12 protein-coding genes (1 of these 12 running past the window's edge) are annotated in these 57,671 nt (G+C 69.8%); 11 read left to right on the forward strand and 1 reads right to left on the reverse strand.

All coding sequences use genetic code 11. From position 1 onward, the window contains the following. Positions 1 to 687: hypothetical protein (locus GKO32_RS15650; protein ID WP_208024417.1), on the forward strand; the 687-nt coding region annotated here is incomplete at its 5' end. A 46-nt stretch (positions 688 to 733) separates the two neighbouring features. Here GKO32_RS15650 and eccCa read toward each other — a convergent pair. Continuing rightward, positions 734 to 4,717, reverse strand: a complete 3,984-nt coding sequence (gene eccCa / locus GKO32_RS15655; RefSeq protein WP_154757607.1) for a type VII secretion protein EccCa — start codon at positions 4,715 to 4,717, stop codon at positions 734 to 736. 138 nt (positions 4,718 to 4,855) lie between these two features. On the opposite strand from eccCa, the gene eccD reads away from it, so the two are divergent. From eccD to GKO32_RS15700, 10 genes are all read left to right on the forward strand, one after another. Next, positions 4,856 to 6,256, forward strand: a complete 1,401-nt coding sequence (gene eccD / locus GKO32_RS15660; RefSeq protein ID WP_154757608.1) for a type VII secretion integral membrane protein EccD — start codon at positions 4,856 to 4,858, stop codon at positions 6,254 to 6,256. Continuing rightward, positions 6,256 to 7,674, forward strand: a complete 1,419-nt coding sequence (gene eccB, locus GKO32_RS15665; RefSeq protein ID WP_154757609.1) for a type VII secretion protein EccB — start codon at positions 6,256 to 6,258, stop codon at positions 7,672 to 7,674. The genes eccD and eccB overlap by 1 nt, the downstream gene beginning before the upstream one ends. A 98-nt stretch (positions 7,675 to 7,772) precedes the next feature. After that, a complete protein-coding gene (locus tag GKO32_RS15670) occupies positions 7,773 to 8,057 on the forward strand; it encodes a hypothetical protein (RefSeq protein WP_154757610.1) in 285 nt (94 codons plus the stop codon). A gap of 42 nt (positions 8,058 to 8,099) precedes the next feature. Continuing rightward, positions 8,100 to 8,396, forward strand: coding sequence for a WXG100 family type VII secretion target (locus GKO32_RS15675; RefSeq protein WP_154757611.1), 297 nt, complete (start codon positions 8,100 to 8,102; stop codon positions 8,394 to 8,396). 113 nt (positions 8,397 to 8,509) lie between these two features. Next, positions 8,510 to 9,508: a WXG100 family type VII secretion target gene (locus GKO32_RS15680; RefSeq protein ID WP_154757612.1), complete on the forward strand. Its 999-nt coding sequence runs from the start codon at positions 8,510 to 8,512 to the stop codon at positions 9,506 to 9,508. Between the two features lie 129 nt (positions 9,509 to 9,637). Next, positions 9,638 to 12,586, forward strand: coding sequence for a hypothetical protein (locus tag GKO32_RS15685; protein WP_154757613.1), 2,949 nt, complete (start codon positions 9,638 to 9,640; stop codon positions 12,584 to 12,586). A 3-nt stretch (positions 12,587 to 12,589) separates the two neighbouring features. After that, on the forward strand, positions 12,590 to 14,557 hold the full coding sequence (locus tag GKO32_RS38005; RefSeq protein WP_166459574.1) for a WXG100 family type VII secretion target: 1,968 nt from the start codon (positions 12,590 to 12,592) through the stop codon (positions 14,555 to 14,557). Continuing rightward, entirely contained in the window at positions 14,550 to 14,996 is a 447-nt protein-coding gene (locus GKO32_RS15690; RefSeq protein WP_166459575.1) for a YbaB/EbfC family nucleoid-associated protein, read from the forward strand. Before GKO32_RS38005 ends, GKO32_RS15690 begins: the two co-directional genes overlap by 8 nt. 10 nt (positions 14,997 to 15,006) lie before the next feature. Further along, positions 15,007 to 17,349, forward strand: coding sequence for a hypothetical protein (locus tag GKO32_RS15695; RefSeq protein ID WP_154757615.1), 2,343 nt, complete (start codon positions 15,007 to 15,009; stop codon positions 17,347 to 17,349). Between the two features lie 43 nt (positions 17,350 to 17,392). Beyond that, positions 17,393 to 57,671: part of a toxin glutamine deamidase domain-containing protein coding region (locus GKO32_RS15700; RefSeq protein WP_246243842.1), annotated on the forward strand (this coding region is incomplete at its 3' end). Its footprint extends 48,252 nt past the window's final position; the window shows 40,279 of its 88,531 annotated nt.

Raw genomic sequence — 57,671 nt, forward strand, 5'->3', positions numbered from 1 at the left:
CCCCACGGCTGGTCGGGTGCCGTTGTCGGGCGCCGGTCGGAGTCCGGGATGATCTTTCCGCATTCAGCTCGGTGGAAGGGATTTTTTATGGCTACGCCTGGGTTTGCGGCTCATTTGCTTGATGAGGAAGGGGGGGTTCGGTGGATTGAGGCGCTTACCGATGAGGATCCTCATCATTTGGTGCATGTGGTTCGTGGGCTTGAGCCTGCTGAGGCGCTGGTTGCGTTGGGGGCCAAGGAAAAGCTTATTCGCGTTTGGGAGCTTTCCGAGGATGGGCCTGGTGAGGGGACGTTGCTGGCTGGGCGTGTTGGGGAGTGGACCTTCGTCTACGACAACCAGGCGGCCACTTGGGATGAGGACTCGACGACCGCTCTGTCCGCCGACGGGCGGACCGCGGCGACGAGCATGTACAGCATCAACGCCGACGTCAGCCTTACCTACGCTGTGGATGGGAAGGTCGTTTCCTGGGTCAACCGTGACGACCTTGACCTTGAGGCGGACCTGCCCGGCATGCCCGCCGAACTGCGGTCCGCGTTCGAGGCGGCCGGTAACGTCGAACAAGAAGACTTCGAACCCGGTGAGGCCGACTTCGACATCTGCATGCGGGCCATCTGTGCGCTCGCCGGCCTGTACTGCACCATCGACGACATCCGCCGGCTCCCGCTCCTGGTGACGCCGATCGGCTGAGCCGGCACCGGACGCCGCCCCGCACGGGGCGGCGTCCAGCGTGCTGTCACTCCTGCTTTTGTACCGCGCCGGGCACGATCGGGGTCTGCACCAGCCGGACATTGCGCCTGCGGTTGACGAACTGCGCCCGGCCGGGCGGCAGGAGCCGCGGTTTCAAGGTGCCGAGGAACGTACCGGCATCCTTGGGGCAGGAGAACAACAGCGCCGGCGCACCGAGATCCCACATGCGCCGCATCGCCGAGTTCATCATCGCCCGCGACGCGCCCTGCGTGCTGCGCGCCATGATCAAGTGCAACCCGATGTCCGCACCCTGCGCGAGCAACGGCGTGAGCGGGGCCAGCGGATCCATCCCGCCTTCGGCCAGCTCGTAGTCGTCGATCAGGATGAACAACCGGCCACCCGTCCACCAGTCACGTTTGCGCAACCGGTCGGGCGTGATCTCCGGGCCGGGCACCCGTGAGGACAACAGCTCCGCGGCCTCCTTGACGGCCTCCTTGAGCCCATCCGCGGCGACCGTGTAGTTGATCTGGTGATCCTGCGGAACGGTGTCGTGCAACTCGCGCCGGAAGTCCGCGAACATCACCCGGCCCTGCTCCGGGGTGTAGTGCGTGGCGATCGACTTTGCGATGTGCCGCAACACGTTCGTCTTCCCGGTCTCCGTGTCACCGAAGATGATCAGGTGCGGGTTGGAGTCGAAATCCAGCCACTGCACCGAAAGTTCGACATCCTCGACGCCCAGCGCCATCCGCATGTCCGCGCTCGGCGACGGGGAGGTCGGCGGCGGCAGCTGCGCCGCGTGCAGCTCCTGCGGGAGCAGCCGCACCTTCGGCGCCGCCGGCGCCGAGGGCAACGCCAGCGACTCGGACAACTCCATGGTCGCGTCGGCCAGATCATCGGTATCGGTGCTGCCGTCGATCCGCGGCAGCGCACTCAGGAAGTGCAGCTTGTCCGGCGTGATCCCCCGGCCAGGCAGCGCCGGCACCTTCGCCGCCAGCCTGCTGTTGATCTCCGAGTCGATCGGGTCACCGAGCCGCAGCTCGAACCGGGTACCGAGCACGTCCCTCAGCCACGGCCGCATCTCCGACCACCGGCTGTTGGCGATGACCAGGTGAATACCGAACGACAGACCACGGGCGGCCAGCTCGTGGAACCGTTCCTCCAGCTCGTCGAAATCCTGCCGGACCGTGTACCACCCGTCCACCACGAGGAACACGTCACCGTAGGGGTCGAGGTCGGCGAAGTTCCCGGCCTTGCGGGCCCGCCGGTAGGTGGCCATCGAGTCGATGTTGTGCTCGGCGAACAGCGCCTCCCGCCGGGCCATCAGGTTCGTCACCTCCAGCACCGTCCGGGTCACCCGGTCCCGGTCGAGCCGGTTCGCGACGCTGCCGACATGCGGCAGTTTCGCCAGCGACGAGAGGGTGCCACCGAAGTCGAGGCAATAGAACTGCACCTCGGCCGCGCTGTGGGTGAGCGCCAGCGATGTGATCAAGGTGCGCAGCATGGTGCTCTTGCCACTCTGCGGGCCGCCGACCAGGCCCACATTTCCCTTGCTACCCGACAGATCCGCGATCAACGGTTCGCGGCGCTGCTGGGCGGGCACGTCGATCAGGCCGACCGGCACCGTCAGCGTGCCGGTGCCCAGATCGCCGACCGGGCGCGGACCGAGCTCGGCGTCGTCCACCAGCGGCGGCAGCAACTGGTCCAAAGTGGACGGTTCCTTGAGCGGCGGCAGCCATACCTGGTAGGCGCGCGGGCCGATGTCACGAAGCCGCTCGAGGAGAATGTCGATCATGGTGGGGATCGGCTCCGAATCGTTCACCGGCACCTCCTCCGGTTCCGGCTCCGGCTGCCGTGGCGGCGCCACATAGGACGTGCCGAACGGCACCAGGTGCTGGTTGACCAGACCACCGCGCGGGGTCTTGCGCGGACCGCGGTAGGGTGCCGAGGAGTACGCGCCCTTGAACCGGATCAGCGTCTGGGTGTCCGGCCGCAGATACCCGTTGCCGGGGCTCTTGGGCAGTTCATACGCGTCCGGCACGCCGAGCACGCTGCGGCTTTCCATCGCGGAGAAGGTACGCAGACCGATCCGGTAGGACAGGTGGGTCTCCACCTTGTGGATGCGGCCCTCGTCGAGCCGCTGCGAAGCAAGCAGCAGGTGCACCCCGAGGCTGCGGCCCAGCCGGCCGATCATGGCGAACACGTCGATGAACTCCGGTTTGCTGGAGAGCATCTCGGAGAACTCGTCGATGACGATGAACAACGCGGGCATCGGTTCGAGTGGCACGCCCTGCTGGCGCGCGGCCTCGTAATCACGCCGGGACGCGTAGTTTCCCGCCGCCCGCAAGTGTTCCTGGCGCCGGTTCATCTCACCGGTCAGCGCGTCCTGCATCCGGTCGACCAGCTCGAGTTCGTCCGCCAGGTTGGTGATCACCGCCGAGGTGTGCGGCAGCATGTCGAACCCGAGGAACGCCGCGCCACCCTTGAAGTCGACGAGAATGAAGTTGAGCTCCTCGGACGTGTGGGTGGTGGCCATCGCCACCACGAGGGTGCGCAGCAGTTCGCTCTTACCGGACCCGGTGGCGCCCACGCACATCCCGTGCGGGCCCATGCCTTCCTCGGCGGATTCCTTGATGTCCAGCTCGATCGGCGTGCCGTTCGACGCGATCCCGATCGGGACCCGCAACCGCCGCCGCGCGCTCATCCGCTCGCGCCGGTACTTCACGGGGTCGAACGTGCGGACGTCGCCGAGACCCAGCATCACGGCGAGGTCGTAGTCGGTGGCCAACGGCTCGTCGTTGTCCGCGGCCTCCCCGACCCGGTATCGGGCCATGGTCCTGGCCAATCCCGACGCCGCGCGTTCGCTGAGCTGATCGGGTTTGCACAGCGACTTCGTCTGCGGCTTGCCGAGCCGGTCGAACGTGACGGTGCTGATCTCGTCCTCTTCGACGTTGAGGTACAGCGCGTTCTGCCTGCCCTGCCACGGAAGCGATCCGGAGACGTCGATGATCACCGCGTTGCGGTAACCCTCTTCGCCGACCCGGTGCTCCGGCGGCACCGTCACCCCGTCCAGCACGAGCAGCACGAACGGTTCCGACGAGGTCACCGGTGCTTCCGGCTCGAAGCCCGGCCGGCCGGTGAACGCCTCGCCGCCGAGCAGGTTCTCGACATCGGGGACGCCGTCGGTGAACAGCCGCCGCGCGCCGGCGGCGTCACGGGATTCGAGATCCTGTGCGTGCGGCAGCCACTTGATCCAGTCCCAGTGTCCTTCGGTGGTCTCGTTCGCGCACACCGCGATCCGGAGATCACCGGGCGCGTGTGCGGTGGCGGCCTGGCCGAGCATGGCTCGCACCAGCGCGCGGATGGTGTCGGGGTCGCCTTGGAACTGGATCTGCGCGAAGCCGCGAAGGTAGACCGCGATCGGCGCGTCCGGCAGCGAGGTGTAGGCCTGGAGGAACCGGCGAAGTGCATGCGCCGCAAGGGGTTCGAGGTCCTCGATGGGCTTGGTGTCGGGCGGGATCAGCTTCGTCGAGGCGCGCTGCGTGCCCAGCCCGATCCGGACCTCGCCGAAGTCCTCGTGCGCGGGCCGCCGTTCCCACAGCCGGTAGGACAGCGCCATCGACCACAGCGACCCCGGGTCGGGATGCAGCCAGCGGCCCGCCTTCTGCTGCCCGCCGAGCGCGCCGCGGATCGTCTTGCGCAGCTGGGTCAGGTACCGCAGGTAGTCACGCCGGTCACCGTGCAGCTTTTCCCGGTGGTTCAACGAGTTCCGCAGGAACTGGGAGAGGATCATGCCGATCGACGAGACGAGCATCAGACCGCCGCCGATGTAGGCGAGCGCCCCGGAGCCGGGCCGGATGAAGATCATCACCATGGCCAGCGAGCTCAGGCTCATCGGCGCGAGCACCAGCACGGAACCGACCCCGCCCGGGGTGTGTTCCGGGACTGATGGCGGCTCCTGCATGGGCATCTCGCCGTCCGGGGCGGACGGCCCGAACCGCCGCGCCCGCCGGCTGAACAACACCGTGCTCATCTGCGTGCTCTCCCTTGCCGAGTGGTTTCCCGAGAAGCGCCCGTTGACCGCCGCCGAAGGGGCATGACAGGGCCGGGTGACCGCTACCGTCTTGTCGTCTCCGGGTTCTAGCCCTGGCAGGAAGGACCGGACAACCAAATGGAAGAGCGCACACAGCATCGCACAAACGCGCCGGGACGGCTACGTTTCGCTCTGGGGGAACAGAGTGTGGACGTGGCGGTTCCCGTCGAGGTTCCGCTTGGCGATCTGCTGCCCGCCGTGATGGCCCAGTTCGGTGGCGACACCATCGAACAAGGCGCCGAACACGAGGGATGGGTCGTGCAGCGGCTCGGTGAACCGCCGCTGGACGAAGACCGCACGTCGAGCGAGCTGAACCTGATGGACGGCGAGACGCTGTATCTGCGTCCGCGCGCCGCCCAGCTCGCGCCGATCGACTACGACGATCTCGTCGACGGGGTCGGCGAGCAGATCAGGAACCACCCCAACGCCTGGGCCCCGGAGCGGACCAGGTGGATGCTGCAACTCGGCAGCGGAGCGGCGCTGCTCATCGGACTGGTGCTGCTGGTGACCGGCGGTGAGCCGGGCCTGCGAGCCGCCGTGGCCGGTGCCACCGCGGTCCTCCTGCTCGCGGGCGCGGCCGTGGCGGCGCGGGCGATCGTCAAACCCGTGGCCGCGACGGTGCTGGCCGGCGCGGCGGCCGGATATGCCGCCGTCGCCACCGGAGTGGGGGTCGGCGCGCTGGCGCCGCTGGCGTCCTGGCAGGTGGAGTGGGCCGCCGGAGCGGTGGGGGCGCTGCTCGCGCTGGCCGCCGGAGTCGCCGTGGTGGCCGATTCGGCGTTGCTGTTCGCCGGTGCGCTGACTGCGGTGCTGCTGCTGACGGTTCCGCTCGTCATCGGCGCCACCACGACGCTGGCCTCGTCACACGCGGCGGCGATCGGGATCGCGGTCACGCTGATCGCCGGCCTGTTCATCCCCGGCGTCGCGTTCCGGCTCAGCGGGCTGACGCTGCCCATGCTGCCGACGAACGCGGACGAACTGAAGGAGGACACCGACCCGGTTCCGTACCAGGTCGTGGTCGACCGCGGAAAAGTGACCATGGGCTATCTCACGGCACTGCAGATCGGGGCCGGGCTGGCACAGTCGGTCCTGTTCGTGCTTTTCCTGCCCGCCACCGGACTGCTCGCCTCGATCCTCAACGCGGTCGTCTCGCTGCTGATGTTCATGCGGGCGAAGCACATCGCCGGTGCGGTGACCCGGTGGGCGGTGCTGGTCCCGGCCGCGGTCGGTGTGCTGACCCTGGTCCTGCGCCTGGGAATGGCGGAGGAGGAAGTCACTTTCCGCCTGCTGTGGCTGTGGTTCCCGGTGATCGTGGTCGCGGTGGCGCTGCTGTTGCTCAGTGAACGGTTGCCGGGCAACCGGTTGCGGCCGTACTGGGGCCGGGCCGCGGACATCTTCGAGTCACTGACCGCGGTGTCCGTGCTGCCGCTGCTGCTCGGCGTGTTGAACGTGTACTCCTACATTCGCGGAGTGATCGGCTGATGCAGTCACGGCGAGATCAGGTCCAGGCCTACTTCTTCGTGGTGGGCAGGCTGTTCTCAGCCTTGATCCACGGCAAGCCCGATATTCTCGAGCCGCCCACCCGGCGGTTCACCACCGGGGTCACCCTCGGTGCGATGGCAGCCGTGCTGCTGGTCGGCATCTTCGCCCTCATCGGAATTCTCAAGCCCGGCGGCGGCACCCAGGCGTGGCGCAGCCCCGGGACGGTGATCGTCGACAAGGACACCGGGGCCCGTTTCCTTTTCCTGGACGGGAAACTGCGGCCGGTGCTGAACTTCAGCTCGGCCAAGCTCGCGGCGAGCGCCGGTGGCGGCGGCCGGGGAAGCGCGCCCGTGCAACAGGTTTCGGCGAACGCGCTCACCGGTGTCCCGGTCGGCACCCCGATCGGCATCCCGGGCGCCCCGGACGGTATCCCGCAGCCGGACCGGCTCGACAAGGGCGCCTGGACGACCTGTGTCGCGTCGGCGAACCCGCAAACCGTGACGCTGCTGCTCGGCCAGCAGCCCGGGGCGCCGATGACCGAGGCGCAGGGACTTCTGGTGTCCACATCGGACGGTGCGAAGTACTTGCTGTGGCAGGGAAATCGCTACCGGCTCACCAATGCCACCGCCACCGCGGCGCTCGGCTTCAACGGCATCACCCCGATCGCGGTACCGGCGAACTGGCTCAACCCGATCCCGTCCGGCCGGGACATCACCCTGCCGGCGATCGGCGGAACCGGCTCGCGGGGGCCCACCATCGGCGGGAATCGCAGCGTCGTCGGGCAGATCTACGAGGTGCGCAATCCGGCGCTGGGCACCGACCAGGTGTTCGTGGTCCGGCCGGACGGTCTGGCGCCGCTCAACCGCACGACCGAGGCGCTGCTGCTGGCCTCGCCGGGCACCAAAGCCGCGTATCCCGGCACCGATGTCGCGCCGATCGCGTTGGCACCAGGTGCGCTGGCCGGGGTACCGACGTCGGCGAACACCGCGGATCTGGCCGGATATCCCTCGCCGTTGCCGTCGCTGCTCAACGGTTCGCTGCCACCGGATACGCAGCCGTGCGTCCGGTACGACCTGGCGGGCAACAAGGCGGCCGCGTTCCTCACCATGCCGACCCCGGCGGTGAACGCGCTGGCCGCGAAGACGGGCCAGCATGTCGCGGGAACCACGGTGGACCAGGTGGCGATTCCGGCGGGCAGCGGCGTACTCGCCCGTGATCTGCCCACTCCCGGGGCGAATCCGGGGACCGAATTCCTCGTCACCGACTTCGGCGTGAAATTCCCGCTGGCGGCGGGAGCGTCCGCAGCACTCGGTTATGGGGCGGGGTCGGCGGTCGACGTGCCCAACCGGCTGCTCGCGCTGCTGCCCACCGGACCCGTGCTGAGCTCCACCGCTGCTCTTGCCGAGGGAACCCCCTAGGAGTCCGGCCTCGCTGCCCATCGCGGCCTCGCGGCGGACTCTTCCTTGATTTCATGTAATAGGACCGGACAACGGAAATCGACTTACAGGAGGCGAAAATGGCTGGGCCAACGCAGATTGATATCCACGCGTTCGAGCAGATCGTTCAGCAGCACACCCAGGTTCAGGAATACATCAAGCAGCAGCAGACGCAGGTCTCGAGCGAGGTCGAGAACGCCGCCTCGCAGAACAGCGGCGCGATGATCCAGTCCCTGGTCCAGGTCCACGAAGAGTGGGACCAGAAGATGACCGACGTCAACAACAACCTGCAGCAGATGATCGACGCGATGAAGACCACCCTCAGCAAGCTGCAGGCGCAGGACAGCCAGAACGTCATCCGCTAGTCCTGCCCTTATCCCCGAACCATCGAGCCAAAGGAGCGAAGAATGGCCGCCGACGGAATCATCCGTTACAACCACGAAGCCATCGCCGAGACCGTGCAGCAGATGCTGCAGCTCAACCAGCAGATCAACCAGCAGATGGAGGATCTGGAGAAGCAGGTCCGCGCGAACAAGGAACAGTACCTCGGTGCCAGCTCGGAGCACTACGAGCAGAACGCGGCGACGATCTCGCAGGACCTCAACTCCAGCACCGAGCGGCTGCAGCAGGTTTCGCAGGCCGTGCAGCAGGGTTCCGACGACCTGTCCGACCAGGACAACCAGCTGGCGAACCTGTTCCAGTAACAGGTTGCGGGTGCGGAGAAGAGGCGAACGCCGGCTCGGCACAGACGTGCGAAACACGTGACGAGCCGGCGTTACCAATTCGTGAACGGCCTGCCTGAGGAAGGACACCGAGAATGAGCGATCAGACGAAGATCGACCCGCAGGAACTTCGAGATGCCGCGAAGCGAATCGGCGACATCATGAACGACGACGTCATGTCGGTGTTCAAGGCCCTGGACGGCGACGGGTCCGAGACCACCGGTCAGTTCCCGACGGGGCAATGGCTCCAGCAGCGGGTCGCGGACCGCATCTCCGCCATCCAGCAGCAGGCCCAAATCCTCAAGACGGCGTTCACCGATATCTGCACCGGCCTCACCACCGTCGCCGACGACCTGGAGAACACCGACGGCGACAACGCCGCGAAACTCAAGGGCGACATCACGATGATGGAGGGGCACATCAAGACCGACTCCTCCCAGGTCGGGCAGCAGGTACAGGCCTACGGCAATTCGCCCTACGGGCAGCAGCCGGCCTACACCTCGAACAACCCCAATGACCCGTACGGCTATGGGCAGAACACCCCGGCCGGGCAGTACACGCCTGAGGGCCAGCAGACGCCTGGTTTGCAGTCGCGGATACCGGCGGACCAGCTCTACAACAACCCGCAGGGGAAGCTCCCGCGGTATCAGGAAGAGCCGTCCTACCCCATGCAGCCGCGGATCCAGTCGCCGTACCCCACGCAGCAGCCGGAAGAGCCGTCCTACCCCATGCAGCCGCGGATCCAGTCGCCGTACCCCACGCAAGAGCCGTACTACCCGACGCAGCAGCAGTATCCGGGGAACGTGAATCCCGGGGAAGTGCCCTACGAGCAGCAGCAGCCATATGTCTATGGCCAGCAGACGCCGTACCAGCAGCAACCGAATACCTATGGTGAGCCGACGCCGTACGGCCAGCAGCAGGAGTCGCCGTACGACCAGGGCAAGTTCAGCCTGGAACAGCCGACGGACACCCAGCAACAGCAGCAGGAATACACGCCGCTGCGCCCGTTGCACAAGACCATTCCGGTCACCCCGGGCGATCAGTACGGCTATCCCGGTTCGCCTGGTGAGCAGGAATACCAGCAGAACCAGTAGCCGGCAGCCCTGCCAGGCAACAGTAGACAGCACAAAAGACCGCTCGGTCCGGACGCGCACTCTCCTCCGCACAGCGCCCCGGGTCGCCGACTCGGACGTCGAGGGAACACAGGTTGAGGACCCGGGAAAATGGCTGAACCAATCTCGTCGCAAATGGCAGGTCAGGACAACACGCCGCCACCGTCCTTCGACCCGTCCCAATACCAGGACCTGACGTCCATCTACACGGCGGCCGCGGACCTCACGCACAACGACAGTGGTGAGCAGGCCGACGGGTGGAGCCAACCCGCACAGCGGTGGCTCTACCAAGAGGAAAAGATGAAGGCCGCGATCGACAAGCTCGGCGAGGTCAACGAAGCCTTCCAAAAGGAATACGGCAAGCTCAAGGGCGAGTTCTCCGGCGAGGCCGGCGACGCGTTCCAGGAGCTCGCCAGCAAGATCTACAGCCAAAGCGAAGATGTCTACAACACGATGAGCACCCAGGATTACTCCGGGACTATCGGGTCTATCGGCGAAACCATCAAGAGCTTCTCCAACAACTGGTGGAACGGGGTGAAACAGGCCCAGGATGCGGAGGAGGGCGTCAAGATGGCCTACACCGTCGTCCTCGCGCAGTCGGCCATGAGCGTGGGCGATGTCCAGCAGTTCGTCCAGTCCGAGAATCAGGCTGAACACCAAGTGGAGAGCAATCTGCTGCAGGCTTTGCAGAAGCTTTTCGGGAATTTGCGGGACGTTTTCGAGCAGTTGGGTGACCGTCTTTCACCGCTGCATGTCGAGCCGCCACTCGGCCAGGTGCAGCAGGCCTATACCTCCACGCCGCCGGGCTACCAGCAGGGTCAGCAAACACCGGGCTACCAGCAGGGGCAGCTCACACCGGGCTACCAGCCGGGTCAGCTCACTCCCGCCAGCCCGACCGAGAGCACTGAAAAGCCCGCGTTCACGTCCAACGGTGCGCCGACCACCGGCGGGAACGAGCAGGCCCAGCAGCAGGCGCAGCAGCAGCAAGAACAGCAGCAGGCCCAGCAACAGCAGCAGGCCCAGCAACAGCAGCAGGCCCAGCAACAGCAACAGGCCCAGCAACAGCAACAGGCCCAGCAACAGCAACAGCAGCAACAACAGCAGCAGGAGCAGCAGCGCCAGCAAGGTCTTGCCGACGCGCAGAATGCCGCCAACCAGGCCATCGCCGGTCTGCAGAACCCCGGTGGTCTCGGCGACACCGGCGTTCCCGGTTCCACGCCGGGCACGGTCGGGAAGCGGCAGCCGCTGGCGAACGACCCGGGCCAGGTCGGCGGGAACAGCCCGGGGGGCCTCGCCAGCACCAACCCGAACGGTCAGGCAGGCGACCCCACCGGTCAGCAGGCCGCACAACAACAGCAGCAGGAGCAGCAGCGCCAGCAAGGTCTCGCCGACGCGCAGAATGCCGCCAACCAGGCCATCGCCGGCCTGCAGAACCCGAGCGGTCTCGGCAACCTAGGCGGCGACCCCACCGGTGCTCCGGCCGGTCAACCGAGCCCGGCCCGGCAGAAGGCGCTGGACAGCGCCAAGGGGGCCGCGGACAAGGCCATCGACCAGTTGAAGAAGCCGGGCGACAGTCCGGACCGCACGAAGGCACTGGACGATGCGAAGAAGGCGGCCGACGACGCGATCAAGGGCCTGAAGAGCGCCGACCCCAACGCGCTCGGCGGCCTGACCGGCAACACGCCGGCCACGATGTCCTCCGACCCGGGCCAGTCGCCGACTCCCGGCGAGGCCGGCAAGACCCCGGCGACCATGTCGTCGGATCCGGGCCAGGCCAATGCGCAGTCGCCGGACACGCAGCAGGCGTTGCAGGACGCGAAGAACGCGGCAAACCAGGCGATCGCCGGTCTGCAGGACCCCAGTGGCCTCGGTGCCACGGCCGGCGAGAACGGGCACACTCCGAGCACGCACTCCGGCGACCCGACCGGCACACCTTCGGACGGGACACAGCAGGCGTTGCAGGACGCGAAGAACGCGGCCAACGGCGCCATCGCCGGCCTGCAGAACCCGGGTGGTCTCGGTGACCCCAACGGGCTGGGCGGGCACAGCCCCAGCAACGTTTCCGGTCACACCGGTTCGCCCGCCGACGATGGCACACAGCAGGCGTTGCAGGACGCCAAGAACGCGGCCAACGACGCGATCAAGGGCCTGCAGAACCCGAGTGGTCTCGGCGACCCCGGCGGCCACGGCGGACAGGACGGCTCGCTGTCCCACTCGCCGGACGCGCAGCAGGCAGCCGGTTCCCCGCACAGCCCCGGCCACACCGGTGCCCAGTCACCCGACACCCAGGGAGCCTTGCAGGACGCGAAGAACGCCGCGAACCAGGCGATCGACTCCCTCAAGGACCCGTCGTCCCTTTCGGACTTCCTCGGCGGGCAGGACCAGGCTCACGGCGGCGACGGTCACCAGCCGGTCGACCCGGAGGCGAGCAAGGCCGCGCACGATGCCGAGTCTGCTGTCGACAAGGCCATCGAAAACCTGCCTGGCTACAACGGAAACGACGCCTACGCCAAGGCCCTGCACGAGGCCAAGGAAGCGGCCGACAAGGCGATCGAGAACATCCCCGAGTTCGGTGGTGCGAGTGACCCGAGCGTCAACCTCGACCCCCGCCCGGTGCACACCATGAGTCCCGGCCCGGAACTGGGCGGCCACAGCGGTGGCGGTGGCGGCGGTGGTCTCGGCGGCGGTGGCGGTATCGGGAACATCGGTGGTGGGCACGGCGGCGGCGGCGAGGCGGCCTCGCTCGCCGGTGCGCAGCCTGGTGGCCCGGTGCACGACGCGAGGCTGGACACCGACGTCGCGCAGAACGAGGGGCTCACCCGGCCCACCGACGCCGGCCAGCTCCGTCCGGCGGCCCCCGGCGAGCCGGCCGTGTCCGCCGGGCAACAGGCAGGTGGCGGTATGCCGATGATGCCGCCGGGTGGCATGGGCGGCATGGGTGGCATGGGCCAGCAGCAGAAGCGCGAGCGCGAGCCGAACACCTGGCTGCAGGCCGACGGTGGCGCCTGGTCGGACCAGCGCGAAGACGAGGAACCGCCGTCAGTGCTGGGACGAGCCTGACCGATGGTTACCGTGCTCGGACGCGGCGGCGAGGCAACGCCCCCGCCGCCGCAACCCCCACCGGACCTGCCCAACCTGGACCAGGTCCTCACCATCGTGGGCGCGGACAGTCCGGAGCGCTGGTATCAGCAGGCAAGCAAGTTCGATCAGGTGAACCAGCGGGTCGGCGACGTGTCCGATCAGTTCCGCCGCGAGTTCAAGAACTTCGGCGAGCTGTGGCACGGAAACGCGGCCGGCGCCTACGGCGGGCAGGCCGACCGGCTGGCCGGCCTTGTCGACCAGCTGCAGCAGAACCCGGACTACGGCGGCCTTTTGCGGCGTGCCGGTGACGCGCTTTCGATGGCGCAGCAACGCCTGGGTGACCTGCAGGCCCAGCGCGCGGGCGGTGGCGATCCGGCGTTGCTCGACCAGCAGGCACGGCAGATCCTCAACGATCTCGCCACCGCATACGGCGATATCGGGCAGTGGATCGGCCAGGGCATCACGGCCGATGAGGTCACCAGTGCCACCAACACGCCGCCGCCCCCGTATGCCGGCGCCGAGCAGGAACAGCAGGGCGGCGGAGGAGCCGCCCAGGGCGGCGGGCACGGAGGCGGCGCGACTGGGCACGGCACCCACGATCCGGCTGCCGGGATGGGGCCGATGTTCGTGGTCGGCGCGACCGGTCAGCAGCTCGGTGCGACCGGGCAACCGGGTGCTCCCGGGCCGGCGGGCGTGCTGGGCCGGACGGGCACGACCGGGACGACGACACAGATCGGCAGGCACCCGGGGGTAGGCAGGCACTCGGGCGAGGTGCAGCTGACCGGTGACGGAAGGCTGACCGGCGCCGAAGCCGGGCCACTGGGCGTTTCGAGCGCGACAGGCGGGCAGGAGAGGCCGATGGGCGCACATCGACGCAAGGACGACGACTGCGAAACGGACGAGCAGCCCGCAGGCTGGCTGCCGGGAAACGACGGCGCCGCCACGTCCGCGCTCGGCCGGCCCGCGCCACGCCGTCAGGCCCCGAAGTCCGACGAACAGGGTCACCTCGAGCACAAGCGGTCGAAGAAACCCCAGGAGCACGAGGAAAAGAAGAAGGACAACACGGAGCAGGCGGAGGACCAGACCACGCCGGAAGCGCAGGAGTCGCCGGCCATTCCGGTCACCTCCAGCGCCCCGGCGCCTGCCGCACACCACTCGGCTCCGCTCACGGCACAGGCGACGCCGGTTTCGCATACGGTCGTTCCCGGGCACCACGGGCCCGCACCGCTCGCGGCGCAGGCCGCCCCGGTGCCCCCGAGCACGATGGCCGGCGGGGTGACGCCACCTGCCCCTGCCGGGCCGGAAATGACGCCCGCCGCGCAGCTTTCCCCGGCCCATCCGGTGCCGCCGGGGCCTGGTCCCGCCGGGCCTCCGCCGGTTCCGAATACGGGTCCCGCTGGGCACTCCCCAGTCCCGCATATGCCGCCGGGCATGGGCCCCGCCGGGGCGTCGCCGGCTCCGCATATGCCCCCGCCGGGACCCGGTCCTTCGGGTCCGCACCTGGCGCAAGGGCCTGGTCCCTCGGCTCCGCATCTGCCCTCGTCGCCTGGCCCCACCGGGCACGAGGCCGTCACCCCGGTGGCGCCGAGGCCAGGGCCGACCACCCCGCCGGTGCACAACCTCGCCGGGCTGTCGGCCTCCTCCACGGAAGGCACGGTCGCGCCGGTCAACCGCGCGAATCCGGAAACCCATGCCGGGCAGGCGCCGGCCCCGCACGGCATGTCCGGGCAGGGGATGCCGATGACACCGATGTCCGGTGCGCGCGGCATGCCGGAGCGGACCAATCCGGCCCATGACCCGTCGGGCTCGTTGCACGCGGACCCTGACGCGTGGGGTGGCGGAGACATCCCGCAGGCGGTCCTCGGCCGCCCGCGCCCCGCGCCGTTGCCACCACCGCAGCCGCCCGAGCCCGGCCCGGACAACAAAACCGAAGGAGAAAACGATGGCTGACTGGGAATCCATGGCCGAGGCCACCGAGACGGCGATGCAGGCACTGGAGAAGGAACAGCAGAAGCTGACCGAGCTCCAGCAGAAAATGGACGCCGACAGCACCACCGTCCGCGCCAAGGACCGGTCGCTGTCGATGACCTTCGACGGTCGCGGTGAACTGACCGGAATGCAGTTCCATGGCACGAAATTCCGGTCGATGGCCCCGGGGCAGCTGGCTCACCTGATCGTCGAAACCGTGCAGTCCGGCCGTGCGCAGGCGATCGAGAAGCTGAGCGCCGGCATGGACCTCGGGCTTTCCGGTGTGAGTTTCGCCGATCTGGCCAGCGGAAAGGCGAACCCCGAGCAAATCCTCGAGTCCCTGATGGGCCCGTTCGCCGGTGAACTGGGTGGCGCCTTCGACGAAATCACCGGCAGTCGGCCGAAGAACAAGGACAAGTAGGGGGTTTCCAGTGAGCGACGGGGACGGCGGTGGCGACGGCGACGGCCTGAAAGTCACCAGCATCGACTACGACAAGGCCAGGCAGGCCGGCCAGAAACTCTCGGACGCGACCGAGAACCTGGCCAACGCCTGGAACGACGTGCACGGCTTCCTCCAGGAGAAGTGGGGCGCCTGGGGCGAGGACGAGACCGGCAAGCAGTTCGTGAAGCAATACGAGCCCGGTTACAAGGAGTACACGGACGGCATGTCCAAGTTGCTCGACGGGCTGAAAGAGGAGGCCGACAACGTCAAGAAGATCCCTGATGCGATGCAGCAGCAGGACGAGATCAACGCGGCGAACCTCTACAACCAGCAAATGCAGGCGTACCAGCAATATCAGCAGCAGCAGTACCAGCAGTACCAGCAACAGATGGCCAAGTATCAGCAGCAGATGCAGGCCTACCAACAGCAGCAACAACAGCAGGCTTTGCAGCAGCAACAACAGCAGCAGGCCTGGGAGCAACAGCAGCAGGCGCAGCAGCAACAGCAGGAGCTGAGCCAGCAGCAGGCCGAACAGCAGGCGCAGCAACAGCAAGCCGAGCAACAAGCTCTGCAGCAACAGCAGGCGCAAAACCAGGCGCAGCAACAGCAAGCTGAGCAGCAGCAACAGCAGCAGGCGCAGCAGCAGGAAGAAGCCGCGCAGCAACAACAATTGCAGGCGCAGCAGCAGGAACAGGAACGGCAGCAGGCCGAGCAGCAGCACCAGGCTGAGCAGCAGCAGGCTCAAGCTCAGGCACAGCAGGCTCAAGCACAGCAGGGCCAGCAGGCTCAGGCGACCCAGGCACAGCAGGCTCAAGCACAGCAGGGCCAGCAGGCTCAGGCGACCCAGGCACAGCAGGCTCAAGCACAGCAGGGCCAGCAGGCTCAGGCGACGCAGGGGCAGCAGGCTCAGGCACAGCAGGCTCAGGCGCAGCAACCGGCCGCACAGGAGCCGACCGAACAGCAGGCGCAGCAGCAACAACCGGCCGGGCAAGCGGGGGAGCCGCTGAGCCAGCACCAGGCTCAGGAGCAACCGGCCACGTCGCAGGAGCAGCCGTCCGCGGCCGGTCCGGGGAGCCTCGGTGCGGACAACGATCTGGCGAACCCGGTGCGGCACGAGGCACTGGACAATGCCCAACAGGCCACGGACAAGGCGATCGACGGTCTCAAGGCCGGCAACGACAACCCGGAGCAGGCACGGGCGTTCGACGACGCCAAGAAGGCCGCGGACGAGGCGATTCGAGGCCTGCACAGCGGAAATCCGGCTCCCGGCGACGCGACTCAGGGACAGGCCAACGGAAATCCGGTCACCGGCGACACGACTCAGCGGCCGGCCGGCGGAAATCCGGGGGCGGGCGACGGGACGGGCGGCACCGGTCATGCGCCGGTGATGTCGTCGGATCCGGGTTCGCCCTCGGACGGTTCATTGGGCCGCGGGGACCTGAGCGGCACCACGCCGCCCCACGATCAGACCGGATCGCCTTCGCAGTCACCTGAGACGCAACAGGCCTTGCAGGATGCGAAGAACGCCGCGAACGACGCGATCGGTTCGCTGCAGAGCCACGGACTCGGTGACCCGGCGAGTCCCGGTGACCACGCCGGCGAGCCGGGTGACCACAGTGGACAGCAGGGCCAGCCGAGTGACCACAATGGACAGCAAGGCGAGCACACCGGCCATGGCGACCACAGTGGTCACCACAACGGCCAGGGGGATCAACAGGGCGACCACCCCGGTCAGCGCGGCGATCACGATGCCCAGCAGGGCAATTCTGATGGACATCAGGGCAAAGATGCCCACGATGGCGACCAGCATGCCGAGCGCGGCGATCACGAAGGCCAGCATGGCAACCACGATGGTCAGCAGGGCCAGCATGGCAACCACGATGGTCAGCAGGGCAATCCTGGCGAACATCAGGGCAAACATGCCCACGGCGGTGACCAGCATGCCGAGCACGGCGACCACCACGGCCGGCCCGGTGAGCACGGTGATCACCAAGGTCAGCACGGCCACGAAGGTCAGCAGGGCCAGCAGAATCACGAAGATCAACGGCACGCGGAGCCGGGTAAAGTCTCCGGTAATTCTCCCGCGTCGCTGGCCGACTTCCTGAGTGGTCCGGAGCAATCTCAGGCAGCCGACCCGGTCGCGGTCCAGGCCACGCACGCCGCCGAGTCGGCGATCGACAAGGCCATCGAGAACCTGCCTGGCTACAACGGGAACGACGCTTACGCCCAAGGGCTGCACACGGCTAAGGAGGCCATCGACACCGCGATCGAGAACCTGCCCGAGTTCGGGGGTGGCAGCTTGGGCCACCGTCCCGCCGCCACGAGTGCCTGATTCCGGCCGAGCGTAACCACGAGTTGATGAGGAGGGACCTGCGGTGCCGCACCATTTGTCGCCGAAGCTGCAGAAGTTCCTCAAGGTTACGCTCGGCATGGAGTGGCCCGAGGGCGACGAGGACGACCTCAAGGACTCCGGTGACCGTTGGCTGCGGTTCAAGAAGGCGTTGCAGGAGGCCAAGGAGGCCTACCAGCAGGGCGCCAACCAGATTCGCGACTCGATGCAGGGTAAGACGGCGGATGATATCTATTCGTCTTACTCCAAGGATGTCGCGGACAACCTGGACCAGTTGATCGAGGGTGCCGATCAGCTGGGTAATGCCCTGATCCAGGCTGCGGCGGGGATCCAGAAGACCAAGATCATGATCGGCGCGATGGCGGCGATGACCATGGCGATGGTCGCGGAGCTCGCGGCGAGTTTGTTCGGCTCCCCGTTCATTCCCGGCGTGCTCGCCGCTGCCCGGGTGGGGATCGGGGTACTTCTGCGTGAGCTGGCGCAGAAGATGATGGAGTTCGCGTTCAAGCAGCTCGCCATGAAGTTGATGACCCGTCAGGCGTTGAAGTTGCTGACGGAGAAGGGTGCGCTGCAGATCGGGGGCCGGATCGGCGGCCAGGTCGCGGGCAAGGTCGGCGGCAACGTCGGCGGGAAGATCGCCACCAACGCGATCAGCAAGGAGGCGTTGCAGGCGCTGATGCGCGGCGGGTTCGAGGCCGCGAAGCGTTTGGGTTACAAGCTGGGGCAGACCGTCTTCACCAAGCAGAACGCGGCGTTGCTGGCGCGGGGTGGTTGGCAGCTGGGGAAGGACGTCGCCAAGTACGGGGCGTTCGGTGCCGCGTTGATGGGTGGGTTGTCCGCGGCGATCGACAAGTATCAGATCGATAAGGGCCGGACCAAGGACGGCCACAAGATCCGCGACCACGTCGATAAGCAGGGGTTGTTCTCCGCGGCGGTACTGGGGTTCGTCGGCGGTGGCATGTTCGGCCTCGGCCGTGGGCTGGCGCGAGGAATCGACATTCTCAGCAAGGGGCTGCGGGCCGATATCACCGCGGTGTCGACGCGGGGAATGTCGAAGGAGGCGTTGCGGAAGTTCAAGCTGGGTAGCGGGGCGCTGAAGGACTGGGGCTACACCGGGTGGCAGATGGCCATCGGTGGTGCGGGGGCCAACGCGCTGATCAACCAGATTCAGGACCCGATCGGGGACCTGGGGGCGAAGTGGTTCCCGGAACCGGGGCAGCAGGCGGGTAAACAGCCGCCGCAGCCCAAGGACGCGGTGTGGTCGGGTCTGTTGGGCATGTTCAGCAAGTCCCAGGGCGCCGGTGGCGGGCTGAATCTGCATTTGAAGTTGCAGAACCTGGGGTTGAAACTGGGTGATCTGACCGGGTTGAAACCGACGGTCCAACCGGGGCACAGCATCGCGGATGGGCTCAAGCTGTCCGCCGGTGGGCTGGGGAAGCTGGGCAATCTGGCGGCGCTGGGTCGTCCGTCGCTACAGGTGGATCCGGAGAAGCTGGGGCTCGGTGATGGAGTGGGCGCCCGGCCGGTGACGGTATCGGAGGGGCGCCCATTCAAGGTTGCTCCGGCGGAGAACTCGCTGCAGCAGTCGCCGAGTTCGATCGGTAAGGGTTTCAGCCAGCTGCAGCAGCAGGCAAACCCGCTCGGGAAGGGCTTCACGCACGGCCCGGCCGTCGAGGGCGGGCCGTCTTTTGCGCCGTCGAAGCTGGTGAGCGACGGTGGCTCGCAGGGGTCCACGGCTCAGCAAGGCGGCTCGCAGAGTAGCGGCACGAACGGTCTGGGGCAGCGGCCGCAGGTGTCCTCACAACCCAGCCTCACCAACTTCCTCAGCAGCCCGAAGGGCGAGTCGGCGCAGCAGGGCGGCCTGACGAATGGCCAGGCCCAGGCCGGCGGCCAGGCCCAGGCCCAGGCGGGTGGTCCCCCGGCCAAGCCGTCCGCGCTGTCGGGTGGCCCATCGAACGAAAGCGCCTCGAATGGCAACGGCCCGTCGGCTCGGCCTGCGGCCTCGGGCGGTTCGTCGGTGCCGAATTTCAGTCGTCCGTTGACGCAGTCGTCTGGTTCGTTGGCGGGTGGCGAGGGGTCGACGCCGCCGGCGAGTCCGGTTGAGCGGACTTCGCCGAAGTCGGTGGATTCGTCGTCGTCGAGTCCGGTTGAGCGGGCTCCGCAGAAGCCGGCTGGCGCGTCGTCGCCGGGTTCGTCGGTGCCGAATTTCAGTCGTCCGTTGACGCAGTCGTCTGGTTCGTTGGCGGGTGGCGAGGGGTCGACGCCGCCGGCGAGTCCTGTTGAGCGGACTTCGCCGAAGTCGGTGGATTCGTCGTCGTCGAGTCCGGTTGAGCGGGCTCCGCAGAAGCCGGCTGGCGTGTCGTCGCCGGGTTCGTCGGTGCCGAATTTCAGTCGTCCGTTGACGCAGTCGTCTGGTTCGTTGGCGGGTGGCGAGGGGTCGACGCCGCCCGCGAGTCCGGTTGAGCGGGCTCCGCAGAAGTCGGCTGATACGCCGCCGGCGAGTCCGGTTGAGCGGGCTCCGCAGAAGTCGGCTGATACGCCGCCGGCGAGTCCGGTTGAGCGGGCTCCGCAGAAGCCGGCTGATGCGCCGTCGGGTTCGTCGTTGCGGTCGGATGGTCAGTCGTTGACGCCGCCGTCGAGTAGGCCTGGTAGTCCGGTGGAGCCGGGCGGGAATGGTGTGCAGCGGTCGGCCGATACGCCGCCCGCGAGTCCTGTCGATCGGACTTCGCCTAAGTCGGCTGATACGCCGCCCGCGAGCCCGGTTGAGCGGACTCCGCAGAAGCCGGTGGATTCGTCGTCGTCGAGTCCAGTTGATCGGACTCCGCCGAAGTCGGCTGATACGCCGCCGGCGAGCCCGGTTGAGCGGACTCCGCAGAAGCCGGTGGATTCGTCGTCGGGTCCGTCGCCGCGGAATTTCAGTCGTCCGTTGACGCAGTCGCCTGGTTCGGGTTCGTTGGCGGATGGTCAGGGGTCTACGCCGCCCGCGAGTCCTGTCGATCGGGCTCCGCAGAAGTCGGCTGATACGCCGCCGGCGAGTCCGGTCGAACGGACTCCGCAGAAGCCGGTGGATTCGTCGCCGGGTCCGGTTGATCGGACTTCGCCGAAGTCGGCTGATGCGCCGTCGGGTTCGCCGGCGCGGAATTTCAGTCGTCCGTTGACGCCGCCGCAGGAGTCGGGTTCATCGTTGCGGTCGGATGGTCAGTCGTTGACGCCGCCGTCGAGTAGGCCTGGTAGTCCGGTGGAGCCGGGCGGGAATGGTGTGCAGCGATCGTCCGATACGCCGCCCGCGAGCCCCGTCGATCGGACTCCGCCGAAGTCGGCTGATGCGCCGCCGGCGAGTCCGGTTGATAGCGCCGCGCCGCGGCCTGCGGATGCCCCGCCACTCAAGCCGGGCGATGGGGCGCCGCGTGGGACCGATGGGAGTTCCGCACCGCAGGCACCCGCCGACCGGTCGCGGATACCCGATCGGAGTTCCGTTCCCGCCGACAGCCCGCCTCCGCGCGGCCCGCAAACACCTGCGGATGGCTCCCGGCCGTCGACCCCGGTGGATGGCTCGCGCCCGTCGACCCCGGTGGATGGCTCGCGCCCGTCGACACCTGTTGATGGCTCCCGGCCGCAGACCCCGCAAACACCTGCCGACTCCTCCCGGCCCCAGACACCTCAAGCGCCGGCCGACTCCTCCCGCCCGCAGGTGTCCACCGACTCCTCCCGGCCACAAGCTCCGCAGGTCCCGGCCGCCGACGCCCCCCGCCCGCACGGGCCGCAAGCACCCGCCGATACCTCCCGCCCGCACGTGTCGCAGGCGCCCGCGGTGGACGGGCCGCGTAGCCTTCCCGTGTCGCGGCCCGATGCCAGTGCCAACGCCCTCGGGCGGCCCGCTACCGATGGGGGGCCAGAGGCCCCGGCAGCGCACCGCGACGACGCGGCCAACCACGACGGCGGTCCCGTCCCGCCGCCACATCCGTTGGCCGCCGATCCGGCGGAGCAGCCCGCACGGACCGGCGGCAGCGGCGGTGGTGGCGGCGGCGCCGGACATGGCGGCGCCGGGCACGGGGCCGGGGGCGGCGGAGGCCGGCCCTACGTCCCGCTACCGGACGCCGTGCAAGAACCGCTGCGGCTGGCCGACGACCCACTCGGCGAGGTCTTCCACAACGGCGTCAAGAAAAACCCGGCGGACTCGCCCAAGTGGCAGGCCCGCGTCGCGGACGCCCAGGCCAAACTGGGCAGCGCCCCGGCGGACCGCGTCGAGAAGGCGATGGAGCTAGCCAAGGACCTGCTCGGCGCCTCCGACGCGCAGAAGATCGGCGCACCACGGGCCCAGTACGCGCTCCTCACCAACATCCGCGCGGTGCTGAGCGCGAAACTCCTCGACGGCTGGGACATTCGCCGTGACGGTCCGACCGAGAAGGCGGTCACCGACACGAAGATCGAAGGCACGATGCTGCGGAAGGACCTCGGCCTTCCGCACTTCCACGGCCTGCCAGGCGGTGCCCCGTTGCAAGTCGTGCCCGGCTCCGCATCCTCGGGCGGCGGCTCGTCCCGCTCGGCTCCGTCCCGTACCGCCGCCGACGAGGCCGGGCGGATCGCGCGACTCCGGGAGACCCTCGGCCTGGGGCCCACCCCCCCACGCACGGAAGACTTCCGCGGATCCGGCCTGCTCGGCAGGCCGGACGAGCAGGCACGGATCGGCCAGGTGCGGAAGGCCTTCGGGCTCGAACCGGGCAACACCAGGCCCGAGCCCCCGCAGCACATCAGGGACGCGATGGCGTACGAACGCCCGGGCATCCCGATCGGCACGAACACCGCGAGGGGCATCGGTGCCGCCCCGGAAGACGGGTCGCCCGGCACGAACCGGCGGCTCGAGTCGCTCAAGCGCAGTCTCGCCCAAGCCGGCAAGGACCTGAGCGATGTTCCGCAGCACTTCATGGACTCCATCACCAGCGAGCCCCCCCGTGACAAGGGCAAGGGCAAAGCGCCCGATGAGGAACCCACTCCGCCAGAGCCGGAGATCACCCGGGACTACATCCTCGACAACCTGCCCGACTACTTGCTCTACAACCGTTCCGGTGGGGCCATCGACAAGCTCGGGCCCGGCGAACTGATCAGGACCATCGACCCGGTATCGCTGCGGGACATGCTGGGCGACATCGCGCCGAGCGTCAAAAGCTGGAAGGGTTTCCCGGACGGCAAGTCGTACCTGGACCGGTTCAAGGCGACCCGCCAGGACATGCTGGACGCCAGCCCGCTGCGCTACCTCGGTCAGGGCGAGCGGCTCGCGGTCACCACCAAGGACGGCCGCAAGTACGAGCTGTGGCTGCGCACCGAGGCCGACTGGGAGTACCTGCAAACCGACCCCACGGACAAGGCCAATGTCGGCGCGCGGACCTCGAAGGCGAAGGACAAGAAGAAGACCGCCTTCAACCACCGCACCTGGCGCGATTTCGCCTTTACCCAGACACTGAGCAACTTCTCCGTTCCCGGGCCCGCGGTTTCGGTCACCGCCCGCGTGCCGTACGGCCGGGACCGGCAGCACGACAAGGTCCTCAAGGGCGAATTCGGCAACTCCTACGAAGTCGGCCTCGGCAAGTCCCACAAGGTCCAGGTTCCGTTGAAGGTCACCGCGGTCCTGTTCCACGAGGACGGCACGCGGGTGGTCTCCGAGAACACCAACGGAATGGGCGAGGTCACCCGGACCGGCAAGATCGAGTTGAAGGTCCCGCTCGACGGGGCACGGCAGCCGGACCCGGCGATCGAGGTCCTCCACTATGCCAGCAGCGGTGAGGTCGACCAGGTCAAGCTCGGCGACGAGAACGAGCTCAACGGGTTAGGGATTTACCGCATCGAGCCGTCCGAGGAACTGCCGCGCAAATACGGCATCGAAGCCCTCGTGGTGCACCCGGCGCCGGACGGCACGACCTTCTTCGAGCAGATCGCCGACCGGCTCGCCACGCGGTACGGCGACCGGTACGGGAAGGCGCTGGCGATCGGCTCCCACGGCCGGGAGTTGCTCAACCAGTTCCTCAGCCAGCAGTTCCTCACCGTGCACCAGCGGGAGCTGGCGACGACCACGCGGAACCCCCACCCCCAGAGCGGCTGGGTCCGGTCACCGGCCCTTTACCGGGGCCGCAACAAGGGCGGGCTCGAGCTGTTCACCCGGTCCACCCAGGTCGAGGCGCGCCTGGTGCCCCGGTGGGTTCGCATGGACGTGGAGTCGAAGCGGACCGTCACCGACGGCGACCGGACCCACGTCGAGGTCGGCGACGAGAAGAAGACCGTCCTCAAGCCCGCCGTGGAGGTGTTCGGGGGCTTCGGGGTCGACGTCGGAGCCGCGACCCTGACCGGCGGTGCCTCGTTGGGTGGCAACATCGGCAGCACCCACTCGCGAGCCACCAACCGCGCCGTCGCGAAGAAGAACTTCTTTGCGCACAGCGAGGACAACCGGGCATACCAGGTCGTCTACGAGCTACAGGTCCGCCCGATCGGGATGGACGGCGAGCCGGTCCGCGGCGCGGTGACCGGCTACTTCCACGCTCCGTTGGAAAACCTGGCCGATCTCATCCACGAGGCCGAAGCGCCGGTGTTCCGGTCCGGTGACCGCCGCGAGAACTTCGGCCCTGGCACCATGGAACACAACGGATACCTGCCGGGCCGGGCCGACGGTATCTCCCGCGCCGACGAGATCTGGTTCTACGAAACAGTCGTGCCCATGCTGCGGGAGATCCCGGCCGAGCTGCGGCGATCGTGGTACCTGAGCACCAACAAGTTCCTGCAGAACTTCGACGATCCGGAACTGGCCAAGGATCTTTCGCCCAAGATCGCGGACATCCTCTCGCGTGACGACATGCTCAAGACCCGGCTGTCCGACCGTGAAATCACCGCGCTGATCAACGTGATCACGAGCAAAGACGGCCTCAAGATCGTGATGAAGCGCAAGGGCTTCGGACACAACTACCGCTTCAAGGTCACCATCAAGGGGAGGATGTCCAACATCCGTGACGGCGACCCGATCACGGACGACAGTGCGGCCCGCACACTGCGCCTCAAGGAAACCGAGAACACCACCACCACGGCGACCCGTGACTGGATGGTGGCGCTGGGTCTCCCGCAGTTCCGTGCGCTGGTCGGCAAGGTCCGGCACCTGCCGATGACGTTCGTCACCGGGCCGGCGTTCACCTGGAGCAGGTCCAAGTCCTCGACCGTCACGAACCAGCAGTCGAACTGGATCGAGATCAAACGCGGCGACAACCTCAGCAAGGAGGGCAAGCTCGGGCCGGCTGGTATGCACCAGTTCCTCGCCGACATCGACTTCGAGGTCGGCGTGCAGGCATCGGTGAAACAGAACCGGGGGCTCCGGGCCTTCCTGCCGAGCTTCAAGCCGGGGTTGGACGCCCCGAAGGTCGTGGACCTGACCCAGCACCTGCCGGCCAAGGCGCTGACCCGGAAGACCGAGCTGCGGTTCAGGATTCCCGGCTCACTGGTCCAGGACAAGATGCCGTCGCCCCCGGAGCCGATCGCGCCGTTCACCGCGAACGCGATGAGGCCGGCCGGTCCTGACCCGCTGGAAGCGGCGCCGCACGTGTTCGACAACATCGAGGTCCTCTCGTTCGAGGGGGTCCCGGAGATCCGGCAGATGCTCAGGGATCTGCTGACCGGGGCGTCGATGTTCGACAAGAAATCGACCCCGGACCCGATCTTCCAGTCCGATATGACGAAGATCGGCGAGGCGATCACCCAACAGCTGAACGACGAGGGTCTCCTTGCCGACCCTAGCCTGTTCACCCGGACCCACGTGATCGATGGTCTGGACCATGACCGCAGGGTGACGAAGCTCAACGGTTCCGTGGAACTGTCCTTCCACCCCACCGTGGCGGGGCTCGACATCTCGCCCGACGAGCTCCTGCGCATCACCAGGGAACACCAGCAGATCAACGCCGAGCAGATCTCGTTCATCGGCACCAAGCAGGGCAGTGGATCGGGCGCGTCGGCCAGGTGGCAGACGGCCATACTGCTGACCCCGTCCAGCACGCAGGGCAACCCCATTTTCGGCGACGCGGGCAACGGCAGCCACGGCGGCGGGGACAACGACAGCGGTTACGGCAGCGGCGACGAAGGCGGCGGCCACAGCGGTGGCGGCGGTCACACGAACACCGGTGTCCTCGGGCAGATCATGGCGAGCGTCACCGCGCCCAACGTGGACATGGCGCAGAGCAGGGAGACCGGGCTCAGCTCGTCCGAGCGGCTCAACACCGGTGGCCTGCCCGAGCCCCGGATCCTCACCAAACTCGCGGTCAAGGTCAAGGGCGTGGGACAGCTCGAGCGCACCACGCTCGGCTTCGACCGCGGCGGACCGAACCGGGTCGCGGGCGAGATCACCGTTCCCGTCGTGGCTCCGCTGACCCGGCAGCAGCTGTTCACCGCGATGACCGACGAGCAGCGGGCCGAGGTGCGTGCCGATCCCGAGGCGTGGAAGGGATTGTTCGGCGACGATCTCGACCACCTCTTCGACGACGACCCCGTGTCGTCCGCGTGGGACATGTTCGGCGAGGACGTCCATCGCGTCTTCGAGAACGACCCGGAACCGGAGCCCGGGAAACCCAAGCGGAGCATTCCGGTGCCGGCTTCACTGCGCCCCGGCGGCGCCGTCAGGCCGTCACTGGGTCTTGGTGGGGTGACTGAACGCATCGACCTCCACAACGTGATCAAGGACCTGCGCACGCAGCTGGAAACCAGTCTCGGCGACAAGAAGGTCGCGCACCGGCTGCTGCCGGAGTACCTCATCGAGCGTGGTAACGACAACACCCGCGAGGCCAGGGCGTTCTTCAGCAACGTCAACCGGCAGATGCACCACCTGCTCAACGGCCGCAGGGTGGACCCGATCCGGCTCACCGACCGGCTCACCGGCCACACCTACGACCTCACACTGAGCGCGGATCTGCGTGACCCGGAATTCCACAAAATCGAGCACCTGGAGAAGCACAAGGTCACCAACCGTGGCCTGGTCGACTACAAGATCACCAGGCGGCGCGGGCGGACACTGGCGAGCATCACCACGACCGTGCGCGGTCTGCTCCGGTTCAACCGGGTCAACGAATTCGCCGCGGGCGAGCCGTTGCCGACCAAGGGCCAGGGCCCGCCCGTGGGTGGCTTCGGACTCGGCCAGTCGGTCCAGAACACCTTTGGTAACCGGCAAAGGCTGAAGGAATACACCTATTCCCACGAAGAGCAGACCTTCGGTGAAGTGTCCGGGCCGCTCGCGGCGTTCCGCGGGAAGTTCGACCTCACGGCGGGCATCACCCGCAACGGCCGGACCTTCGCCTCCGTCACCGATACCAGGGAAGCGACCTTCACCCAGCTGCCGGAGCTGTCCTTCCCCGCCCCGCGCAGCGGCCAGTTCGGCTTCGAGGAGCAGCACCAGCCGATACCGGCGGCAGAGCGCACCCGGTCGGCGCTCGAACGCTGGCGTGACTATTTCGCGGACGGCACCCCCACCGCGAAGCTGCCCGGGGAGCGCGACCGGTTCGCCGAGCACGTTTTCCACGACGTGGAGGCGTGGAAACAGTCGGCTCGCGAACAGCTGGTGAAGGCGTCGCTGCTGCACCCGCAGATCAAGATCGGGAAGGTCCACAAGACCAGCACCGGCTTCCGGCTCGACTCCGCGATCGAGCGAGCGCTGGACACCGCCATCACCCCGGCCATGGAGAAGTCGAAGCTCGCCACCCTGATCAGTGAGGGTGTCAAGATTCCGTTGCCCACCAAGACGGGCGCCACGCTGGAGTTCCACGTCCGTCTGAACAACTCGCGGTTCGCCAGCCTCAGCGACGCGAAGGTCGACGAGCGGCACCGGATCCGGGACAGGTCGGTCTCGGAGACCTCGAGCGGCAACACGTTCGAAATGAACGACCCCACCGCCCCCCTCTTCGCCGGCACGCTGCACCCCGAAGGGGCCGACAAACGTGGGGACCGTGTCGCCGGGCAGAGCAACATCGTCACCACGCTGTCCGAAACGAAGGCCATCGCGGCGCCCGAGTCGATGAAGCTGACCCAGTCGGGGCAGCGGCGCTACAACTACATCGAGACCCCGACCAGCAAGGAACCCACGGCCAACCCGGACGGGCTCAGCCAGCTGCGGCTCGCCGACCTCGAGGTTGCGGTCGTCGTCGCCAAGGCGGCCAAGCCGGACGAATTCGTGGCAGGCGAGCGGTTCCGTTTCACCGACGGCGTCGGGGTGCGGATGCCCAACAGCGTCGCCGAGGAGCTGACCGGTGACACGCTGCCCCAGCGGTTGAAGGACGCCGCGAAGGACATGCACGACCGGAAGGAGGAGTGGACCGACGCGGTCCGGGCGCGACGGGGTCACGACAACGCGCTCAGGCTGGCGGGGCTGGCGCTCGACAAGGCCGAGGACGACACCGCGGCGAAGCAGCACAAGATCGACGAGATCGTCCGGACCGGTCCGGACAGGATCAAAAAGGCCGAGGAGGCCAAGGCCGCGGTACAGCAAACGCTCACCAGTGGACTCGGGCAGCTGGCCCGCCTGGCTTCGTCGTCGCCGAATAGGGCCGTCGTCCAAGCGGGCGTCGCCGCCCTTCGCCGGCGGGTCGTCGCCGCCGCGACCGAGGTGGGCAGGGCCAGGAGAGACCTGGCCGCCGCACTCAACGAGCCGATCGCGGTGCCGCCGCGCCAGCTGGTCGACGAGTACGCACGGTTGGCGAACCAGCGGCTCGAGGCGGTGCAGCGGGAGGAGCAAGCCGAGGCCAACTGGTGGGACGCCAAGGCGAAGTACGACGTGGAAGTCGCTCGCAAGTACGAGCAGGAAGCCTCGATCGAAGGTCTGCGTGCCCACACCACGGCGGAGCTGCAGCGACAGCTCGCGGACGCGAAGGAGGAGGCCGCCGTCTACGCCGACGGCCTCCATGACGTCGAGGACGAGCTCTGGATCGCGACGAGGGAGCATTACTACTCCCCGACCAGGGAGAACATCGGGCGGCTCCACGAGCTGCGCGCCGAGCTCGAGATCGCGACGAAGGACAGCAAGGCCTCCCAAGTGCGGCTGGAACGGGCCGAGCAGCGGCTGGACACGGCACGGGCGTGGGGCATGGCGCACAACCCGGACGCGTTGCCGGCCCGGTCGGCGGATGGCGACCCGGTCGCCCCGGTAAGCGCGAAGCTCAACGCGGTCGCCAAGGATCTCGAGGTACGCAACCGCCTGGTGGAGCAGGCGGCCCTGCTGGCGGCCAACGCCGACCGGGCGGCGGAGCGCTCGCCGATCGCCAAGTTGCGTTCGATAATCGCGACGAACACGCTGGGACAGCGGCGGGCGGAACGCGATGCCACGGCGATCGAGCTGCAGAACCTGACCAAGCAGGTGCAGCGGCTTCGGGGCGAGTCGCCCGCGCAGCGTGGGCGGCCCGCTGGGACATCCTCGGATGCCGGCGAGCCCACCACCGACCTGAGGAGGACGCGGCCCAGCCCGCCCCCGACCCGGCCGGAGGGGCTCGTCGTCCGGATCGGCGACGATAGCCCGCCGCGCAGTGCCCTCAGGAAGACCAACAGCGACGGCTTGTCGGTGGGTAGCGGGGAGCCGAAGCGGGTCCGGTTCGCCGACGAGTTCGACGATGCCGGCGAGGGGCCCTCGGGTACCGGCCGGGCCGGCCGGTCGGCCGGGGATGCTCCGGCCGGCGATGAGGCCCCTCGGGAGTCGGCAGGGGAGCAGGCTCGATCGCGCCCCGAGTCGCCTGCTGACGACCAGGCAGGGACGCCGTCGGGGCGCCGGGATGATGACTCGTCGGATGACGAAGACGGCGCGGCGCCCGGTGCTTCCGGCTCGCGCAACGCGGGTGGCCGGAACGGTTCCGGCCCGGGTGGTTCGTCGGGCGACCGGGGTGGTGCCCCCGATGGCCAGGGCGGCTCCTCCGGTAGCCGGAACGACCGTGGCGATTCGTCGGGTGAGCGCGGCGGTTCCTCGGGCGGGCGTGACGGTTCGTCTCGTCGCCAGGGTGATTCTTCCGGCGACCGGAGCGGCACCTCGCGTGGCCAGGATGATTCCTCTGGTGCGCGGGACCGTTCGGCGGGCGAGCGCGGCGGCTCCGCCGGCGATGGGGGCCGGCAGCCGTCGGGCGACCGGGGTCGCTCGCGAGCCGATGAGGAAGGCTGGACACCGCTCGACTCGCAAGAGCCGTGGGCCGATCGGGTCGCCGCGGCGGAGGAGGCGCTGCGGAGGCTGTCGCCCGCGGAGTACACGGCTCTGCAAAACCGGCACCGTGCACTGACGGCGGCGGGCACCCCGGTCAGGATCGCGGGCGTCCCCAGGGCGGCGGGTGGACTCGAGGTCCGCAACGTGCAGCTGCATGCGCTCATGAGGACGTGGCCCGTCCGGGTCACCTCGGCGGAGGAGGCGCTGCGGAGGCTGTCGCCCGCCGACTACACGGCTCTGCAAAACCGGCACCGTGCGCTGACGGCGGCGGGCACGCCGATCACCATCCCGGGCATCCCCAGGGCGGCGCGTGGGCTCGACGTTCGCAACGTGCAGCTGCATGCGCTCCTGCAGGAGGAGCGCGGCACCACGCAGAACCCGCCCGCACCTGCCGCCTCGGAAGCCCCCGCCGCCACCGGTCCGGGGCGCCCTGCCGCCGCCGGTTTGGGTGAGTCGGCTGCCACTGGTTCGGGGCGTTCCGGTGCCCCCGGTTCGGATGAGGCCGCACCCGCCGGTTCGGGGCGTCCTGCCGCCGCCGGTTTGGGTGAGTCGGCTGCCGCTGGTTCGGGGCGTTCCGGTGCCCCCGGTTCGGGTGACGCTGCACCCGCCGGGTCGGGCCGCTCTCGTACCGGCGCTGAGGGTGAGCCGGACCCCGCCGGGTCGGGGCGGCCTGTCCGGCAGGGGCGGTTCCCGGTGCGGGCGCAGGGCGACCCCGCGACGACCGGGTGGGGTGGCGCAGGCTCCGCCGATACGCGCGCCGGCGACACCGGGACGGGCATGGGCGCCGGGGGCCCGGAGTTCCAGCGGGCCTTGCGGGACTTCGGGTTCGCGACCGTGGCCGAGACCGGCTTCCTCCAGCCCCTCGGTGACCGCGCGCCCGGGGACGAGCAGGCCGTCGGCATCGTGGCGACCGTGCCGGCCTCCAGCGCCGACGATCTCCTCACCATCGCCCGCAAGTACGCCGAGGGCTTCGCCGGGGGAGCGCCCGGCGGCCGCTTCGGGTTGGTCATCGGGCTCGGCGGCGGGCGTGGCGGTGCGCGCCAGATCGACCAGAAGATCCGGGACTTCGCCACCGAATGGGCGCGCAGCGGCACCTTCCCCGTCGCCGTCTCGGGCTTCACCTGGAAAGACGGCCCGGCCGCCCCGCCGGACCTGGTTCGTGAGGTGCTCGCCCGCAACCCGCTCACCACACAGCTCGCCACGATGATCCGCCGGGCCGGCGGCGACAACCCGGTGTACCACTACAGCGGGGACGCCGAAGGGCTGACCACCCAAGGCGACCGGTTGTTCGACGCCGTGGACGCGGTGGTGGGCAACAGCAACCGCGTGCCGCCCGAGGTGGCCGGCGGGGGGCTCCTCCCGCAGGACCCCACCAGCGCCAACCCGGGCCGTCCACCCGAAGTCATCACCGGTGGCCATCTGGCACGCCCGGAGGACGGCGACGTCGCCAACATGGCCGCACAGCTCGATCTCGCGGTGCGGCAGGCGATGGCCGACGCCGACCCGCGCATGCTGCCGTTCCCCGCGCGCAACACCTTCGTCCGTGTCGACGACACCGGGATCCCGGTCGACGGCGATTCGGTGATCCGGGATCGCGCCGCCGGCTGGCAGGCCGACGACGGCGACATCGCGGTATTCGACGCGAACCTGGCCGTGCGGACCGGTGGCGACAGCGTCCCCTCCGACGTGCTGAACGTGCCCGGCAGCCTTGCGGACAAGGCGACCTGGACCGACCGGATCGCGAGTCACATCGCCGCCACTACTACGAAGCTCGACCCGGCGTTGTCGAAGACTTTCGCGAACATGGCGTTCCAGGACATCGACGGGACCCGGGAAACGTTGCTCCCGCGTGGCCCCGTTTCACTGGAACTGAACCTTCCCGTCGCGGATCGCAACGCCATCCAGCGGGCCCGCCGCGCGGACCCGGACGCGGTCAAGTCGTTCATCCAGCTCGCGCTGCACACCCGCGACGCGCTGGTCGACGGGCTGTCCGGGTACCGGGCCGACAACGCGGAACAGGGCGGCCCGCAGCCCCATGCGGACGCCGACGCACTGGGTGTGCCGCCGCAGCGGCTGGCCGAATTCCGTGCCCTGAACGGCGATACCCGCCCGCCGGTGGCACGGTTCGTCGCTTCGCAGTGGGGCGTTTCGCCGAGCGAAGTCGTCGACCTGTCGGTGCGTTTCGGGATGGCGCCGCTCGACCTCTCCCGGCGGATCGGGGAACTGGCCGACGGCGTGCTGCCGAGGCTCGCCGAGCGGCTGGGCTACGAGGAACTGATCGGCTCGAAGGTGCTCAACGGCCCGCTGAGTGGTCTGATCCGGGAAGCGCTCGCCCGGGGTGGGATGGCCGGTGCCGAGGGGCTGACGGGTGCGGAGGTCGCCGACGGGCTGCGCCGGCGGTTGCGGCCACACGGTGTGCGCTCGGTGGAGGACATCGGTTTCCTGACCGGGGTGGCGAACCGCCTCGGCTGGGGCGCGAACGACCTGCCGGTGGCGGAGTCGTTCGGTGGCCGCCGTGCGGTGTCGTGGGAGTTGCTGCATGACCTGCCCGCCGATCTCGTCGACCACCACCTGAGCCTGGCCGGGGAAGCGCAGCGGTATGCGGAAGCCCGTGACTTCGACTCACTCGCGCGACTGCTGAACCTGCCCGGCGGTGGCGTGCTGCGTGAAGTGGCGCGTGAGCTGAAAGTCGCGCGGCCCGAGGATCTCGTCGGGATGCGGGACGATTTCCGGCGCGCCCAGGCACATCCCGAGTTCCGGACGCTGGACACCCCGGCCCGGCAGGCGACGGAAATCGTGCGCGCACTCCGGCTGGACCTGGCACCGCAGAACGTCGATCTCGATCGCTACGCCGCGGTCAGCGCGCGGCTGGGTTTCCCGGCGACCGTGCTGGCGGCGATGACCCGGTCCGGCCCGCATTTCCGCGCGCTGGCCGCGGCCTTCCTCGCCGACACGCCCGACCAGCGCGAAAGCGACCGGGCGCAGGCCTATGCGGGCCTGTTGCGCCGGTTCCGCAGCGCCGGCGTGGAGCCGGGCAACCCGATCGAGCCGTACGACCCTGGCCGTATCCGTCGCGTCGGCGAGGTCCCGCACGAAGCCGATCTCGCCCGTGACCTCGCCGCGTGGCATCACCAGCGGCCGGGCCGGTTCGCGGGGGTGGCCGACGGCGCTGAGCAGACCCTGGTCACGGCTCTGCTCAGCGGGTCCGAGACTGCCCTGCCGGACTACGAAGTGGTCGGAACGCGGGCGCCCGGCGAGGCGACGGGTTATCTCTCGCCGGAACAGTTGCGTGCCTGGTCCGAACGGCTGGGGGTGGCCCCGGAGCGGTTCACGAATCCGGTGGACTTCGCCCAGGACGACGTGCGGAAGCTGGCCAAGTCACCGCTGTCCGACGAAGAGAGGGCCGGCCTCTCCGAGGAGGAGCGGGCCAGGCTGGCCGCCGAGGACGAGGTCAAGCTGCCGGCCGAGGACGTCGAGCGGGTCAGCCGGCAGCTGGGCACGGTTCCGGTCCGGCTGCTGCAGCAGGCCGAGCAGGCCGGGGTCGATCCCGCATATCTGCTCGGGCTCGCCGAAGCGCTGGGGACGAACCCGCGGTACCTGACGTGGCTGGGCCCGATCCTGCGGTCCCCGGAATACGGCGCGGGCAAGCTGGGGGCGAACGAGCTCGCCGGATATCTGCGGAAGCACGTCGAGAACAACTTCGACGTCGCCGCAGGCGAACCGGTGCGGCCGTCGTGGCTGTTCTGGCTGTTCAGCAAGAGCGCGGACGGGCTGGATGCCACCGAAGCCGACCGGTGGATGAGCGCGTGGTGGGCGGAGCAGGCCCCGCAGCCGGCGCCCTCGGATGTGCTGCGGTTCCTCGACGCGGCGCCGGGGCTCACTGTCCGTCAGGGGCTCGATCTGCTGTCCGACATCAATGAGGACGCGCGCAGCACCGCCTTCCGTAACCTGACGGACCTCACCCGTGCGCTGAAGCGGCTGCCCGACGAGTTCGCGGACGTGGCGCGGGAAGCCGATGTACCCCCCGCCGAATTCCTCGCCGAGGCGGCGCGCCTGAAGGCCGTGCCGCGAGGGCTGCTGCAGTTCGGGGAGCTCCTGCAGAACCTGCGTGACCGCGCGGCGGAACGCGCTCGTTCCGACACCAGTTCCGAGTCGAGTGACAGTTCCGATTCGAGTTCCGATTCGGGCGCGAGCGAGGGCGGCTCGGCGGCCGTCGACGAGGACGCGCGGTCCGAATCGAGCCGGATCGATCCGAATGTGGAGACCCGCTCCGACTCGGATGACGGTTCGCAGGCGGGCGACCCCGAGAGCGGTCCGGCGGCTCACGATGAGGATGCGGCGTCCGAGTCGAGCTCCATCCACATGTCGGACGTCGTTGACGATGCGGACTCCGAGTCGGGCTCGAGCCACGCGCCGGACGACGAGGACGCGCGGCCCGAGTCGAGCGAGATCGATCCAGCGGAAATCGAGGAGTCACCGGCCGCGAGCGAGCACGGCGGCCGTCAGGGAGCCTTGGCGCTCTTCGACGAGTCCGACCTCGAGGGCCTGGAGACGAGTTCGGAACGGTCCGACGACAGCGATGCGGACTCCGAGGAGTCCACTCCCAGCAGTCGCGTGCTGGATCGCGTGAACCTGGTGGCCGACGAGGTCGGCTGGGACACGAAGACGGCCTGGGACTTCTTCGCCGACCGCCGGCCGTCGTCGGAGCTGATGGGCGACGACAGCGCCCTCGTCGAAGACGCCAGGCGCTGGGGCCACGCCGCGGGCGTCGAAGTTCCGGTCCGCGCCGACGTCAGCGCGATCAGCGGCCAGCCGTGGTACGACCGGGGCGACCTGAACTACATCGTGCGGGAAGTCGGCTACCAGCACGAAGCTTCGGTGATCGCGTTGAGCCAGATGCTCGACGAGATGCCCTACTCATTGCTGCGCTCCATCAACGGCGACGAGCTGCTGGGCATCACGGCCAAGCAGATGCTCGATGTCGCCCTGCAACGGCGCGCCGAGCCGATGGACATCCGCGCCTTCATGATGTCCTACAACGCCAAGGCAGGCGCCGGCGCGCAGGACCTGGTGGACGCGGCCGCCGCCGGCTACCGGGATTGGGAGAGGGCGCAACGCGAGCGGTTGCGCCTGCGTGACGACGAGTCCATCGCGAGTGTGTTCGAGACGCTGCAGGCCAGGAACCGGACATTCACCCACCTCGACGCCATGTCCTCCGCCGACGAAGCCGTGCGGCAGCTCGAGCGGTACCGGCTGACGGACAAGATCGGGATCACCGACGAGGCGCTCGAGACGGACGAACGAGAGGCGCCGTGGCTGAATCACGCGCAGGCCTGGGAGCTGCTGCCCGAACTGGGCCGGGAGCAGACCCGCGATGACATGGCCGAGCTGCGTGAATTCAGCCGTGACAACCGCGTTCGCGTGGACCGTCTGCCCGAGGTGGCACGTGAGCTGGACGTACCGGTCAGCAGGCTGTACCACGCGGCCAAGGTCCTGGATGCCCACCCCGACGGACTGCGCCCGTTCCCCGAGCTGATCGATCTGCTCCGGTACGACGAGGACGACCAAGCCGCGATGCGCGACGGCGGGTTGCCTGACGAGGATGCGGCGCGGCACACCATCGAGCTGAGTGGGCCGGACAAGGTCTGGCTGGTGAACTCTCTGGCCCAACGGCTGGGCTGGGCCGGCCCCGACGTGTACCGGTACATCGCGGACACCCGGGCGAGCCGGCAGTCGCTGGAGGAGCTGGACGCGGCGCTGGCCCGCCCGGAGAACGCGTCGCCATGGCTGGATTCGCCGGTGGACCAGGCGGTCACGGCCGCCCGGCACTGGGCGGAAACCCATGACGTGGCCACGGATTACCGTGTGCTCGCGGCCAACGCCAACCTCCCCACGATGTTCCAGCCGGCCGCGGACACGCTCATCACCGAGGACGGGCTACGGCAGGCGCTGGACGAATTCGGCATCGACCGGCTGCCGGACATCCTGAAGCTCGCCATGGTGGCGCGCTGGTCGCCGGACAACCTCGCCGGGCGGGCCGAGACGCTCGGCGTGCCCCCGGCCGCGTTGTTCGACATGGCCCATACGCTGCTGGCCGATCCGGCGGATATCGACGCGTTCGTGCGGTCCAGCGGGGACAGCGTGCGCAACGACGGGCAGGTCGATCCCGCGGCGGTCGTCGCCGGGTATCCGGAATGGGCGAGCCGGCAGCGGGAACATCTGGATCTGGGCGCGAACCATTCGCTCGCGTCGGTGTTCCGGCGTCTGGCCGCGAACGAGCAGAGTTTCGCGACGCTGCAAGACATGTCGTCCCGGGATGCGCGCGCGACGATCGAACCGTTCCGCCGTCAGCTGGACGCGGAAGTAACGCAGCGGTGGCGGCCCTGGCTGGTGAACCAGAACGACAGGATCGGCGGGCAGCTGGCCGAAGTCCTGAACGACCGCGAGACGATGCGCTGGCTCGACTTCGGCAAGCTCGTCGCGGCCATGGACGAGATGGGCCACCCGCTGAACAACGTGTACTTCGACATGCTGGCGTCGGTCAGCAGGAATCTGGGCCGGATCGTCTCCGATTTCGCGGGGCCGGCCGCCAAGGTGGACCTGTCCGCCGCGAATGCGCTCTTCCTCGCCCAGAACAGGGGGATTGATCCGCAAGCGCTGGTGGCGTTCAAGGATCTGACCGAGACCTCCTACGGCGTCATCCCGACCGCGGTCACCCCGGGGCTGGTCGCCCTTGGCGACGAGATCCGCAATCGCCTCGTGGTGTTCGCCGCGCGGCTGGACTGGAGCGCACCCGAGGACGTCTCCCGGTTCGTGGCGACCATGGAACCGGAGCCCGAGCAGCTCGCCGGCTGGATGCGGGACTCGGGCCGGCTCGCCGGAATCGCCGGGATGCCGGCGGGGGAGCTGTTCAAGCTGTCCGGCTCGCTCAAGGCGGCTCCTCCCGAGGTCGCGGAGTTCATCCGGTCGCGGGGCGACACGATCCGGGACGCGGACGGCGCCGTCGACCAGACGCAGGCGGCGGAGGCTTATCCCCGGTGGGCGGCGAAACGTCCGGCGCCGTCCGGGCAGTCGTCGCCGGGAACCCCGGAGGCCGATCCGCCCCCGTTCGCCGCCGCATATCCCAGCCTCGTGGCCGAGGTCGCCGCCGGACTGGGCTGGTCGAAGCGGGACCTGCACCGGTTCCTGCACGACCGGCAGTCCACGCTGCCGGAGCTGTCCGACACCGTGGCAGGCCTCCGTGACGGGAGCGGCAGCCCGCTCATCGATGCGGCATGGCAGTGGGGTAAGGACAACGGGGTCCGGACGGACTACCTGGCCGCCGCGGTGAACCAGGACCGCATCCGGGTGGGCCACGACCGTGCGCTCGACTGGGAGAACGTCACCGGGCCGAACCCGGCGCAGTCCCTGCGCGACCAGGCGGAATTCCGGGACCTGCGCGTCGACGTGGGGATCGGCCGGGACGAGCTGGCGCGGGCGGTCGAGGCGGCGGGGACCGGCAGGCTGCGGGACGTGCTGCGGCTGACGCGGGTGAGCGGCAAGGCACCGGGCGATCTGGCCGGTGCGGCCGGGAAGATCGGCGTGACACCGGGCGAGATGCTGGACCTGGCCGTACCGGTGAAATCCGATCCGGCGGACGTCGCGGCATTCGTCCGGGCGACCGGTACCGATGTCCGCGGCCCCGATGGAACGGTCGACCCGGCGTCGGTGACGGCGTATCCGGCGTGGGCGCATCGGCTGCGTGACCACCTGGGACTGTCGCCGAACGACCCGATCGCGATGCTCGACGAAGCCCTGCGCAATGACGCGGCGGCACGCAATGCGGACGGCCCTGGTCTGGCGGATCTGCTGGACATGCCGAGGGATGCGGCGCGGGCGATCGTCGACCCGCATCGGGAGCCGTTGACGGACGAGGTCGTGCGGCGGTGGGCGCCGCGACTGGGCTGGGACGACGTCGCGCTCGCCACCCGGGTGCGCACGCACCCGGTCCTCGACTACAGCCGGATGGTCGATGCACTGGAGGAGTCGGGCGAGCTCAAGGCCACCCCGCAGCAGCTGGAGAAGCTGGCGCAGCTGAGCATCAGCCTCGGTGGGTTCCCCGAGGGCATCGGGGACCTCGCCAACCACCTCCTGACTTCCTTCGCCGAGGCTTCGGACGTGTCGGCCCGTGTCGGGGTGCAGCCGCGAGTCCTGGCTTCCTCCTTCGAGGCCAGCTCTCACCCGGCCGACTTCGTCGCGGATGTCCACTACGCCATGGCGCGGCTGGCCTTGACGGGCAGCGAGCTGAACCAGTTCCTGCTGGCCAATCCACTCAAGCCGGATGAACTGGTCAAGCTGACCCCGCACAGTGAGCCGCTGCGGACCTGGGCGGCGGAGCACGGAGTACCGGCCTACGTCGCCGACGCGAGTGCGGAGTTCCAGCATCTGAGGCCCGGGGGCCGGTTCGTCGCGATGGGCTTGCGGGACCTGGTCGACTTGTTGGGCGAGGAGAACCTGCCGACGATTCTCGGCCTGACCCGGTCCATCCAGCGGCTTCCCGCCGACCTCGTGAACATGGACCGCGAAGCGAACCTGATGTCGGCGCGGGACATGTTCATCGCTTCGGTCAAGACGGTGGCCGATCCGCGAGACATCGCGGCTTTCATCCAGTCGACGCCGGATCTGCGCCGGGACCCGGATGGCCGTCCGATGCTGGCGGATGTCGTGGCGAAGTACCCGGCGTGGGCGCAGCGCCAGCGGCAGCGCCTCGGGATGGGGCCGTATGTGCCGCTCGGCGGGGCTTTGTACAGCCGGCTGCGGAACATGGGCCAGACCTTCGCGAACCTGGACCGGATCCCCGATGACGGTGTGGTCCGCGACCTGATCGAGCCGCTGCGGGCGAAGCTGACGCACGATGCCCGGATGGCTGAGGCGGGCGCGTCGTATGCCGCGGAGTTCGCGAAGCACGGGTACGCCGACTTCGCGTTGCCGCCACTGGCCGGGATCAACCGGGCCAACTACGAGCATGGGCTCAAGAACGGTCTGCTCGACTACCTGCTGAACTGCCTGGCCGCGGTGGTCCAGACCGCGAACGCCATCAAGGCGCTGGCGGAGGGGCTGCCCGCCGACGTCTTCCCGGCCCCCGCGGTGGACGGTCCGGCGCCGACAGCGGCGCTGGAGCAGCTGACGGGTGAGCTGGTGCGGCCGGTGGCCGGGGGTGCGGACGGTCTGCGGGAGTTCATGGAGCAGCGGCCGGTGGGCAGCCAGGGTGTGGTGATCACGCTGGGCCGTACCGGTGGTGTCGGTCACGCGATCAACGTCCTGCACAACCCGCGGACCGGGTTGGTCGACTTCTTCGACGGGGTCACCGGCGAGTCGCCTGATCTGCGCGGCTCGGACGAGCCGGTGTGGTTCATGCCGTTGCCGGATCTGCCGGCCGGGCAGTTCCTGCCGCTGCCTGATCCGGATTACTCCGGCCCGCCGCGGTATACCGATGCCGGCGACGAGCCGCCGCGGTATACGGAGGGCGACTGGGACCGGCCGCCGGAGCTGGTCGGCAAGCCGGGGGTGCTCGAGCGGCTCAGGGGACGGTTCGGGGCCCGGCCGCCGATGGCGGACCCGGCACCTGCCGAAGCGCCGCGCACCGACGACTCGCCGCGCGCGGCCGAACCGGCGCCTGCCGGGCTGTCCCGTCCCGGCGAACCGGGGCCCGCGGACCAGGCGCCGCGGGAGCCGGCCGCGGAGGGACCGCCGCCGCGTCTCTACGACTCGGACGGCGATGACGGGGCGCTGCCCGACCTGGACTGGAGTGTCGTCCGGTCGCGTCGCTGGGGCATCGTGGGTGTCCAGAGGCCGTGGGACCAGACCGCCGACGGGTCGCCGTCGCGGTCGCTCAGCGACGACGACGTGGCGTGGGCCAACAGCCCGCAGAACCTGACCCGCATGTCGACCGCGGACACGATGTCGCCGCGCGACTGGGATGTCGTGCGGTCGCGCGATTTCGGGATCATCGCTTCACGGACGACCTCGGACGCCGGGACGACACCAGGTGAGCGCAGTACCGACGGGTTCGTGTGGGCATACCAGGAAGTGCCGCCGGAGCAGGCCACACCGCCAATCCCCGAGTCGCCGGCCCCGGAGACGCCGGAGCCGGACCAGGACGGGGCCGCGCTCCAGCAGGTCTTGACGGAGTTCGGCTTCGAGCCGGTCCCGGACACCGGTGTGATCGGTTCGCTCGGTGAGCGCGACGAGGCCGGCAAGCACGCGGTGGGCATCGTCGCGACGGTCCCGGCGTCGGCTACCGACGATCTCGCCGCGATCGTCCGGAAGTACGCCGGCGGGTTCGGTGCCGGCTCGCACAAGGGCCGCTTCGCACTCGTGATCGGCGTCGGCGGCGGTCGCGGCAGCGAGCCGGAGATCCGGCAGAAAATCCAGGATTTCAAAGCCGAGTGGCCGCAGCATGCGACGTTCCCGGTCGCCGTCACCGGCTTCACCTGGGATCACCCGGATGGCCTGGACGCGGTGCCGCAGGATCTCGCCCGGACCGTGCTCGCGCGGAACCCGATGACCGCGGACCTCGCCGATCAGATCCGTGCCGCGGGCAATGGCAACCAGGTGTACCTGCACACCGGAGATGCCGCTCCCGGCTGGTTGAACACCAGGAGCGGGCCGCTGTTCGACGCCGTCGACCAAGTGGTGTGGAACAACGGGGAACGGCCGCCGGAGGTCGTCGGGGGCGGTTACCTCACCTACCCCGAAGACGACGCCATCGGTAAGGCGACCGCGCTGATGGACCTCGCCGTCCGGCAGGCGATGGCGGATGTCGATCCGCGGAGCGTGTCCTTCCTCGGGCAGAACACCTTCGTCCGGCTCGACGCGCTCGAAAGCGATGTTCCGTTCGACGTCGATTCGGTCCTGCGGCAGCGGGCCGGCCGGCCGGATACCGAGGCCGGCGACGTCGCGGTGTTCGATGCGAACCTGACGCTGGTGACCGACGACCTGGCCCCCGCCGGTACCTCGTCCACGGAGTGGAACCTGGCGGGAACCCACGCGGACGAGGGGACCTGGACGGGGCAGGTTTCGCGGTACATCGCCGCCACGACGGACCTCGATCCCGGGTTGGCGAGGAGCTTCGCGAGCCTCGCGTTCGCCGGTATCGACCCGGCCGGGGACATCCCGGCCAAGGAAACCTACGAACAGCTCCGGCAGCGTCTGTCCACTCAGGACAGTGCTGCCGTCGAGGCGGCCCGTATCGCCGATCCGGCGGCGGTCGAGCGGCTCGGCCGGATGGCGGCGGACACCCGTGACGCGCTGATCGACGGATTCACCCGGCACCGGGCCGAAACCGACCCGGATTTCGGGCCGGCCCGGCCGGAAGCCGGCGACCTGGGTGTGTCCCCGCGGCAGCTCGCGGAGTTCCGCGCGCTGGGAGAGGACGCCCGCCCGGCGATCGCGCGGTTCGTGGCTTCGCAGCTCGGGATCGAACCGCGTGACGTCGTGGACCTGTCGGTGCAGTGGGGGATGGCCCCGCGCCAGGCCGGTGAGCTGATGACGCGGACCGGGCTGTTGCCGGCCGAGCTTTCCGGGATCAGGTCGAAGCTGACGGACCACCTCGGCGAGGACTCCGGCAGGCTGGGCGTGCTCGGCCGGCCGCTGGCCGACGTGCTCGGCGAGGTGGTCGCTCGCGACGGCGCGGCCGGTGCACAGCGGCTGAGCGGCGAGGAACTGGCGACGCAGCTGCGGGACCGGATGCGTCCGCAGGGTGTCCGGTCGGTGGAGGATCTGGGTCTGCTGACGCGGCTGGCGAACCGGCTCGGCTGGCATGCCGGCGATCTGCCGCTGGTGGAGTCCATCGGCGGGGACCGGGCGGTGTCGTGGGAGCTGCTGCACGACCTGCCCGCCGAGTTCGCCGGCAAGTACCTGCGCCCGGCCGCCGATGCGAAGCGGTTCGCCGATGCCGGTGACGTCGACGCGCTGGCGCGCGTGGTCGGCCTGCCCAGCGGCGATGTGGTGCGTGCGGTGGCGCGCGAACTGGGTGTGCGGCCCGGGGATCTGCTCGCGTTCCGGGGCGATTTCGAGCGGCTGCAGGGCCTTTCCGAATACGACTCCCCGGAGCCGGCTGCTGTCGCGGCGGAGATCGTCCGGCAGCTGCGGATGGACATGGCGCCGCAGCGCGCCGATTTCGACCGTTACGTGGCGGCCAGTGCCCGGCTGGGTTTCCCGGTGACGCTGCTGGCGGCGCTGACCCGCTCCGGCCGGCACTTCCAGATGCTGGCCGCGAACTTCCTGGCGGACTCGCGGGGTGCGCGGGAAAGCGACCGGGCGGCCAGTTACGCGGAGCTGCTGCGCAAGTTCCGCAGCGCGGTGGCCAACCCCGATTCGGACACCCGGCCCTACGACCCGGACGCGTACTACGACCCCGACGAGGTGACCGAGGAGCACCCGCTCTCCCACGAACTGGGGGTGTGGCACTCCCAGCGGCCTGGCATCTTCCCCGACTGGGCGGACGAGGGTGACCTGATCGCGGCGCTGCTCACCGACGGTGCGGCTGCCACCGTGCCGGACTACACCGCGGGGAACACCGGGCCAGGAAACACATCGGGTCATCTCGCGCCGGACACGTTGGGGGCATGGGCCGAGCGGCTGGGCGTGGACCCGGATGTGTTCACCGACCCGGCCCGGTTCGGCCAGGACGGGGTGAACGAACTCGTCGCGGCGGGCGTTCCGGCCGACCAGGCGCAGCGGCTGAACGATGAACGCGGCGGAGTTCCGACGGGACTGCCGGCACTGGCGAAGCGGCTCGGGGTGGATGCGACCTACCTCGCCGATCTCGCCGAGGCGCTCGACGTCGAACCACGGCAGCTGGCCTGGCTCGGCCCGATCCTGCGGTCGTCCGAGTACGGCGCGGCCAAGCTGGAGCCGGACGAGCTCGCCACCTACCTCACCACCCATGCCGAGGAGTCCTTCGCCGTCGCCCACGGCGAGGACGTCCAGGCACCGTGGCTGTTCTGGCTGTTCAACCACGCCGCGGACGACATGGACGCGGCCGAAGCCGATCGGTGGATGAGCCAGTGGTGGTCGGAACAGCCCGTCGGGCCGGAGACCTCGGACGTCCTGCGGTTCGTCGACGCCGCACCGGGGCTGCGGGTCACCGACGGGGTGAAGTTCCTGACCGACAACGGCGTGCGGCCGTCGTACGACAACTTCAAGAACCTGCTGGAACTCACCGAGGCGCTGCACGGGCTCCCGGACGGACTCCGGGACGTGCTGCGGGAAACAACGGTACGCCCGCAGAATGTGCTCCGGGTCGCGGCGCAGCTGCGCGCCACCCCGCGCGCGCTCCTGCCGTACCGCGGCCTGATGCAGCGCCTGAGCTCGGGCGAGCAGGTGAGCGGCCAGGACATCGCCGACGCCACCGCCCCGGTCAGGTCGGCGGCCCAGGCGCTGGGCTGGGAACCGACGCGGGTGTTCGAGTTCGTGGCCGACCGCCGCCCGACCGAGGAGCAGCTCAATGACCCGGCCTATCTCGCCGCCGCGGCGAGGCAGTGGGCCGGCGCGGTGGACGGTCTCGACGACACCAGGCCCGATCGCACGGAGATCAGCGGCAAGTCCTGGTACGACCGGCACCGGCTGGACGGCCTGGTCGACCACCTGGGGGCCGAGCACGAAGCGGCGCTCATCGCGCTGAGCCTGGCGCTGGAGCGGATCCCGGAAACCGCGCGGCTGATCGGTGCCGACCCGACGCAGATCACGGCGACGCCGCACGAGATGCTCGCCGCGGCGGTGCGGCTCAAGGCCGACCCCAAGGACCTGCGTGCCTTCCTGCTCACCGAGCGGGTGGAGACCCGCAGGGAAGGCGAAAAGGTCCCGGGCCCGGATGCGCTCGTCGATGCCGTCGTGGCGCGATACCCGGACTGGGAGGCGCATCAGCGACGGCGGCTGGGGATCCCCGACGACCAGTCGATCGGCGCGGCGTTCGAGCAGTTGGCGAGCAACGGCGAATCGTTCCAGCGGCTGGACAGGCTGTCCGACGAGGAGGCCGCCAACGAGGCCAGGCGGATCCGGCTGGCCGACCGGTTCGGGGTGGGCGTCGGAATCGTCCGGGCGCACGAACGCGACTGGCCGCAGCTGAGCCTCGAGCGGGCACACGAACTGCTCGGCGAACTGGGCTGGGAGCAGAACCCGGACGACTTCGCGGACATGGTCGCGCTCAGCCAGGCCATGCACGGGCTCCCCGAGCATCTTCCGCAGGTGGCGAACGAGCTGGGGCTGCCGGCCGGCAGGCTGTACTACGGCTCGGTGAGCCTGGGCGCGGACCCGGAGGGTCTGCGGCCGTTCCCCGAGCTGATCAGCCTGCTGCGGGACACCGACCAGGACGCGCTGCAGGACGGCCACGTCGACGCACAGATGATGGACAGTGTCGCGGTGGCGATGTCCCTCGCCACGAGGCTGGGGTGGTCACCCAGCGACGTGTTCCGGTTCATCGCGGACACCCACGCGAGCCGGGAGTCGCTGGAGGAGCTGGACGCCGCGCTGGCGCGCCCGGAGAACTCCGCACCGTGGCAGGGTCCGGCGGCGGACGAGCCGGTCCGGAACGCCCGGGAATGGGCCGAAACCCACGAAGCACCCACGGATTACCTTCGCGTGGCCGCCAACGGCGGTATCGCCGATGCGGCGCAGCCGGTCATGGACCGGCTGATCGATCGCGGTGAGCTGCGCAAGGCGATCGGCACGCTCGGCTTGGCACGGCTGCCGGAGATGCTGGCGCTGGCGGGCCAGGTGGCCTGGCGGCCGGGCGATCTCGGCGGTCCCGCCGCGGAGATCGGGGTACCGGCCTCGGTGCTGTTCGACATGGCGCGTGATCTCGTGGTGGAGCCCGCGGAGGTCGTGGCGTTCGTGCGGTTGGCCGGTCCGAGCGTGCGAGACGGCGCCGGCCAGGTCCTCCCGCACGAGGTCGTCGCGCAGTACCCGGGCTGGATGCAGCACCAGCGGGAACACCTCGGTCTCGGGGCGAACCAGTCGATCGCGGCGGCGGCAAGTCGGTTGGGCGCCGACGCGGAGAAGACCTTCGCGCTCTCGCAGTCGCCGGAGGAACTCGAAGAGTCCCGCACCCGGATCAGCCAGCTCGGCGGCGAGCTGGACGTGCAGGTGGCGCGCCGGTGGGCACCCTGGCTGGGCGAACCCGCGGAGGGCACACCGCTCGCGGCGATCCTCGACGACCGCGAAGCGATGCGCTGGCTGGACTTCACCCAGGTCACCGCCGGACTCGCCGGTCTCGGGCTGCTGCCGAGCGGGCGGGACTTCCGGACCATGCTCGGGGTCCACCATGCCGCGGGCCGGATCGTCGATGACTTCCGGGAGCAGGCGTCGGCGGCCGGCCTGCCGGTCGCGCCCGCGCTGCGGCTCATGGGTGACTTCGGGGCGGCGCTGTCGGCGCTGGCTCCGTTCAAGGACCTGATCGAGACCTCGCCCGGCGTCCGTGCCGGCCAGACCACCGACAGTCTGGTCCACCTGCGGGACGAGATCGCGGGCCGGCTCATCGCGCTGGCCGCCCGGGCGAACCTGGACTCCGACGACACGCTCCGGCTGCTGGCGGATCTGGCGCCGGAGCCGGCGCAGGTGGCCGGGTGGGTCCGCGACGCCGACCGCCTCGCCAACGACAGTCAGCTGCCCGTGCACGACCTGTTCGAACTCGCCAGGTCGATGAAGGCCGACCCGGCCGAGGTGGCCGAGTTCATCCGCACACACGCCGATGATCTGCACACCGACGGCACCATCGACACGGCACGGGTGGCGCAGGAGTACCCGGCGTGGGCGGCCGGCCGCCCGGCGCGGACCGGCCGGCCGGACTCGCCGGCACTGTCGCTGGACGAGGACAAGCTCACGTCGCTGTTGCAGACGATGGGTGTCCGTGCCGGGAAGAGTTTCGACAACGCACTCGACTCCCTGCGCCGGTACAGCAACCGGATCGGCCGGTTCCCCGAGGATCTCCCCGACCTCGCCGGCCGGCTCGGGGTGAACGTGACCCGGCTCTACCTGCTCGCCAGCCGGATGAACGTCGACCCCGCCCACCTGGCGGTGTTCGACGACCTGATCGGGACTCTGCGTCTGCCTCACCGGGACTCCGAGACCATCCGCCTGCAGGGGCTCGCCCAGCAGCGGGTCGAGTCGCTGGTCTCGGACCTGGCGTCCGGGCTGGGCTGGGCCAAGCCGGATGTGTACCGGTTCCTGAACGACCAGCGGCCCTGGTCGCAGGCCATGGACGACGCGGCCACGGCCGTGCGGACCGGATCCGATCATGGCCTGCTCCATGACGCCTGGCGGTGGGGTGCCCGCAACGGGGTGCGGACGGACTACCTCTCGGCCGTGACGAACCGGGACCGGATGCTGCCCGCCGAGCAGCGGGCGGACGTCACCCCGGACGACCGGCCACCCGAGCAGACGCTTGGCATCCCCGTGACCCGGGATCCCGCGGAATTCCGGGATCTGCGTGGCGCGTGGTGGGTCGACCGGGACCAGCTGGCGCAGGCGGTCGACGCGGCGGGCACCGAGCGGCTGCGGGACGTGCTGCGGTTGACGAGGCTGACCGGCCGGGCCCCGGGTGATCTCGGCGAGCTCGCCGATGAGCACGGCATTCCGGCGGCCGAGCTGCTGGACATGGCGCTGGGGGCGAAGGCCGATCCCGCGGACATCGCGGCCTATCTGGGGACGACCGGCGGGGCGGCGGATACGGCCGCGGTGGCGGCGGGGTACCCGGGTTGGGCGCAGAACCTGCGTGAGCACCTGGGGCTGTCGGCGAACGAGCCGATCGGGGTGCTCGAGGGGCTGCTCCGCGACGCCGGTGAGCCGGATCTCGCCGATCTCGAAGCGATGCCGCAGCACCAGGCACGAGCCGCCATCGAGCCGTTCCGAGGGCAGCTGTCCGACTCCGTCACGCAGCGGTGGGGCGCTCGGCTGGGCCTGCGCGACGAGGACATCGTCGGTGACATCCGGGACACGCCCGGGCTCGATTACAGCCGGATGGTCGATGCGCTCGAGCGGATGGGCTCGTCGGCTCCCTCCATCGTGCAGTTGTCCGACATGCGCGCGCTCAGCAAAGCGCTCGGCCACGTGCCCGACAGCATTCCGGACGTGGCCCGTCAGCTGGGGGTCTCGTCTGGCGAGGTCTTCAACGTCGCGTCCGCCCACGAGATCGACCCGCGCGCCCTGGTTTCCTTCGGGGACCTGTTCGCCGTCATTTCGTTCGACCAGGTGGGCGGTTCGGCGACGCTCGCCGACCCGCATGGCATCGCGGCCCGAGCCGACACCGTGGCCGGCCGGCTCGGCTTGACGCGCGAGCAGGTGTTCGACTTCGCCGCGGACCGGCAACCCACGCCGGAAGAGCTTTCGAGGCTGACCGCGGACGACGAGGCGGTGCGGACGTGGGTCGCCGAGCACGGCTACCTCGGCGCGGCCGACGCGGAGTTCGCGCATTTGCGTGCCGACGGGCTGTTCAGCAAGGCCGGGCTGCGGCGTCTGGCGGAAACGCTGGGCAAGGAGAACGTGCCGACGATCCTGGGGCTGACCCGGGTGCTTCAGCGGCTTCCCGACGACATCCCCGGTCTGGCGGCCAAGAGCGGGATGCGCGTGCGGGACCTGTTCGTGGGTTCGGTGCGGCTGGTGGCCGACCCGCGCGACCTCCACGCCTTCGTCCGGTCCACCCCGGATATCCGGCGGCACCCGGACGGCTCCGTGATGCTGGCGGACGTCGTGGCGCGGTACCCGGAATGGGCGCAGCACCAACGTGAACGTCTTCAGCTCACGCCGTACGACTCGCTTGCGTCGCTGTTCGAGCAGCTGCAGCACAACGGCTACACGTTCAAGGATCTCGACGACCTCGCCGACGATGCCGAAGCCGTCGAGGTGGTCGATGACATCCGGCACGACGTGGCCCTGCCCGAGGAGCGGGTCGACACCGGCGCACTGTATGCCGCGGACTTCGCGAAGTACGGGTATGCGGAGCTGGCGTTGCCGGAGCTGGAGGGGGTCAACCGGGCGAACTTCGACAACGCCCTGGACGACTATCTGCTCAACTGCCTGCTGGCGGCGCTGCAGACGGCCAACACCATCAAGGCGATGGCCGAGGGGAATCCGGCGGAGTTCGTGGCGCCGGGAGCCTCGAGGCTCGGGCCGACGGTGGTGCTGGAAGGCGCGGTCGGGTCGAAGTTCGGTCCGATGCCCGGCGGCTACGACGGTGTGCGGGCGCATCTGGAGCAGCAGCCGACCGGTACGCAGGGCATGGTCATCACCTCCGACGAGGACGGGGTCGGCCATGCGATCAACGTGGTGCACAACCCGCGGACCGGTCTGGTCGACTTCTTCGACGGGGTGACCGGTGAGTCCCTGGATCTGCGGGGCTCGGCCGACAAGGTGTGGTTCACGCAGCTGCCGGATCGTCCGGCCGGCGACTTCCTCACCTTGCCCGATCTGGACCAGGCCGGTCCGGCGCCGGAGCAACGGGGTGATCGTCCGCCGGAGCTGATCGGGCGGCCGCATCCCTTCCGGTGGGTTCGCAAGCAGCTGGACAAGCGCCGGTCCGGTGGTGCGCCCAGCCCCTCGGACGGGGCGGGGCCGTCATCGAGCCGCCGGCGCCGGCGGCGTGGGGAACGGCCGGATGCGCCCACGACGGTCGACACCGGCACGTCGAGGCGCGAGTCTGGCGACGATCGGGAGCCGCTGCTGAGCCCCACGACGGATCGGGATCCGTTGAGCCCGGCGACGGACGACGAGCCGCTGAGCCCGACGACGGCTGACGAGCCGTTCAGCCCCACGACGATGGAGAGCGAGGCCGGCCCGTTCCGGTATGCGGGCTTCGAGTTCCGGCCGGCTGGTGACACCGAGGTCGTCGGTCCGCTGGGTTCCCGGAACGACGCCAACCAGAACGCCGTGGGCATCGTGGCGACGGTGCCGGCTTCGACCGCGGACGACCTGATGGCCATCGCGACCCGGTATGCGGACGGTTTCGCGCCGGGGTCGCACGAGGGCCGCTTCGGCTTGCTGATCGGCCTGCACGATGTCGCCGGCGCGGAGGGCGTGATCGAGCAGCGGATCCGGGACTTCCAGGAGGAATGGGCGCAGCACGGCACGTTCCCGGTGACCGTGGCCGGGATGACCTGGCACGACCCGTCGGGCCGGGCGGACGGGGTGCCGCCCGACGTGATCCGGTCGGCGCTCGCGCAGCATGCGGCGGCCGTCGAGCTCGCGGACATGGTGCGCGACGCGGCCGGCGACAACCACGTCTACCTCTACAACGGCGACGCCGGTGCGGACGCGCTGAGGACCCGCGGCGGTCCGCTGTTCGACGCCGTGGACGAGGTGGTGCGCGACAACGGCGAGCGTCCGCCCGAGGTGATCAGTGGTGGTCACCTGGCACGCCCGGAGGACGGTCCGGTCGCCGGTGCCGCCGCGTGGCTGGATGTCGCGGTCCGTGAGGCCATGGTGGGGGTCGATCCGCGCAGCGTGCGGTTCCCCGACGCGAACACGTTCCTCCGCCTCGACGCGGCCGAGCCGCATCTGCCGTTCGACAGCGGTTCCGTGGTGCCGGAGCGCATCGCGACTTGGGCAGCCGACTCCGACTCCGGGGACATCGCGGTCTTCGACCCGAATCTGGCGGTTCGCACGAGCGACCCGGGGGCCGGTGCCGGCCCGGCCGATGTGCTCAGCGTGCCGGGCAGCCAGGCGAACAAGGCGACCTGGACCGAGCAGTTCGCGCGTTACATCGCCACGACCACCGATCTCGACCCGGCGCTCGCGGAGCCCTTCGCGAACCTCGCGTTCCACGGGATCGACCCGGCGGTCGCGCCGTTGCGGCGGGCGCCGGGCTGGCTGTTCGGGGATCTCTCCCGAGCCGACAACGACGCCATCAACGCCGCGGCGCGCAGTGATCGGGCGGCCGTCGACCGGCTGACCAACGTCGCGGTGGAAACCCGCAACGCCCTGGTCGACGGCTTGCGCCGGTTCCGGGCCGGTGACGCGGAGCCGGAGGGCCTGCGGCTCGGCGAGTCGCGTGCCGATGACGCGGTCACGCGGTTCGCGGCTTCGCAGTGGGGTGTCCAGCCGGCCGAGGTCGCCGATCTGTCGGCGCGGACCGGGATGGCGCCGCTCGAACTGTCCCGCCAGGTCACGGAACTGGCTCGGGCCGCGTTGCCGAAGCTGGCCGGCCACCTCGGGGTCGACGCGGCCCGCTCCCAGGTGCTCACCAGGCCGCTCGCGGGCGTGGTGTTCGACGCGCTGGCCAGGAACACCACCGAGGGTGCCGCCGGTGTCGGGCGGCTGAGTGCCGCGGAGCTGGCGGAGCGGACGCGAGTGCGGTTGCACCCCGCCGGTGTCCGGACGGTGGAGGACGTCCGTTTCCTTGCCCGGGTGGGAGACCGGCTCGGCTGGGGCGCGAACGACCTGCCGGTGGCGGAGTCGTTCGGTGGCCGGCGCGCGGTGTCGTGGGAGCTGCTGAACGACCTGCCCACCGATCTCGCGGACCGGTATCTGGGCGTGGCGCGGGACGCGCAGCGGTACGCCGACGCCGGTGACTTCGACTCGCTGGCACGGCTGCTGAACCTGCCCAGCGGCGATGTGGTGCGTGCCGTCGCGCAACGGCTGCACGTGCCGCCCGCGGATCTGGTGGCGCTGCGGGACGATTTCGCGCGGGTGCAGGACACCTCCGCATACCCACCCGGGTTCAGCGCGACCGAACATGCTCAGGGGATCGTGTGGGACCTCGGGACCCTCGTGGGCGAGCTCGGCGCCGATTTCGACCGGTACGTGCAGGTCAGTACCCGGCTGGGTGCCCCGGCGACGTTGCTGGCGGCGCTGACCCGCTCCGGCCCGCACTTCCGCCGGCTGGCCGCCACATTCCTGGCCGAAACCCCGGCCGCGCGGGAAAGCGACCAGGCCGCGACCTACGTGCGGTTGCTGCGTGACTTCCGCACTGCCAACACCCGGGCCGAAACCACGGTCCTCGCCTACGACCCGGCGGAGGTCTACAACCCGCACATCAACCCGAGCGATGCGCTCCGCGCGGAGGGCGACCGCCACGACCTCCGCTACGACCTCGGGACGTGGCATCGGCAGCGGCCCGGCCCCCACGAGCTGGCGGAGGCCGACAACGGCAACGCGGTGATCGCCGGCCTGCTCGGCGGCAGACCGACGCAGGAGCTGCCGGACTACGACCCCCGGTCGACGGGGCGCCAGGTACGCGATGGCTTGCCGGGCGGTGCGCGGTACCTGGGCCCGGATCTGCTTGGTGCGTGGGCCGCGCAGCTGGGCGTGGCCCCGGACCGGTTCACCAGGCCGATCGAGTCCTCTCCCGGTGCCAGGACCAGGCTGTTCGCGGCCGGGCTGCCCGAACCCAGGGTGCGCAGGCTCAGCGAGCGGCTGGGCTGGGTTCCCGACGACCTCCCGTGGGTGGCCGCCCGCCTCGGGGTGGACGTGAACTACCTCTACAAGCTCGCCAACGACACGGAGACCGAACCGCGGGACCTGGGCTGGCTGGGTCCGATCCTGCGGTCGGACGACTACGGCGCGGGGCAGCGGGAGGCGGCGACGATCGCCGAAGATCTGGTCGCGCACGCGCTCGACGCCTTCGAGGTCGCCCAGGGCGAGGCAGTGAAGCCGTCGTGGCTTTTCTGGCTGTTCAACCAGGCCGCGCACGAGCTGGACGCGGGTGAAGCCGACCGGTGGGTGAGTGACTGGTGGAACGAGCACCTGCCCGGCGTGACGGTGCGGGAGATCCTGCAATTCCTGGACAGCGCCCCCGGGGTGAGTATCCGGTCCGCGCTCGACATGCTGGCCGACGCCGGTGGCCGGCCGCCCACCGTGGCCCACTTCCAAGCGCTGGCACAGGTCACCGCCAAGCTGCACCGGCTACCCGATGAACTCGGCACGGTGGCGCGCGACACCAATGTGAACGCCTACGGGATCTTGACCGCGGCGTCGCGGCTGGGGGCCCCGCCACGGGGCCTGGTGCCGTTCCGGGATCTGCTGACGAGCGTGCGGAACCGTGACCAGGCCGCGTTCGACCGGCATTTCCAGGAGGCGACGGGCCGGCTCGACCTGCTGGAGCAGGAACTCCTGTGGGACCGCGACAAGGCCTGGGAGTTCATCGCCGAACGGCAGCCGTCGCAGGACCAGCTCCGCGACGACGCCGCCCTCCTCGACGAGGCCCGGCACTGGGCACAGCAGCGGGGTGACGAGCCGGTCGATCGCAGCGAGATCAGCGGAAAGTCCTGGTACGACCGGGGCCGGTTCAACGGCCTGGTCAGGAAGGTGGGCCTGGAGCACGAGGCGGCGATCGTCGCGCTGAGTTCGGCGCTGGACCGGATCCCGGACAACGCCGAGGTCTTCGGTAAGGACCCCACGCGGATCAGGGCGACCGTCGGCCAGCAGCTGGCCGCGGCCACGCGGTTGCGGGTGGACCCGAAGGATCTGCGGGCGTTCCTGTTGTCCGAGCGCGTCGAGGTGCCGGAAAAGGCCGGCGCGGATCCCACCGCACTGGTGGACGCGATCGAGGCGCGGTATCCCGAGTGGGAGCAGCAGACTCGCCGTCGCCTGCGGATACCCGATGAGCTGGCGATCCGGCACCTGTTCGACGCGATGCAGTCCAGTGGGTGGACGTTCGCCACCCTCGCGGCGATCGAGGACGACGGAGCCGCCGCGCGGGAGGCCGACCATTTTCGGCTGTCCGTGCTGACCGGGGTGGATGCCGACCAGATCCGCCGCGACCACAAGGCGATGCCGTGGCTGGACTACGAGAAGGCCTTCGACCTGCTCCCGACCTTGGGCCAGCCGCGGGACACGGCCGGCATGTTGCGGTTGCGCGAGCTCAGCAAGGCCGCCCGCCGCCTGCCCGATCACCTGCCGGCGCTGGCGAGCGAGTTCGGGATGCCGGTCCGCAAGCTGTATGCAGGCGCGCTCGTCCTCAACGCGGATCCCGCCGGGTTCCGGCCCTTCCCGGAGCTCGTCGAGAGGTTGCGCGACAACGACGAGGTCCAGCCGAGCAACAGCGCCAAGCAGGTGCTGATGAACCACGCGCGGCTGGCGATCTCACTGAAGAACCGGCTCGGGTGGAGCCAGAGCGATGTGTTCGGGTTCATCGCGGCGGCTCAACCCGATCGCCAGGCCCTGGAGAGCGCGAACGCGGACCCGGACACCGCGTTGCCGTGGCAGCGGCCAGGGTCGAACACGCTCCTGCGGCAGGCCCGCGACTGGGGCGCCGCCAACGATGTGGTCACCGACTATGTCCACCAGTACGTCCGGCGCGACCCGCGGCTGTCCGAATCCGATGTGCCGATGAAGCTGGTGACTATGCCCAGCCTGTGGCGGGCCGCCAAGAGCGTCGGGCAGGCCAGGGTGCCGGACATCGTGAGGCTGGCGCTCGCGACGGGCTGGCGGCCATGGAGCCTGGACGGGCCCGCCGAGCGGATCGGCGTGCCGGCACCGGTGCTGTTCAGGATGGCCGCCTCACTGGTGGTGGAACCGGCCGATGTGGTGGCGTTCGTGCGTTCCGCCGGCACGAGTGTGCTGGACGCGGACGGGAAGCTCGTCCCGGACGCGGTGGTGGCGCAGTTCCATGACTGGGCGGCGCAGCAGCGGGAGCGGCTCGGCCTTGACCCGAACCATTCGCTCGCCGACGTGTTCGAGCACCTGCAGGACGACGGTGGGCGGACCTTCGCGTCGCTGGCCGCGGACAAGATGTCCGCCGATGACGCGCGGGCGGAGATCGAGCCGATCCGGCGGGCGCTCACCAGGCGTGTGAGCCAACGGTGGCTGCCGTGGCTGGGCGACATCGATACCGCCGAAGGCGCGCGGATGAGGCGGCTCATCGCCGATCCGGAGGCGATGCGCTGGCTGGACTTCAAGGATGTCGTGGACGCACTCACCGCGCTGCCGGTGAAACGCGACAGCGCCGGCTTCCGGCGGCTCGTCGAGCTGAGCCTGCATGCGGGACGGGTTGTCGATGACACCCCCGAGGTGGCGACGACCTTGGGCCTGCCGCTGCCGTTCGTGCATACCTTGGCCACGGTGACCGAGGCGGATCCGCAGGCACTGCTGCCGTCCAGGGACCTGCTCGAGACCTCGGTCGGAGTCGACCCGAGCGGAACGCACAACGCGACGGTTACCAACCTGAGCAACGAGATTCGGGCCAGGGCCGACGCCGTGGCCGGCAGGCTGGGCCTGAGCCGTGACGAGGCGAACCGGCTGCTGGCGGCGGTGCGACCGGAGCCGGCGCAGGTGGTGCGCTGGTTGCGGGAAGCGGGCCGTCTCGCGCAGGACAGCGGAATGCCGGTCCCGGATCTGTTCCGGCTGGCCACCACGGTCGAGGAGGACCCGGTCATGCTGGCCGGCCTCGTCGGCACGCATGGCGACACCGTGCGGGGCACCGATGGCGCGATCGATCCGGCCAGGGCGGCGCAGGAGTATCCGAAGTGGATCGGCAAGCGTCCGGCCGGCGGTGCCCGGCCCGCTGCCGCGCCGGCGCCGGTCAACCGCGACGAGCTCACGGCATTGACGACCGCCTTGCGCATCCCCGCCGGCGACCTCGACCGGCGCACCCGGGAGCTGACCACCTACAGCCAGAAGCTCGGCCGCGTCCCGACGGACTTCCCGCAGGTGGCCGCGCGGCTCAACGTCCCGGTGGGCGAGCTGTACCGGGTCGCCCTGCCGCGGGAAGTCGAAGCGGCGCACCTCGGAGGGTTCGAGAACCTGCTCGAGGCCATGCGTCTCTCCCCGCAGGATCCGGCGAAGCGGAGCCGGATGATGACCGCGATGCAGCAGGTCGACACGGGGGTCCAGGGCCTGGCGCTCGGGGTCGGTATGCCGGGGCGGGACATGTTCCGGTTCCTGTCCGAGCACCAGGCCACGACGCAGCAGATGGGCTCCGCCGTCCAGGCACTTTCGGCCGGCACGGACCATCCCTTGCTGGCTGCCGCGCGGCAGTGGAGCGCACGCCAGGGGATCCCGCTGGACCAGCTGACGGCCGTGGTGCACCGCGACCGGATGAGGTCCCGCGGGAACGACGACGCGGCGGAGTTCCGGGATCTTCGTGGTGCGTGGTGGGTCGACAAGGGCGAGCTGGCGTCGGCGGTCGAGGCGGCCGGGTTCGACCGCCTGCGGGACGTGCTGCGCCTGGCGCGGTTGACCAGCCGGGTGGCGGGTGATCTGGGTGAGCGGGCCCGGGACATCGACGTAACTCCGGGTGCCCTGCTGGACATGGCGTCCGGGGTGAAGGCCGACCCGGCGGATGTGGCGGCGTTCGTGCTGGCGAACCCTGGCCTGGCGCGTGATGTCGGTACCGGGGCAGTGGACCCGGCACGGGTCACCTCCAGCTACCCGGCCTGGACACGGGGCCTGCGCAGCCTGCTGGGGTTGCCGGCCAACACGCCGCTCGCGGCGCTCGGCGACGCGTTGCGCAACTCGGGCGGTCCCGGCCTCAACGAGCTCGCGCAGCTGCCCCGGGACGAGGCGCGGGCTGTTGTCGAGCCGTTGCGGGAGCAGCTGGCCGCCGAGGTCGTGCGGCGATGGGGTCCGCGGATCGGGCTGGACGACGCCACCATCGCCCGCGACGAGCTGGACTACGGCCGGCTGGTGGACGCGCTGGAGCAGACGGGGCAGCTCAAGGCCACCCCGGACCAGCTGGCCAAGCTGCACTTCCTCAGCACGACCCTCAACCGGGTCCCCGACCTGGCCGCGGCGGTCAGCGAGCTCGGCTACCCGGCCGCGGACATCCTGGATGTGGCGGCCAACCGCGACGTGCCGATGGATCCGCGGGTGCTGCGCTACCTGACGGAACCCAAGGACCCGACCCTGCCGCCCGGCAGCGTCCAGGACTTCAGCCTGCGTCGCCTGCTGGATGTCGTCGCGTATCAGGCCGACGGGCCGGGTTTGACGCGTGCCGAATACGTGAAGTTCCTGGCCGACGAGCGACCTCCGCAGGATCCCCAGCGGCAGCGGATGAGCCCGCTCGACGAGCCACTGCGGACGTGGGCGCGGCGCAATGGCGTCCCGGATTATCTGGCCAAGGCGGCCGAAGAGTTCAGCGATCCGGCGTACGGCTTCAACGCCGGTGCGATGCGGCGCCTGGTCGATGAGTTCGGCGAGGGCAGCGCGCCGGCGTTGCTGGGCCTGACCCGGATGCTGCACGAGTTCCCCGCCAATCTGCCGCAGCGGGCCATCACGGAAATCCGGATGCGGCCGCGGGATCTGTTCGTCGGTGCGGTCCGGTTGGCCGTGGACCCCGGCGACATCGTGGCGTTCGTCCGGTCGACGCCGGATATTCGGCGGAACGCGGACGGGAACGTGGCGCTGGCCGATGTGGTGGCGCGGTACCCGGAGTGGGAGGCCTACCAGCGTCAGCGCCTGCAGCTCGGGCCGGACGTGTCGATCAGCCGCCTGTTCCAGACGCTGCAGGCGAGCGACCACACCTTCCGCGACCTCGACTTGATGCGCGACCTCGACGCTGCCCGCACTGTGGTCGACGATCGCCGCAACCTCATCCGGCTGACTCCCGACCAGTTCGATGCGCGCACGAACCATGCCGGGGACCTCGCGAAGTACGGCTATGCGGAGCTGGCGTTGCCGGGGCTGGCGGGGGTCAACCGGGCGAACTACGACAGTGGTCTGCGGGACTACCTGCTGAACTGCCTGCTGGCGGTGGTGCAGACGGCCAACACCATCAAGGCCATGCTCGAGGGCAGGCGGGCGGAGTTCGCGGCGCCGGGTACCGACGGTCCGCTGCCGACCAGGGTGCTGGAAGACCTGGTGGGCTCGCAGTTCGCTCCGCGGGCGGATGGGTTCGACGGTCTGCGAACGGAGCTGGAGGGGAAGCCGCCGGGCACGCAGGGCCTGGTGATCACCGAGTCCGGCCGCGACGGGGCCGGGCACGGGATCAACGTGGTGCACAACCCGCGGACCGGTCTGGTCGACTTCTTCGACGGGGCCACCGGTGAGGCACTGGATCCGCGCGGTTCGGCGGAAAAGATCTGGTTCGTGGAGCTGCGTGCCGGGCAGGGTCTGTCGCTGCCGGATCTCAGCGATGTCGCTCCCGCGCCGGAGCGGCAAGGTGATCGCCCGCCGGAGCTGATCGGCATGCGCCCGGCGAAGCGTCTCAAGACGAACGCCGGTGACGCGGTCGTGCCGGACCACGCGGAGCGCCGGGACGGCGAACCGTCACCGGGGCCCGCCGAACACGACACCGAGATGCGCGACGCGGAGCCGGCGTCGCCGAGCTTCCAGTTCCAGGCGGTGGCCGACTCGGACGTCGCTCCGCTGGGGCCGCGCAATGCCCGCAACCAGGACGCGGTGGGCATCGTGGCGACGGCAACGGCGTCCACCGCCGACGACCTGCTGGCCATCGCGCGCCGGTATGCGGGCGGGTTCGGGCCGGGTTCACATGAGGGCCGGTTCGGCTTGGTGATCGGTCTGCACGACGTGTCCGGCAGCGACGCCCAGATCCGGCAGAAGATCCGCGACTTCGAGGCCGAGTGGGCGCGGACGGGCACGTTCCCGGTGGCCGTGGCCGGGATGACCTGGCAGGAGACGACCGGTGCGCCGGGCGGGGTGCCGGCCGAGGCCGTCCGCGGGACGCTCACGCAACATCCGTTGACGGCGCTGGTCGCCGGGATGGTCCGTGCGGAGGCCGGCGACAAGCCGGTTTACCTGCACACCGGCGATGCCGGTGCGGAGACGCTGGCCACCCGCGGTGGTCCGTTGTTCGACGCCGTGGACCACCTGGTGCGCGACGCCGGTGGCCGGCCGCCGGAGGTCATCAGCGGTGGTCGGCTGCCGCGTTCGGACGACGGTGCCGGCGGTGACCTGGCCGCGCTGCTGGATTCGGCGGTGCGGCAGGCGATGGCGGACGTCGATCCGCGCAGCGTGCGGTTCCCGGACCAGAACACCTTCATCCGCCTCGACGGTGCCGGGATTCCGGCGGACGGTGACTCGGTGGTCCGGGACCGTGCTGCCGACCCGCGGGGTGAAGACGAGGATCTGGCGGTTTTCGAGCCGAGCCTGGCGGTGCGCACGGACGGTCAGGGTGCCGACGGCAGCCATGCGGACAAGGCCACGTGGACCGAGCAGATCTCGCGGTACATCGCGGCCACGA

This window comes from Amycolatopsis pithecellobii, from assembly GCF_009707865.1.
Lineage (GTDB): Bacteria > Actinomycetota > Actinomycetes > Mycobacteriales > Pseudonocardiaceae > Amycolatopsis_E > Amycolatopsis_E pithecellobii.

Excerpts from the sequence above, each read along its gene's own strand:
- eccCa (WP_154757607.1), bottom strand. The coding sequence starts at position 4,717 with ATGAGCACGGTGTTGTTCAGCCGGCGGGCGCGGCGGTTCGGGCCGTCC.
- eccD (WP_154757608.1), top strand. The coding sequence starts at position 4,856 with ATGGAAGAGCGCACACAGCATCGCACAAACGCGCCGGGACGGCTACGT.
- eccB (WP_154757609.1), top strand. The coding sequence starts at position 6,256 with ATGCAGTCACGGCGAGATCAGGTCCAGGCCTACTTCTTCGTGGTGGGC.
- GKO32_RS15670 (WP_154757610.1), top strand. The coding sequence starts at position 7,773 with ATGGCTGGGCCAACGCAGATTGATATCCACGCGTTCGAGCAGATCGTT.
- GKO32_RS15675 (WP_154757611.1), top strand. The coding sequence starts at position 8,100 with ATGGCCGCCGACGGAATCATCCGTTACAACCACGAAGCCATCGCCGAG.
- GKO32_RS15680 (WP_154757612.1), top strand. The coding sequence starts at position 8,510 with ATGAGCGATCAGACGAAGATCGACCCGCAGGAACTTCGAGATGCCGCG.
- GKO32_RS15685 (WP_154757613.1), top strand. The coding sequence starts at position 9,638 with ATGGCTGAACCAATCTCGTCGCAAATGGCAGGTCAGGACAACACGCCG.
- GKO32_RS38005 (WP_166459574.1), top strand. The coding sequence starts at position 12,590 with ATGGTTACCGTGCTCGGACGCGGCGGCGAGGCAACGCCCCCGCCGCCG.
- GKO32_RS15690 (WP_166459575.1), top strand. The coding sequence starts at position 14,550 with ATGGCTGACTGGGAATCCATGGCCGAGGCCACCGAGACGGCGATGCAG.